Below are 57,671 nucleotides of genomic sequence, written 5' to 3' on the forward strand. Positions count from 1 at the left end.
CTGAGGGATCCCCACGAATTTAATAGGATGCTTGTGGGTCCCTTACTAAATTTTGAAGCATCTTAATTGCTGACATCCAATGCCATTTCAACAGCTTCAAATTCTTATCCTTGTAGGCTCTCAAGCCAATAAATTGGTTTGAGAGCACGTTGCGGTGCTTTATTGAGTTAGCTTGATATTGCCTGTGCTTATCAGCTGCTTTGACAGCCAAACCAAGCAGGTAAAGTATAAATTGTGATAAACAAGCTATGAGCAGGAGTACACCTAATTTATGTTGATCCCTAGTGCCGCTATCATTCATTTTTAGCCCTGTTTTAACATCTCTAAAGCTTTCTTCTATCTGCATCCTCGTCGCATAAATCTTAACGATTCTTTTAGCTGTAGTACTTGAACTACAAAGTGATGTCGCTAGTAGCCAAGGCTCTTTCTCTCGCTCTGCACTTGCACGAGATTGTTTACTCCGTCTAGCTTTGTCACCTGTGGCCACTTTATCTTTTCGACCTTTTGCGTTGCGTTTGAAAATGACTAAACGTGACTTAAAAGATACTTGCTCACCTAAAAAGTAAACGCCAAGGCTTTTGGCTCTAGCACTTGCTTGAACATAGAGTTGCTTAACGGGATACCAGTCATCCACAAGGCATTTTTTGCAGTGTGTTCGGTTTCTAAATCGACCTACGTAATCCCAATTAAGCGACAAGATTTGCTTAAACCAAGGGATCCGAAAACCGGCATCGGTTACGATGATAGGCTTGCAGTCATTGGGTAGCATAGCCTTAAGTTTTGTCAAAAAGCGTAAATGGGTTTTAGGCTTCTCTTTTTTGTTTAGTGGATGTATTTCTTCATAAAGTGTCAGTGAACGTCCTTGAGCTGCTAGTGATGCTCGAATGAGAAAATGCTGCTTTCGGTCATCAAGATCTGACCAATCGATATGAATGATGGGTTGCTTCATTTTCCCGACGAGCAAGCAGGTCATACGGGTATAAATGAACTCAATATCACGATGAAGATAAGGATTACTACAAAGCCTATCAACCCGCTTAATCTTATGTTTTTCCTTAGCTTTACTTTCAATATCACGGCCAAGCCCTGTGATTGATAATGCTCCACCATTCATTGAGCTTTCAATTGCAGAGAACAGACTTTGTCGGCGAGTTTTGTGCATTAACGGGGTGACAAGTGAGAGACATTTTGATAAAACTTGTTTTGCATTCATGGCATTTACTCGTGGTAATTTTTGTTTGGCGATAAATTTGATCACCAAATGCCATGAATGTTCCCACCTAATTTAAAATATCTTATTGTTCCTGTTTGTTATTTCATGGGGATTCGTCAGGGTCGGAGCTGTCTTTGTGATGCTAAAAAAATCACAGCAAAAAAGAATTGAAAATAGCGAGCTGAACAGAAAAGGTCACGGTTTTAGGTAGGTTTTAAGCGGATTAATTATCGGTATATATAAAAAAGACGCCAATTTATATTGACGTCATTTTTAAGAGTGAATTAATTAGATGATAAAATGCTAGTTTCTGAGTGACCATTTATTTGAGTCAGCTACTGATTCTGCCCTAGCATTTATTAATTCAACCAATTGCTATAACCCTTAGTACATATCATTAGTACAATTGGTCATCACTAGCGTTACCAGCCACACTGGCGATTAGCTTGGGTATTTTGCTCATCTAACCACACTTGCAATGGTGCAAAGTAATCTAATACTGCCTTGGCATCCATTTTATCAGACCCCGTCACAACACTCAGTGCTTCCGGCCAAGGTTTGCTGGCGCCCATTTCGAGCATTTCATTCAACTTAGCCCCAGCTTCTTTATTTCCATAAATGCTGCAGCGATGAACTGGGCCAGTGTCTCCTGCAATATCACACAGTGCTTTGTGGAATTGGAACTGCAACACATGTGCTAAGAAATAACGTGTATAAGGAACATTGCCTGGTACATGGTATTTAGCACCAGGATCAAAATCGGCTTCTGTGCGTTCAATTGGCGCTTTAACACCTTGGTATTTTTCGCGTAAGTCCCACCAAGCTTGATTATATTGATCAGGTTTAATGGTGCCGTTAAATACTTGCCAGCGCCATTGGTCAATCATTAAACCAAAAGGCATAAAGGCAATTTTATCTAATGCTTGTTTTAACAATAAACCAATGTCTTTTGATGCATCAGGTACAGTTTCGAGTAATCCGATTTTTTGTAAATATTTAGGGGTAATTGATAACGCAATCGTGTCACCAATGGCTTCATGAAAACCATCGTTGGCAGAGTTTTTAAAGATAAACGGCTGATTTTTATAAGCGCGTTGATAGAAGTTATGGCCTAATTCGTGATGAATGACGGTAAAATCTTCAGCGTTTTTCTGGATACACATTTTTATGCGGATATCATCCAGATTATCTAAGTCCCACGCAGATGCATGACACACTACATCACGGTCTTGCGGTTGAACAAACATTGAGCGAGTCCAAAACGATTCTGGCAGCTCGCCAAAGCCAAGTGAAGTGAAGAAACCTTCAGCTTGTTGGACCATTTTAATTTCGTCATAACCATTTTTAGCTAACAGTTCGGTAACGTTGTATCCGGGATCAGCATCTTTAGGCGCTACGCTGTTATAAATCGTGCCCCATTGCTGAGCCCACATGTTGCCCAATAAATGTGCAGGGATAGGGCCCGTCTTAGGCGCAACATCATCACCGTACTGCTGGTTTAATTCACCTCGCACATAGCAATGTAATGAATCATATAAAGGCTTAATTTGTGCCCATAGGCGGTCTAATTCGGCAGAGAATGCTTCTGGCTCCATGTCATACTGACTACGCCATAATTCAGACAAGTCGGCGTAACCTAAATCTTGCGCGCCTTGATTGGCTAATTCGACTTCACGTTCAAATAGTGGACGCATTGGTTTTGCTATTTCACGCCAACCTTGCCAAACTTCTAAAAGTACCGCGGGATCTTTAGACTCCGCCATAAGGTTTGATAGCTCAGGTTGAGTCAAACAACGACCATCAGCAAAACAATATTTTCCTTTACCATATAGACCGTTGAGTTCAGATGCGATACTCGCAAGTTCTGCGTTCTTAGCTGGGTCTAGCGGGGCAGGTAAAACAAGGCTACTGCGTAAGCTGTTAAGTTTTCTGGCATTAACGGCATCAAGTTCTACATTGGCATATTTTGCCGCTTCTGTTGCATAGCGCACAGATGTTGAAGTGACTTTTTCACCCATTGCGGCAGATAAAGCCGCGGTGTCGTCAGTGATAAAATTGGAATAAATCCATTCCGCACGATTAGCTTCAATCGACAAATCCGCTAAATCGGCTTCTGCTTGGTTAATGAAATTAATTGCTGCAGTGGCATCAATTTTTTCAACTGGAGCGGGAGCAGGCTCTTGAGTGTCATTACAGGCACTTAATCCTAATGCTATTGAGACAATTAGTGCAATTTGAGACGGTCGTTTTAAAGGCAAGTTCATATTGGTTGCATCCTTGTTTTATTATCGGCGTCAGTGTACCGAAAAATAGCAATCATTGCATATAAGTTAACAATCTGGTGCAGTTGTTACGATTTCTGTTGTCTAGATTAAGAAAGAAAGCTGACAATTTCGATTGACATCTGTGCGCTCAATGATTAATTTAAACAGGTGTTTAAATTAATTTGGGTCTGGGAATGGCAAGCCGTACTGATACAAAAACAAGAATACTCGATGCAGCTGAAAAGTTGTTCGCTGAAAGAGGTTTTTCTGAAACGTCGTTACGACTGATCACCAGCAAAGCTGAAGTCAATTTGGCATCTGTTAATTACCATTTTGGTTCGAAAAAAGAATTAATTCGTGCTGTATTAGCAAGATACTTAGATGTGTTTATGCCAAGCGCCGCGATAGAGATTAAACGTATACATCATGCGCCTGAAAATGCGTCACTAAATGAGATTTTTTCTGCTTTAATTAAACCGTTACTTGAGCTTAATAAAGTACGCAACGGCGGCACGATTATTTTCTTGCAGTTGTTAGGTCGTGGTTATATTGAAAGCCAAGGTCATTTGCGCTGGTTTATTACCACACATTATGGCGAACATTTAGCGACGTTCGTACAAGCTGTATCGGCAAGTGCACCACACATTCCTGCGGCAGAAATGTTTTGGCGTTTGCATTTTACTCTAGGAACTATAGTGTTCACTATGGCTTCTGCAGATGCACTAAATGAAATTGCTGCAGCAGATTATGGCGAACACAACAATATTGAAGCCATTATACGTAAAGTTATCCCCTACATGGCAGCAGGTGTTGCTGTCCCTGTGTTAACAAACTAAGAAGGTATAAAATGAGTATCGTCATATTGCTAGTTATAGCGATCATTGTCCTCTTTGGCGTGCGTAATATCAGGATGCAATTTATCACGCGTCCAGTATTTTCGTTCTTCAAAAAAGTGTTGCCTCCTTTGTCGACTACCGAGAAAGAAGCAATGGAAGCGGGTGATGTTTGGTGGGAAGGTGAGTTATTCCGCGGAAAACCAAACTGGAATACCTTACATAGTTACGGTAAACCAACCTTAAGTGCGGATGAACAAGACTTTCTTGATAATCAGGTTAACACCGCATTAACCATGATTGACGATTTTGATATCGTCCATAACCGTAAAGATCTCCCGCCAGAGTTATGGCAATATTTCAAAGAACAAGGCTTCTTTGCATTAATCATTCCTAAAAAGTACGGTGGACGCGAGTTTTCTGCTTATGCAAACTCAACAATTGTAGCCAAAATTGCCACGCGTAGTGTCAGTGCAGCCGTGACTGTAATGGTACCTAACTCTTTAGGCCCTGGTGAGTTGTTGACACATTACGGTACTCAAGAGCAAAAGGAGCGTTGGTTACCTTCGCTTGCAGTTGGTAAAGACATTCCTTGTTTTGCGCTTACAGGCCCAGAAGCGGGCAGTGACGCTGGTGCAATACCCGATATCGGTGTTGTTTGCCTGCGCGAATTTGAAGGCGAAGAGACATTAGGCTTAAGCCTAACGTGGAACAAACGCTATATTACCTTAGCGCCAGTTGCTACTGTACTCGGTTTAGCGTTCCAAATGCGCGATCCCGACGGTTTACTCGGTGACGTTAAAAACATCGGCATAACGTGCGCATTGATCCCAACTGACCATAAAGGTGTTGAGATTGGTCGTCGTCATAACCCATTAATGATGGCGTTTATGAACGGTACAACAAGTGGTGAAGATGTATTTATCCCATTAGATTGGATTATTGGTGGCCCACAGTTTGCCGGTAAAGGCTGGCGTATGCTGGTTGAATGCTTGTCTGCAGGACGTGGTATCTCATTACCTGCTCTGGCAACCGCATCGGGGCACGTGTGTACCAAAACGACCACAGCCTACAGTTATGTTCGTCAGCAGTTTGGTATGCCTATTGGCCTGTTTGAAGGCGTACAAGAAGCGATGGCGCGTATCATCGCCAATACTTACCAGCTTGAAGCTGCACGACGTTTAACCACGCAAGGTATCGACTTAAAAGTTAAACCTTCAGTGGTGACTGCAATTGCAAAATACCACATGACAGAGCTAGGCCGTGATGTGTTAGAAGATGCGATGGACATTCAGTCTGGTAAAGGTATCCAATTAGGACCAAAAAACTATTTAGGTCATGCTTATATGGCAACACCTATATCAATTACCGTTGAAGGTGCAAACATCCTCACTCGTTCATTGATGATTTTTGGTCAAGGTGCAACTCGTTGTCATCCATATGTTTTGGCTGAAATGGAAGCCGCTGCAATGGAAGATGAAACTTCTGCATTAGATCGTTTTGATTCATTATTGCTCGGTCACATTGGTTATGCGATGGGTAATGCATTACGTTCATTTGGTAGTGCACTAACAGGCAGCCGTTTTGCCAGTGCACCAGTGAGTGGCCCTACGCAGCAGTATTATCGTGACATGACGCGTATCTCTTCGTCACTTGCCATTATGACTGATTTATCGATGTTAATTATGGGTGGGGATCTTAAGCGTAAAGAAATGATATCTGCACGTATGGGGGATGTACTAAGTCAGTTATATCTTGCATCTGCTACGTTAAAGCTGTTTGAAGATAACGGTCGTCAGCAAGATGATTTACCAGCCGTGCATTATGTGATGACTGAACGTTTACATTTAGCGGCTAAAGCGCTTAATGACGCGATTCGTAATTTTCCGAGTAAAATCGCTGCTGTATTACTACGAGTGTTGATTTTCCCATTAGGTAATCACTTCAATGCACCAAGTGATAAATATGCAGTTGATTTAGTCAAAGGTATGCTTAAGCCTGGACCCGCGCGTGACCGCATTACTTTCCTTTGTGGAGAGTTTGACGGTGACACTAGCGGTATTGCTGAAGTTGAAAGTGCGTTCTTAGCTAAATATGCAGCGAAAGATTTGTATAAGAAGCTTAAGAAAGCACAACGTAGCGGCCATATAAAATCTAAACTTCCTATGCTTGAGTTATTCGACGTGGCATTAGAAAAAGACATTATTACTGAAGCTGAACATAAACAGCTTGTTGAAGCAGACGTATTACGTCTAGCTGCTATCAACGTGAATGACTTTGAAGAACTATAAGCTCAGTTGATTGCCTTGATGTAATCTTAGATGCAAATTGGCCCTGACTCTGTCGGGGCTTTTTTTATTCATCACCTTATGGTTAGGCGAGTAAGCTGACGAATGATTAAGCGGATAAGCAGGGTACTGTAACAGCTTTGAAGGTCACTTTATTTCGGTATATCGTTAGTATTCAAAATAACCAATAAAAAAGCCAATCCGAAGATTGGCTTTATCGTTAACGAGATTAACACTGGATGTACGTTAGTGAATGTTGCTCGTTATGTTCGGCTTATTTAAGCAACGATCAACACTTTACACGTGTTAGTGCCACCGATGGTTTCCATCGCGTCACCTTTAGTCATCAGTACCATATCACCACTGACTAAATAACCTCTGTTCACCATGCAATTTAATGCTTCTTTAGCTAGCTCATCAGCAGGGTATGCCGTTGAGTCAAACTCAATTGGTTGTACACCACGGTACATTGCCATGCTGGCCAATGTCTTTTGATGACGAGATAATGCAAAAATAGGTAAACCAGAGCTGATGCGTGACATTAACTTAGCTGTCGCGCCAGATTCGGTTAACGAAATAATCGCTTTAACACCAGGTAAATGGTTAGCCGCATACATGGTAGAAAGCGCAATCGTTTCTTCAACAGAAGAGAAACGTTGATCCATGCGGTGCTTAGATACATTCACACTTGGGTGTAATTCTGCACCTAAACAAACGTTAGCCATAGCCAAAACCGTTTCTTCAGGGAAATCACCAGCAGCGGTTTCTGCTGAAAGCATTACCGCATCAGTACCGTCTAACACAGCGTTAGCCACGTCCATGACTTCTGCACGAGTTGGCATTGGGCTAGTAATCATCGATTCCATCATCTGGGTCGCAGTGATCACCGCTTTGTTTAGTTGGCGAGAACGTTCAATTAAGCGTTTTTGTACGGCAACAAGTGCAGCGTCACCAATTTCAACACCCAAATCACCACGTGCTACCATCACTACGTCTGATGCACGGATAACATCATCCATCGCTTCATCGCTTTCAACTGCTTCAGCGCGTTCAACTTTAGCAACGATTAGCGCTTTACTGCCTGCTTCAAGTGCTAATGCACGAGCTAAATCTAGATCAGCACCGGTACGTGGGAATGATACTGCTAAATAATCAACATCAATCATGGCTGCGGTTTTAATATCAGCCATGTCTTTTTCAGTAAGGGCAGGAGCTGTTAAACCGCCGCCTTTCTTATTGATGCCTTTGTTATTCGATAACGGGCCTGCAACAGTAACCGTTGTGAAGACTTTGTGGCCTTCAACACGGTCAACTCTTAACTGCACTCGACCATCATCAAGCATTAAGATATCGCCAATGACTACATCATTAGGCAATTGCTTGTAATCAATACCAACTTGTTTATCATCGCCTTCGCCTTTTGCTAAGTCAGCATCAAGAATAAAGATATCACCTAAGTTAAGTTTGATTTTTTGGTTATCTTTGAAGGTAGAAATACGTATCTTAGGACCTTGTAAGTCACCTAAAATAGCGACATGCTTGCCCAATTCTTTAGCAATTCTACGAGTATCCGTAGCACGCTTTAAATGATCTTCTGGTGAACCATGTGAGAAGTTAAGTCTGACAACGTTAGCACCTGCTGCGATAATTTTACGTAAATTGTCATCGCGGTCAGTTGCTGGCCCAAGTGTGGTAACGATTTTAGTTCTGCGGAACATAAGATACTCCGTTAAGGATAAGAAAGATTTTTTGTTAAATTGAATTTGGTTATTTAAAGTACTCAAACAATATTAGCACTTAAATGATGCAACTATATTAACAGACATTCTGACTAAATGTAGTAAAGTTACCAACAAAATGATCGTTTTTAATATGTAATTTATGTGACAGATCAGCGATTTTTACAATAAAAAAGACCAAACAGACTAATCCGTTTGGCCTCGTGAACAATATTTGATTGCTGTCGATGAAATTTTACGCGATCAAACATAACTGAATTGTGTAATTATTTATCAGTTATCTTGAAAGCTTCATGCAAAACTATCAATTTATAGAGTATAGGCTCTATCGTTACACAGCCTAAAGCGAACAATTCACTCAGTTTAATAATAATCCAGTAAGAGATGTTTATTTCACCGCCCATCAATTTAGATGGTCAAATCCTTGTTCACACGAGATTCTTTCAACACTTCCTTCACACGTTTTAAATTATCACGGAAACGAGGCCCTCTACGTAAGGTAAAGCCTGTTGCCAACACATCTATGGTAACCAATTGTGCTAAGCGCGATGCCATCGGTAAATACATGTCAGTGTCTTCTGGGACTTCCATCGTTACAGGCAGAGTGCACTCATAAGACAATGGTGAATTTCGGGCGGTAATGCCAATCACGGCAGCGCCATTTTCACGCGCAATACGGGCAATTTCAATCAGTGATTTAGTGCGACCTGTATGCGAAATCAACACGACCACGTCACCTTCATTACAGTTAATACAGCTCATACGCTGCATTAACACATCATCGAAACATATCACTGGTACATTAAACCGGAAGAACTTGTTTTGCGCATCGTGGGCTACAGATGCTGATGCGCCAAGGCCAAAAAACGAAATAGTCTTAGCTTGAGTGAGAATATCGACCGCTTTATTTATCGCTGATGTATCTAAACTTTGACGGGCAGTATCGAGCGATGCCATTGAAGATTCGAAGATTTTTGTCGTGTATGACTCTGGCGTGTCATCTTCTTCAACGTGGCGACTAACATAAGGTGTGCCGTTAGCAAGACTTTGAGCCAAATGTAACTTAAAATCAGGGAAACCCTTTGTGTCTAATCGACGACAAAATCGGTTAACAGTTGGTTCACTAACATCAGCCATCTTGGCTAATGTGGCAATACTTGAATGTATAGCTGTTTGCGGTGAGGCTAATATGACTTCGGCAACTTTACGTTCCGATTTACTAAATTGGGTAAGGCTTTTTTGAACCTTTTCAAGGGTATTCATAAGCAAGCATCCGCTAAAAAGTAGCTAAAAGTAGGTAATGTAATTTTATATCATAACTTACAGGAATTACGTGATTTAAGTTATTTATTTACCTTTGACGGTAATCTGTAGTTATTTTTCAAGACATAGATCACGGTAGAATGGTTCTCAAGCCTTGTAATTGGTAGAAAATCATAGCAGATAATAGATACACATGACTAGATTAACAACAATAGAATAAATACAAATTAAAGATGCAATATTTAAATTCTGTTGTTATATTACAACAAAAGTGTGCTTTTATTCATCGACCGAATTCGAACATGACACACACATATTATTAGGAGAGCTTTCAGCAATGGGCAAATCAATTGGAGCCAAGGCTTGCGACTTCGTACTTTTCGGTACAAAAGGCGATTTAGCTAGGCGTAAATTATTACCTTCTCTATATCAGCTAGACAAAGCAGAATTACTTGATAAAGAAACCAAGGTAATCGGTGTAGCAAAAGACGCGTTCACTCAAGAAGAGTTTGTCGCCCTCGTGACTAAAGCACTAAATACATTTGTTAAAGATGAACTTTGCCCAACCACGTTAGCGCGCTTCCTCAGTCGTTGTCATTATATCGGTACCAATTTTACAGAACCTGAAGGTTACAGTGCCTTCCACGATTTACTTGAACCAAGTAAACGCGTCATGGTGAACTACTTCGCTACACCTCCTTCGATTTTCGGTGCCATCTGTCGTTGTTTACATGAACAAGACCTTATTCAATCTGACACCCGTGTTGTGCTCGAAAAGCCGATTGGTACTGATTTAGAATCATCTCATGTGATTAATGACCAAGTGGCTGAATTCTTCAACGAGAACCAGGTTTACCGTATCGACCATTACTTAGGTAAAGAAACAGTACAAAACCTGATTGCTTTGCGTTTTGCTAACTCATTGTTTGCCTCTAAGTGGGATAACCGCACGATTGACCATGTACAGATTACTGTAGCTGAAGAAGTGGGGATCGAAGGGCGCTGGGGCTACTTTGATGGCGCAGGCCAAATGCGTGACATGATCCAAAACCATTTATTACAAGTGTTAACTTTGGTTGCGATGGATCCTCCAGTCAATTTAGATGCAGACAGTATTCGTGATGAAAAAGTAAAAGTACTTAAGTCACTGCGCCCAATTAACCAAGACAATGTGTATGAAAATACCGTCCGTGGTCAATACAGTGCGGGTTTCTTAAAAGGCTCGCCCGTTCCTGGTTACCTTGAAGAAGACGATGCCAATACACAGTCGAACACTGAAACCTTTGTGGCACTTCGTGTTGATATTGATAATTGGCGTTGGGCTGGTGTGCCATTCTATTTACGCAGTGGCAAGCGTATGCCGTTCAAGAGCAGCGAAATTGTGGTGTATTTTAAAAACCCACCGCATAACTTGTACCGAGCAAGCTTGCGTAATCTTCCACCAAACAAATTGACCATCCGCTTGCAACCTCATGAAGGGGTTGAAATTCAGATGATGAACAAAGTTCCAGGTCTTGAGCAAAAGCAGCGTCTACAAACAACCAAGCTTGATTTAAGTTTCAGTGACACCTTTAAAAATGAACGTATTGCAGATGCATATGAACGTTTGTTATTAGAAGCCATGTTAGGTAATCAAGCCCTGTTTGTTCGTCGTGATGAAGTTGAGCAAGCATGGAAATGGGTTGATGGAATTATTCAGTCATGGGAACAAAGTGGCGAAAGACCTAAGCCTTATCCTTGTGGAACATGGGGACCTGTAGCATCGGTTGCATTGATAACCAAAGATGGTCGTTCTTGGGACGAGTAGGGAGCTCACATGATTAAAGATACAGTATTTAAATCGTTCGACACTCCAGCTGATTTAGAAGCTAAATTAGCCGACAAAATTGCTAAGCAATTACAGGATGCTGTTGATACTCGTGGCAAAGCTAGCTTGGTGGTATCGGGCGGTTCAACACCGTTGAAATTATTTGAACTATTAAGTCATAAACTTGTCGATTGGAGTGATGTTTACATTACTTTAGCCGATGAGAGATGGGTCGGTGCTGATGAAAAAGATTCAAACGAAAGATTGGTTCGCGAGCATTTGTTGCAAAATAGAGCTGCCAGTGGAAAGTTTCGTGGTTTAAAAAATATGTTCGCAACCCCTGAAGCCGGTTGTGACATGACCAGTGAATCATTGGCTAATTTCCCGCGTCCTTTTGATGTGGTTATATTGGGAATGGGTACAGATGGACATACTTGTTCATGGTTCCCTTGCAGTGCAGAACTTGATAATGCATTAACCACTAAGGCTTTGTGTGTTGCGATCAATCCGACTACGGCACCACATGCACGTATAAGTTTGTCTAAAGATGCCATTTTAAATAGTCGTCAGATTTATTTGCATCTTGTCGGAGAACCAAAATTAACTGTTTATCATCAGGCTCTTGAGAATGATGATGTTACCCAAATGCCCATTAGAGCAGTATTAGCGCAGCGTAAAACGCCCGTTGATGTGTTCTATAGCGCGTAAGGAGTTTTACCATGCACTCAGTAGTACAAGCCGTCACCGATAGAATTATTGCACGCAGTAAACAGTCTCGCTCAACGTATTTAACAGCGTTAAATGATGCCAAAGCAAAAGGTGTTCATCGCAGCGCCCTAAGTTGTGGCAATTTGGCTCATGGATTTGCGGCCTGCCAACCAGCGGACAAAGACTCTTTACGTCAACTAACGAAAGCTAATATTGGTATCGTAACCGCATTTAACGACATGTTGTCAGCGCATCAACCATACGAAACGTACCCGAATATGCTTAAGCAAGCATGTGTGGACGTAGGCAGTGTTGCGCAGGTTGCTGCCGGTGTACCTGCTATGTGTGACGGCGTGACCCAAGGTCAGCCTGGCATGGAGTTAAGTTTACTGAGTCGTGAAGTCATAGCAATGTCTACTGCGATAGGGTTATCGCACAATATGTTTGATGGTGCGTTACTGCTGGGTATTTGTGACAAAATCGTGCCGGGTTTATTAATTGGCGCGTTAAGCTTTGGTCATTTGCCGATGCTATTTGTGCCTGCGGGCCCAATGAAATCGGGTATTCCGAATAAAGAAAAAGCGCGTGTTCGTCAGCAATTTGCTCAAGGGCAAGTTGACCGTGCAGCACTGCTTGAAGCTGAAGCGAAGTCATACCATAGTGCCGGCACATGTACTTTCTATGGTACGGCTAATTCTAACCAGTTAATGCTTGAAATCATGGGCTTACAATTACCTGGTTCATCGTTTGTTAATCCTGACGATCCATTACGTGATGAATTAAGCAAAATGGCCGCTAAACAAGTTTGCCGTTTAACGTCTATGGGCACTCAATACACACCAATTGGTGAAGTGGTATCTGAAAAGTCAGTAGTTAACGGCATTGTGGGTATTCTTGCCACTGGTGGTTCTACTAACCTAACCATGCACATTGTTGCTGCTGCCCGTGCTGCTGGCATTATTGTTAATTGGGACGATTTTTCTGATTTGTCAGATTCAGTGCCATTGTTAGCACGCGTATATCCAAATGGACATGCTGATATTAATCACTTCCACGCTGCTGGCGGCATGGCATTGTTGATTAAAGAGTTACTTGATGGTGGTTTATTGCATGAAGATGTCAATACCGTTGCTGGCTTTGGATTACGTCGTTATACCCAAGAACCTCGTTTGCTTGACGGCGAACTTAAGTGGGTTGACGGTGTGACTGAAAGCTTAGATAAAGAAGTATTAACCCACCTTGCGACGCCGTTCCAAAGCAATGGCGGCTTGAAATTATTGAAAGGTAACTTAGGTCGTGCGGTGATTAAAGTGTCTGCTGTACCTGATACTAATCGTGTGATTGAAGGTCCTGCGATTGTGATTGATGATCAAAACAAACTCGATGCACTATTTCAGGCTGGTGAGCTTGACAGAGATTGTGTTGTGGTTGTTAGAGGTCAAGGCCCTAAAGCTAATGGTATGCCTGAGCTTCATAAGCTCACACCCTATTTAGGCACCTTACAGGACAAAGGTTTTAAAGTGGCATTAGTCACTGATGGCCGTATGTCTGGAGCCTCTGGTAAGGTTCCTGCCGCAATTCATTTAACCCCAGAAGCACTTGATGGTGGTCTGATTGCCAAAGTTGAAAACGGCGATGTGATTCGTGTTGATGCTACAACCGGTGAGTTAACTCTATTTGTTGACGAGAAAACACTTGCAAGCCGAACAGCAGGCAAAGTGGATTTACATCATTCAAGTTATGGCATGGGCCGTGAATTGTTTGGCGCGCTACGTAACAGTTTAAGCAGCCCAGAAACGGGTGCTCGCAGTACTAATGCGATTGATGAATTATATTAAAAATAAAAGGAAGTCGGTTATATGATTGAGCCTAATAATTGGTTGCTTCAACCTCAAGACGTATTTAAACGCAGCCCGGTTGTTCCGGTCATGGTAATTAATAAACTTGAGCATGCAGTGCCTTTAGCTAGAGCATTAGTTGCTGGCGGTATTAGTGTACTTGAAGTTACGCTTCGTACACCTTGCGCCCTTGAAGCGATTGCAAAGATTGCTAAAGAAGTACCTGAAGCACTTGTTGGTGCAGGCACTATTTTAAATGAAGCTCAGCTAAACCAAGCGGTTGCTGCTGGTTCACAGTTTATTATCACTCCTGGTGCAACTGTTGATTTACTAAAAGCAGCCAAGAAAGGTACTGTGCCATTGATCCCCGGTGTGGCTAGTATTTCTGAGATCATGGTGGGTATGGAGTTGGGTTACACTCACTTCAAGTTTTTCCCAGCAGAAGCTTCTGGTGGCGTTAATGCACTGAAATCATTCTCTGGACCATTGTCTGATATTCGTTTCTGTCCAACAGGCGGTATTAGCCCTGCGACTTATAAAGATTACTTAGCACTATCGAATGTTGATTGTATTGGCGGCAGCTGGATAGCACCGACTGATGCAGTAGACAACGAAGAGTGGGATCGCATTACCCAACTGTGTAAAGAAGCGCTTGCTGCACTGTAATCTCTTTATTGTGTGATAATTCAAAAACCAGCATCTGCTGGTTTTTTTTATAAGCATTTACTGGTGTTTTATTTTAAACCGTATACTGTTTAGCACATTGATGCCGCTTACTAAAATACTCACTAATCACTATGATATGTGAGATAAACTTTTCCTAGCAGCACCATTCATCGCGATTCCATAAAATGATGATGAATGATTCACACGAATTTATTGATGGTTTAAGTCGATAACAAAGCAAGTCCATTTATATTAAGAGGTATTCTCAATGCTTTATGATTTAACGGTTGTACAATTTAGTAAAATGCTTAATAACTTAAGTGCAATCCTTGTCAAAGGTGAAGGCTTTGCAGAAGCTAAAAAAATTGAAATGTCGGCGCTACTTAATTCACGTTTAGCCCCAGATCAATTTAACTTAACTCGCCAAGTGCAAATTGCGTGCGATACAGCCAAATTAGCAGTAGCGCGTTTAACTGGCCAAGAAGATAGTGCGCCAAAACATGAAGATAATGAGACGACATTAGCGGAGCTACAAGCTCGTATCGCTTCTGTTATCGATTATTTAGCCACGTTTACAGCCGAAGACTTTACTGGTGCAGAAACTCGCAAAATTACTCATCGTCGTTGGGAAGATAAATATCTTACTGGGCGTGATTTTGCTTTGGAACATGCCATTCCTAATATTTATTTCCATGTGACAACTGCCTATGCAATTTTGCGCCATAATGGTGTTGAAGTGGGTAAAAAAGATTACTTAGGCGCAATGCCATTTAAGTCGTAAACAACCAAACGTTTATGCATTGATAGCACCATTTTATATGGCAACAATAAAACCAGCATTAGCTGGTTTTTTGTTACCTGCTTAACATGAATCTACGACAGTCAAGTAATCAATGTCAGTCATGACACCTTATCTCCATAAAGCGGTTAATGGACCCAAGCCTGAAAATAACAATATTGATCCGCCATTAAGCTTGTTATCCCATATTATGTTTCTATCATGGGAATAGTATTTTTATAGACGTACAGCATTCAGTGACAGGAGTGAGTATGAAAACAATCGGTATGATAGGTGGTATGAGTTGGGAGTCGACACTCAATTATTACAAAGCCATTAATCAAGGTGTTAAGTCTGCATTAGGTGGGCTGCATTCGGCCAAAATTTGTTTATACAGTGTCGATTTTGCTGAAATAGAAACCCTGCAACATAAAGGATTGTGGCACGATACTGCTATTCATTTAACCACAGCCGCTAAAGCGGTTGAAGCTGGCGGGGCAGACTTCTTATTGATTTGTACCAATACCATGCACAAAGTGGCTGATGATATCCAAGCACAAATCTCGATACCTATTTTGCATATTGCAGATGCCACAGCGGAGGTGTTGTTAGCCGATGGGATCAGTAAAGTCGGCCTATTGGGCACGCGCTTTACCATGGAACAGGACTTTTATAAGCAACGGATAAGTGATAACTATCCCATTGAGGTACTGGTTCCTTCACCACACGAGCAAACATTAATTCATGACGTGATATATCAAGAGCTATGTCTGGGCACGATAAATCCGCAATCACGACAATGCTATCTTGGCATTATTGATAAATTATATGAGCAAGAGGCTGAGGCGGTGATTTTAGGTTGTACAGAGATAGCCCTATTAGTGCAGCAACAACATACGCATGTTCCTTTGTATGATACGACTCAAATTCATGCCAATAAGGCCGTTATGCTGGCCTTAGCTAAGTAACCTCAACTCGGGATAATAAACGGATATCAAACAGTCCTTTGTCTCGCTAACTGAGTTGAATAGCCATAGGTTCATTTTCGGTGGGAATGTTAAGACAAAAAAACGCCTTACAATATTGTAAGGCGTAATGTTTAAAGCTTACTGCTTATTTTAGAATCGACTAGTCTTTATAAGCTCGGCCATAGAAGCTGTCTAATAGCACTTGTTTAAGCTCTTTAATCAACGGGTAACGTGGATTGGCACCAGTACATTGATCATCAAATGCATCTTCAGCAAGTTCATCCAGTTTGGCGATAAAATCTGCTTCATTAACACCAGCATCCTGAATTGATGCAGGGATACCAATGGTTGTTTTCAGCTGTTCGATTTTTTCAATCAGTTTTTCAACTTTTTGAGCATCAGTTTTACCACCTAGCTTTAAATAATCTGCAATGGCAGCATAACGACACAACGCTTTAGGACGGTCGTATTGACTAAACGCTGCTTGCTTAGTTGGCATATCTGTCGCGTTAAAGCGGATCACGTTAGAGATTAGTAGTGCATTAGCCAAACCGTGAGCTAAGTGGAATTCGGCACCTAATTTGTGCGCCATTGAGTGACAAACGCCTAAGAATGCGTTGGCAAAAGCAATACCGGCTATGGTGGCACCATTATGGACTTTTTCACGAGCGACTGGTGCTTTTGCACCAAATTCATAAGAGTCCGGTAGGTACTTAAACAATAGGTCTAATGCTTGTAGTGCTTGGCCATCACTGTATTCGTTTGCCATTACACTCACATAAGCTTCTAACGCATGTGTGACAGCATCAATACCACCAAAAGCGGTCAATGATTTTGGCATGTCCATGACTAAGTTAGGATCGACAATCGCCATGTTCGGTGTTAATTGATAGTCGGCAATAGGGTATTTCTTTCCGGTTACTTCATCGGTTACCACGGCAAAAGGAGTCACTTCTGATCCTGTACCTGAGGTTGTCGGAATGGCAACCATTTGAGCTTTAACACCCATTTTAGGGAATTTGTAAATACGTTTACGAATATCCATAAAACGCAGCGCTAAATCAGCAAAATCAACCTCAGGGTGTTCGTACATAACCCAAATGATTTTCGCTGCATCCATTGGTGAGCCACCACCTAACGCGATAATGACGTCCGGTTGGAAGCTTTGCGCAACTTTAGCACCTTGACGAACAATCGCTAAGGTTGGGTCGGCTTCTACCTCGTAGAACACTTCGGTTTCAAGCCCTTGTGCTTTAAGAATTTTTAAGGTTTCATTACAGTAACCGTTATTAAATAAGAACTTGTCAGTGATGATCAACGCGCGTTTTTTATCACTTAATTCTTCAAGTGCTATTGGTAAGCTACCGCGACGGAAATAAATAGATGATGGAAGCTTATGCCACAACATGTTCTCAGCCCTCTTAGCGACCATTTTTTTATTGATTAAATGACTTGGGCCGACGTTCTCAGAAATTGAATTACCGCCCCATGAACCACAACCTAGTGTTAACGATGGTGCTAGCTTGAAATTATATAAGTCACCGATACCACCTTGTGAAGCAGGTGTGTTAATCAAAATACGGGCTGTTTTCATTCTAAAACCAAAGGCTTTAACGCGTTCATCTTGGGTGTCTTGATCGGTATACAAACCAGATGTATGGCCAATACCACCCAAGGTGACTAAAGCTTCCGCTTTGTCCATTGCCTCATTAAAGTCTTTTGCTTTATACATCCCTAATAACGGGGATAATTTCTCGTGAGCAAAGGCTTCAGCATCATTAATGTCAGTTACTTCACCGATAAGCACTTTGGTGGTACTAGGCACTTCAAAACCTGCCATTGCAGCTATAGACACTGCACTTTGGCCAACGATATCAGCATTAAGGCCGCCGTTTTTAAGGATCACACTCTGCATGGCTGCGGTTTCAGCTTTAGATAGAATATGACCACCGTGGCTGATAAAACGCTCTTTAACTTGCTTATAAATGCTGTCTACTACAATTACCGCTTGTTCAGATGCACACACCACACCATTGTCGAAAGTCTTTGACATTAATATAGAGCTTACCGCGCGTTTGATGTCTGCGGTCTCATCGATAACGATAGGTGTATTACCAGCACCAACACCAATGGCAGGTTTACCAGATGAATAGGCCGCTTTAACCATGCCTGGTCCACCAGTGGCTAAAATGAGGTTAACTTTCGCATGAGTCATTAACTGATTAGACAAGGCAACACTAGGTTGATCAATCCAGCCAATAATATCTTTGGGGGCTCCTGCTGCAACGGCTGCATCTAAAACAATTCTAGCAGCCGTTGTGGTTGAGTTTTTAGCTCTTGGGTGCGGCGAAAAAATAATGCCATTACGGGTTTTTAAGCTAATAAGCGCTTTAAAAATAGCAGTAGAAGTAGGGTTAGTTGTTGGGACAATACCGCAAATAATACCTACAGGCTCTGCAATGGTAATGGTACCGAAGGTTAAGTCCTCAGATAAAATACCGCAGGTTTTTTCATCTTTGTATTTGTTATAAATGTATTCAGATGCAAAGTGGTTTTTAATCACTTTATCTTCTAATACACCCATCCCCGTTTCTGTTACGGCCATCTTCGCCAGAGATATGCGCGCATCTGCTGCAGCTAAGGCTGCCGCTCTAAAGATAGTATCGACTTTTTCTTGGCTAAAATTGGCAAACTCGGCTTGGGCTTTGGCCACGCGCTCAACTAATAAATCAAGCTCTTGTGTATTGGTGACTGTCATAGTGGTTTCCTTTAAAAATATTCAACAAATCAGTTTTGCAAAATATTCTTTGTAAATAAAATTACAACTTTAATGGGGTATTTGCTGTGATGGTGACCACAAATGCATAACTAAATGTAATTTTATTACAGTAATTGGTTGTTTTGTGAACACTAATTATTGTTTGTATAGTTAACATCAATTTTTCTTGGTATGTAAACATTACCAACGTTGGTATGAGTTCATCATTAACACCAGTTTATAGCACCAATGTAATACAGACATCCGTGCTTCCTTTATTATCTTGTCGCTTACCCTAGTACAAGTCTCAACCGAGAAAGCGATAATTTTTAATTGTTTTGCAATAGGAATAGTCTGTTTTTTGAACTTATTACATTGATGAAATAACAGACTGAATCACTATTTTGAAAATATTCTATTGAATTTAAATAACATTTTATGATTGAGCTACGTGTATAAGCAATAGCTAAAGCTCGTTTAGCTTATTTAATTAGAGAATTGTGATTGACATCAATATTTATAAAAGGGAATATGCTCACCAGCAGGGCATATGCTCAGTATTGGTGCGAATGTGTAATGTTGTTGGATTAATGATGTGACTCTACTGTGTAAACTTAGCTTAGTTGACTGCTTAAGTATTGTTATGGTGGATTGAACCTTGTGGTGTTAAGTTCAAGAGGCTGTAAAATATAGTGAGTTATCTGACTTGATCGAGTAAGGCGAGCATATGAACATAAATACCCAATTAATAATATTCGACTGCGATGGGGTTGTGATCGACAGTGAGGTGATTAGCGCCAAAGTGTTAATCGATAAACTGGCTCTATTGGGCGCCTGCATTGATATGGCTTTTGTACAACAGCATTTTCTAGGCTGTCAATTTTCCACCGTCGCCGACAAAGTACAGCGTTTGCTCGCGATTACATTACCTGAACAGTTTGAAGCAGAATATCGTCAACAGTTATTGGTTGAGTTTGAAAATAATTTGACAGTAACCGATGGTATTAAATCGATATTGGCAGACTTGAAAGTACCGTATTGCATAGCAACCAGCAGCAGTTTACCGCGTACAACCAGAGCATTAGAAGTTGTAGGGTTAACGGATGTGTTTGGTTCAAATGTTTTTACTGCCAGCGAAGTTAAGCGAGGTAAGCCAGCACCTGATTTATTTTTGCATGCCGCTAAAAGCATGGGGATTGAGCCCCAACATTGTTTGGTGATTGAAGACAGCTTTTTTGGCGTCAGTGCAGCTGTAGCCGCCAAAATGCAAGTGATTCATTATATTGGCGGTGGTCATATAGTTGATAACGTTAGTGATGAGTTACACCCAGTGTCACAAGCTTATCCAGAGATAACTGTACTAAGTCATTGGCGCCATTTTAATCGTCTGATGCCAGCGTTATGCGTTGATACTGAATATAAGGGATAACATGGATAGCAAGTCGAATTCAGAACTCGCGCGATTAGAGCAAGCGGCAAGAGCAGCATGGTTATATTACGTCGCCAAGAATACTCAAGATGAAATTGCCCAAAAATTAGAAGTATCAAGACAGTCAGCGCAACGTTTAGTCGCATTAGCGGTTAGTGAAGGGTTAATTAAAGTCCGTTTAGATCACCCCATTGTTAAATGTATGGAGTTGGGCCAACAGTTAACGCAAGCTTTCAATTTATTGGAATGCGAAATTGTCCCCAGCGATCCTGCTGACGACAGTTCCGTGCATGGTTTAGCGCAATGTGGCGCAGGTGTATTAGAGCGGTACTTAAAATCTGAACAGCCTAAAACTCTAGCCTTTGGTACCGGACGAGCACTCAAAGCTTGTATTGATGAGTTACCTTCGATGCAATGTCCGCAGCATAAAATAGTGTCGCTATTAGGCAATATGATGTTAGACGGTTCTGCATCAGCATTTGATATCGTGGTCAGTATGGCTAATCGAGTGCAGGCTAAGCATTACCCTATGCCGTTACCCGTTATTGCTACTTCAGTGGCGGAAAAGCAGTTATTGCATGACTTAGCGCCGGTAAAAAGTATTTTTGAATTAGTTAAACAAGCAGATGCCACTTTTGTTGGAATAGGGCACATGGGCGCAGAGTCACCATTATTGCTCGATGGTTTCATTAATCAGCCACAGTTAACCGAGTTAATTAATGACAATGCCACTGGTGAAATCATCAGTTGGGTGTACAACCAGCAAGGGCAGTTACTCGATCATTCAATAAATGAATTAGTGATGAGCTCACCGTTGAGGATTGATTCAAATAAGCCTGTTTACGGTATTGCTGCTGGCCAACATAAAGTTGATGCTATATTTTCAGCATTGCAAGGTCGCTTAATTAATTCATTGATAACCAATGAATATACAGCCGAAAGAATATTAGCAAAACTAAAATGAATGATTAAATAAACTTATTCTTGGAATTCAAGTTAGATCAATAACAAGTAAAGATTCTATAAAAATAATATGAATATAAATGGGGTTATTATTTCAACTCAATAGAAATAATAAATAGTCAGTAAAGGAAAGACAGTATCACTTTATCATCGATTTTTGGTGAGGGTTTTACTTATTTTCTAAATAGGAATATAAAAACAATGACAATAAGTCAACATGAGGCTTCATTCAAACAAACGAATGAAGAGCAGCTGCCTGTAGCTAAAAATAAATTACATGGTTGGAAACACTTTGCAGGTTTATATGCTGGGGAGCATGTTGCCGCGACAGAGTTCGTTATTGGTGCCACTTTTGTTGCTCTAGGTGCCTCAACCATTGATATATTACTTGGACTATTAATTGGTAATCTATTGGCGATGTGTTCGTGGTGGTTATTAACGGCACCGATTGCTGTTGAAACTCGACTCAGTTTATATAACTATTTAAATAAGATTGCCGGCGACTCGATGACCAAGCTCTATAACTGGGCTAATGTGATTATCTTCTCGGTGATATCCGCAGCGATGATCACGGTATCGTCCACAGCCGTTCGTTTCTTATTCGACATTCCGGCACAATTAAATTGGTATCCCAGTAGTCTATGGTTTGTGATGATAGTATTAGCGGTAGGATCTATCGTCGTTGTGGTTGCCATGTATGGTTTCTCGACCGTGGCTGACTTTTCTAAAATTTGTGCGCCGTGGTTATTTGTTATCTTTATTGCGGGTTCATTTACCTTATTCCCAGTGTTATCAAATCATGTTATTGGCAGTACCACATTAACGGGCTGGCAAGACTTCATGACCATAGGTGACAGCTCAATTTGGACTGGATTAAATGACAAAGGTGAACCCGGTATTGGTTTACTTGAAGTGATAGGCTTTGCGTGGGCCGCTAACTCAATTACTCACTTTGGTTTGATCGACATGGCTATTTTCCGCTTCGCAAAGCGTAAAAGTTATGGTTTGATTTCAGGTGTTGGTATGTTCTTCGGCCACTACTTAGCATGGATTTCTGCTGGTATTATGGGGGCCGGTACCGCTGTACTATTAAAAACCACTATTACCCAACTCGATCCAGGTGATGTTGCTTACCATGCCTTAGGTTTTTCAGGCTTTGTGATTATCATTATCGCTGGTTGGACAACGGCTAACGCCAATTTATACCGTGCAGGCCTTGCCGCGCAGTCAATATTTGTTAATCATTCTCGTGAACGTACCACCGCCATAGTGGGCTTAGTCACTGTCGTGATAGCGTGTTTCCCATTTGTGTTTTCGCAGATGTTACCGTTACTGACGTATGCCGGTCTTTTAGTTGTACCAGTGGGTGGTATTGTATTTGCTGAGCACGTGTTATTCCCTAAGATTGGCTTAACCCGCTATTGGGCTAAATATCAAAAACTGTCAAAAAGCACACCGGCAATTGCATCTTGGGCATTAGCGTTAGTATTCGGGTTTGGTTTAAATAGTCTTGATATTATTTCATTCTATTACTTATTTATTCCAACGTGGATATTCACCATTATAATTTATACCGTATTAGCTAAAAAGTATGGTGCCGATTTAGATTATACAGGTGCTATATTATTAGATGAGAAAGAACAGCAACAAATAACAGAGTATCAAGATGAAATGGCTAAAGACGATAAGCCTCATGTTGAAGATGGCAGCAAACTCACTAAGTTATTAAATAGCTTCGCGGTGATCTCTTTAGTGGTTATTAGCATACTGGCTGCGAAAGTGATGTTTTATAGCCCAACAATGACAATCTATGCAGAGAATAAGTCTTTATTTGAAACGGTTTGTTTTGTTTGTACGATAATTTATTTTAGTTGTTCATACATTGCTCTGAAACGACATAAGAAAATAAATTCGTAATCGCAGTATTAATAACTCAAGGTTAATGGCTAATCTTAATAGCTTAAGGCTAATGAAGCATTCGCTTTGAGTTAGCCGTGTTATTCATTAGATAACACATATATCCATATTGTTTAATTATTTTATGAGGCACAATCCACATGGATCATTCTCAAGATTCAAATGTTCAACTGAACACGTTAAACCAACAAAGTTTGTCAACATTACCCGCTAATGTTGATGTGCCAAAATACGACCGTAGCCAGTTAACCGCTGGGATAGTACATATTGGGGTTGGTGGTTTTCATCGAGCTCACCAAGCTATGTATATTAATGAGTTGTTGAAGCAGCCTGGTTCTGAGTCTTGGGCTATTTGTGGTGTCGGTTTGTTAGAAGCTAATCGCAGTCTCCGTGATGTGTTGGTGAAACAAGACTATCTGTACAGTTTAACGGTACGTCACCCGAATGGTCAGATTGATCATCAAGTGATGGGGTCGATGATTGATTTTTTATTTGCACCAGAAAACAAACAACAGGTGATTGATAAACTGATTCACTCAGATACTAAAATTGTGTCGTTAACCATTACAGAAGGTGGTTATAACTTTAACCCTGCAACGGGTGAGTTTGATTTCAACAATCCAGACATTATCCATGATATGGCGAATCCTAATGACCCTATCACTGCATTTGGTTATTTAACGGCAGCACTTAAACAGCGTAAAGCTAAGGGCATGAAGCCTTTTACCATTCAGTCTTGTGACAATATTCAGCATAACGGCGACATGACCCGTAAAATGTTATTAGCGTTTGTGAATAAACATGACGCTGATTTAGGCCAATGGATTGATGATAATGTCGCGTTTCCTAATGCGATGGTTGACCGTATAACACCTGTAACAACCAAAGCGGATATCGAGTATGTGGCTAACACATTACACATTAACGATGAATGGCCAATTACGTGCGAAGCCTTTACTCAATGGGTGATAGAAGACAACTTTAGTGATGGCCGCCCAGCGCTGGATACCGTTGGTGCACAATTTGTGAGTGACGTAACACCATTTGAAAAAATGAAAATCCGTTTATTAAATGCAGGCCATTCAGTATTAGGTTTATTAGGTTCTATTCATGGTTTTGCCACGATTGATGAGTCGGTAACCGATCCATTATTTGCAACTTATTTACGTAAATTTATGGACGATGAAGTAACGCCGTTAATTGAGCAACTTGAAGGTATTGATTTAACACAATATAAAGACACGTTAATTGAACGTTTTGCCAATCCAAACATTAAAGACAGTTTGGCGCGAATTTGTCTCGAAAGTTCAGCCAAGTTACCAAGGTTTATCATTGCTTCAATTAATGAAAATATCGCATTAGGCCGTGATACTTCATTGGCAACATTAGTGATTGCAACCTGGTGTTTATACAGTGACAAACGGGTAGACCAACAAGGGAATGCGTTAGAGATTAACGATCAAATGGCCGCTCAATTACATGCGTATGCCAATAAAACAGCTCAAGATCCATTAGCGTTTTTGCAGTTAACCGATTTATTTGGTGATCTAAACAATCAAGCCAGTTTCTGTAAAGATTATCGTCAAGCGATTACGGCCTTATATGCACCGGGCAGTGACATTAAATCGATTATGCAAGCAAGATTACAAACTAAAGGTTAAGCCCTATGAATAGCATATTAATTAATCATAAAGCTAAGGCCGACATTAATATCAGTTGTTTTGGCGAAGTATTGTGGGATTGTTTCCCTGATGGTAAGCGTGTTGGCGGGGCACCTTTAAATGTGTGTGTCAGACTTAATGCCCTAGGCATTAAAGGTTCAATGATAAGTGCCGTTGGCGATGATCCACTAGGACATGAGCTGGTTAGCTTTATAGATGAACGTGGCGTTAATCGCGACTGTATCGCTATCGATCCCGTTAAAAGCACCAGCACAGTTCAAGTCACTTTAGACAAAAATGGATCTGCGTCTTATGACATTGTCGCCGATACTTCCTGGGATAATATCGCATTAACAGAAGATATTATTGAGCAAGTTAATCGTGCTGACGTGTTGGTTTTTGGTAGCTTAATTGGCCGCAATGATGTGTCTCTTAATACCTTAACAGCTTTAGTTGAGTTGGCATCGTTTTCGGTGTTTGACGTTAACTTACGTGCGCCGCATTATCAGATTGATAGCGTGATTAATTTGATGAAAAAAGCTGATTTCATTAAATTAAATGACGATGAATTGTATGAAATAGCCAAAGCGATGGGGTCGCCATTTCATTCATTAGAACAAAACTTGGATTATATTGCTGAGCAAACCCAAACCAAATACCTGTGTGTCACCAAAGGCAGTCATGGTGCACTACTGAGTGTTGCAGGGCAGAAGTATTATAATTCAGGTTATTTAGTCAATGTAGTTGATACCGTCGGCGCCGGAGATTCATTTTTAGGTTCGTTACTGTATCAATTATGCAGTGATAGTAATCCGCAGTATGCGATTGATTTTGCTTGTGCTGTGGGTGCTATGGTTGCTGAGTCTCATGGCGCTACGCCAGTGCTCACGTTAAATGAAATACAAGCGTTTATGCACCCGGTATAAATTGATTGGTGTTTTTGTTTTGTTTTATTTTTTGTGAAGTGTGAAGTTTGGGTTATTTCCCCTTTATCTAACCCGTTAGCGCTTGGTTGTTATAACCAAGCGCTTTTTTTATGAAAATAAACAGGACAATAAATGTTATTGCTCGCGACTTAACTCCATAATGCCTGCGGTTTTTGAACCAAATAATTGCTGATGTAAGCGACTGGCAAATTCATCGGTCATTCCAGAAATATAATCAGCAATCACCCGCATTGGATTATTATTGTCATTACGCTCTGCTAACCATCGGTCCCGAGTATTAAGCGGTAACAGACGTTCAGGATCCGAGGCAAACGCTTCAAACAATTCCATCACAATCTGTTGGCCTTTGTATTCCAACATCTGGATTTCAGGTTTACGAATAACATACTTGAATACTAATTGTTTCAGTACATGTAATGCTGCTGCAAAGTCTGGCTCTAATTCTGCATTATATTTTAATAAGTCTTCGTCAAATTGTGGGTTGGTACTAATACCAATCGCGGTGACGAAACCGTTGACTAAGGTACCGATAGCATCTTTGCGTAAATGATGTTCATGAGAGAATAGCTTGTCACCAATTTTAGCGATTTCTGATATCAGCCATTCATCTTTGATTTCAGTTAATTGCTCAACCACATCGCGCTGCCACTGATGTTGGTTAACAATCCCCATGACAATAGCATCTTCGAGATCATGTACGGCATAAGCAATGTCATCGGCTAATTCCATAATCGAGCAATCAAATGATTTATAGCGCGTTTTTAAATGGGGATAATCTACATGTGTATGGCTTTGTTCACTGCTGATAAACAACTGCCTATCTGATTCTGATAATGCCGCTAACACCCAATCAATAATGGGCATATCATCATCAAACAATCCTTTTACAGGTGGCCATTCTGAGGGTTTTAATTGGCGATGGTTGGCAATGTCGGGCCTAAGCTGATCGATATACAATTGCGAATAAGTTGCTGGGTATTTCATTACCCCAAGCAAAGTACGCCGAGTAAGGTTCATCCCCCATGAAGGGGTATAGGGTTCTAAACGAGTTAAAATTCGAAAAGTTTGCCCGTTGCCTTCAAAGCCACCGTGATGGCGCATCATGTAATTTAATGCGACTTCACCTCCGTGGCCAAAAGGTGGATGACCGATGTCGTGAGCCAAACAAATTGATTCAATGAGGCTCATTGAATTGAGTAAATACCTAAGGTCCGGATATTTTCGACGCAGCTGAGCAGTTATGCCGGTACCAATTTGTGATACTTCTAATGAATGCGTTAGCCGTGTACGATAAAAGTCATTCATGCCAACACCAAGCACTTGCGTTTTGGCTTGAAGCCGACGAAATGCTGCTGAATGTAGAATACGTGCGCGGTCACGCTGATATGGGCTGCGATGATCATTACGGCGCTGTTTATCTTCACCGAGTAAACGTTGCTGCCAACGACTGTTCTGTTCTGTATTACTGGACTCGATGGTGTTATCAGGCATAAAATTCCTTTACAACATTTGATTAATTTCGTCTAAATTCAAGGTGAAACTTGGAATAAAACAATCACGGAAATAACCTACAGCAGGGTTAGGGTTGTCGTCTAACATTTGTTCTAAACGTTTACGGGCACTATTAAATTCACTGTTACCGGCTTTTTGTTCTTCTAAACACTTTAAATATGCGCAGAGAGTATCAGCAGCTTTCACAATGGCTTTGTATTGTGGATCCGCTGCTTCACTGATAAATAGGCTGCGGTAATCGTCTTTAAACTCATCAGGCACCATTTCTAACATTCTCTGTTCAGCAATGGCTTCAATCTTTTTATATTCGGCTTCAATTTCTTTATTAAAGTATTTTACTGGTGTAGGTAAATCGCCGGTTAAAATTTCGCTAGCATCATGATAGATGGCAATGGTTGCTGCTTCATTAGCGTCTAAGTTGGTAGCGAATTTTTTATTACTGATAATCACTAAAGCGTGAGCGACCATCGCCACTTGTAGTGAATGCTCTTGAACGTTTTCGCGGCGTACATTATGCATTAACGGCCAACGTTGGATCAGTTTCATCCGAGATAAATGGGCAAATAAATGACTCATGAGACTCCTTACTGCGCTCAATAGTTTGTCTCAGCTTACATGAGCTTTTCAATAAAAAAAAGCGACTGTTCAGTCGCTTAGTATTTTATTAGTGAGATATCTCGTTAAGATGTTATTGACGATAGTCTTCTAAAAACTCACCAAACTCAGTGAGCGCTTTAGCCAAGTCTTCTTTATGGGGTAAAAAAACCACTCTAAGGTGATCTGGCTCAGGCCAGTTAAAGGCAGTTCCTTGTACTAACAGAATTTTTTTGGTTTTTAACAAATCAAGCACCAAACGTTCATCATCACGTAAATTAAACTTTTTCATGTCTAATTTCGGGAATGCGTATAAGGCTCCTTTAGGTTTTTTACAGCTTACCCCAGGAATTTGATTAAGCAATTCGTACACCGCATCGCGTTGTATGGTTAAGCGGCCGTTAGGTAATATCAGCTCATTAATTGACTGATAACCGCCTAATGCCGTTTGAATGGCATGTTGATTGGGTACATTGGCACACAGACGCATAGACGCCAGCATCTCTAAGCCTTCAATGTAACTTTTGGCAGCTTTTAAATTACCCGACAACATCATCCAACCAACACGGAAACCTGCGGCGCGATAGGCTTTAGATAAACCATTAAAGGTAATGGTTAAAATGTCGTCAGATAAACCAGCAGCAGGAATATGTTTGGCTTCGTCGTATAAAATTTTATCGTAAATTTCATCAGCGAATAATATTAAATCGTGTTGACGACATAGCTCAACAACCTCTAACAACAATTCTTTACTGTAAACAGCGCCAGTTGGATTGTTTGGGTTGATTATCACAATCGCACGTGTGCGGCTGCTTATTTTACTTTTAATATCGTCTAAGTCTGGAAACCAATCGGCTTCTTCATCACAACGATAATGGACTGCTTTACCGCCAGCAAGGTTTGCTGCAGCTGTCCATAACGGATAATCAGGTGATGGGATGAGCACTTCGTCATCGGTGTTAAGCAGCCCTTGCATGGCCATTACGATTAATTCAGAGACACCATTGCCGATATAGATATCTTCAATATCAACACCAAAAATACCTTGAGCTTGGTAATGCTGCACAATGGCTTTACGCGCAGAGAATAAGCCTTTTGACTCGCAGTAACCTTGGGCGCTGGGTAAGTTTAAAATAACGTCTCGAACGATTTCTTCTGGGGCTTCAAATCCAAAGGGGGCAGGGTTGCCGATATTAAGCTTTAAAATACGATGACCTTCGTCTTCTAAACGACGGGCCTCTTTATGTACAGGTCCGCGGATGTCATAACAAACGGAATCAAGCTTATTGGATTTGATAATGGGTCGCATACTACTACTCTCGATAACTAAATACGGCTTAAGTTAGCGAACCATAACGAATTTATCGGCATTGTGAAAGAGGCAAACAAGCAAAATGAATAATAATATTAGTGTTAAATGCTGATTTTATAGGTAATTCAGTCTTTGCTTTAGTGTTTTATGCTGTTTATTGGTTGTTCTTCAGTGTGAAATCGGTGTTTTATAACAAAAAAGCCAGCACTAAGTGCTGGCTTTTACTGAGTTGACTTGTGTTATTACTATTTTACTAATAACTCAAGTTAACGGGCGATTAAACGCGCTTCTTGAACTCGCCTGTACGAGTATCAATTTCAATCTTGTCACCCACTTTAACAAAATCAGCGACGGTAACAGTACCACCACCGGTAATGGTAGCTGGCTTCATTACTTTGCCTGAAGTGTCACCACGAGCAGAAGGCTCGGTGTAGATAACTTCACGAACAATGTGCACTGGTAATTCAACAGAAATAGCCTTGCCTTCATAGAAGGTCACTTGGCAAACGTCTTCCATACCATCAATGATATAGTCAGCAGCATCACCTAAGTTGTCAGCTTCTACATCATACTGGTTGTATTCTTCATCCATGAATACATACATAGGGTCAGCGAAGTATGAGTAAGTACAATCAAGACGTTCTAAAATAATATCGTCTAATTTGTCTTCACCTTTGAAGGTTTGTTCAGTACCAGAATCTAGCAATACGTTCTTTAATTTTAACTTAACGATTGCAGCGTTACGGCCAGAACGAGTTGTTTCAGTCTTCTGAACAACCCATGGGCTGCCATCTAACATGATCACGTTACCAGGACGGATTTCATGAGCAGTTTTCATTTCACTATTTCCTATATATTTAGACTTTTTTTATTTATAGAGCAGTATCTTAGCTATTGTTAACGAATTGAACTAGTCGACTCGCAAGATCTGCTTCATTTAACGCGTTAATTGGCCATTCAATAGCATGTTGCATTAAAGACAAATTAACAGAATGTAATTGTTGCCAGTGCATTACTACTGCATTTGTATTCCCCTGATTGAAGGCCAAATTCACCTCAGACCAAGTAGTAGCAATTTCTGGAGCAAGATTATCGCAGTAAATTTGCATAAAAGCTTGTAATTTTACCAAGTGATAATCATCTTCTTGAGGATAAATGTGCCATATGAAGGGTTTTGCAGCCCATTGAGCACGTAAAAACGAATCTTCACCCCGCACAATATTAAAATCACAGCTCCATAGCAAGCGATCGAAACCATTTTGATCGGTCATGGGTAATATATGTAGGGTTAAGTTACCTATTGTAAATTGTTGACCGGGTATCAAATCTTTAATGTCACAGGGCAATATGCTAGTTAAGCTATGTAAACTTCGTCCTTTAGGGATTAGAGCATGAATTGGGGTTAGAGATGCTTGCCATAATTCACACAACGCAGCTAAGGCTGGTGTTTCATAACTAAAGACACTGATAACCGTGTCTTCGGCATTTATCCCTTGTAAACCCAGCTTTTTGAACAACGCTAATTTATGTGTAGAGTCAGCTTGCCATTCGTCTCGTTGATTAAATAATTCACGCTCACAGATAAGCCCGCCAGTCTTAGTGGTAAAACCTGGGAAGTAGAACCACTTTTTAACTCCACTAGGTTGTGAAGAGGGCAACCCATGGCAACCCTCTACCCAATCTTCAGCACTGAGGTATTCAAGGTTTAACCAAGTAGGCGCTTGAGAAAGAGGGTGTTGATGCAATTGATTTATTATGGATTTTATTTGTGATGGTAATTCACAGGCAAATGCTTCAATAACGACGCTACCAGCAGTAAACTCTATATCTAATGGGTTATTCCATTGAAATATATTCACTCCATTGAATGTTTGTTTCGATTTTTGTGGATCTAGCATAGGTAAAATATGTGAAAAACTCAGCAAGTCATCGACCCATAAATTAATGGGGATGTCATATTCTGCTACCAATTGCTTAGCCAAACGCCAGGTGACACCTATGTCGCCATAGTTATCGACAACAGTACAAAAGATATCCCAATGATGATGTAATGGGTTGGAATTATTGACTGACATATTAATCGTTACTTAACCGTTAACCTAAACTATAGGCATAAAAAAGCGGCAATGAAGCCGCTTTGATTCACAAATCTAATTTGTTGATGTGGGTTAGTCTTCTAACTCAGCTAAACACATTTCTTCATAAATTTGCTTAACCCAGCCGTCAACACGTTCTTCGGTTAGCTCTGGCTGACGATCTTCGTCAATCCCTAAACCGACAAAGTGCTTGTCGTCTGCCATGCCTTTAGAGGCTTCAAAGTTGTAGCTTTCAGATGGCCAATGGCCAATGATAATACCGCCTCGAGCTTCAACAATGTCACGTACCATGCCCATCGCATCAAGGAAATATTCAGCATAATCTTCTTGGTCACCACAACCAAAAATAGCGACTAACTTATCGGTAAAGTCGATTTGCTCAAGCTCTGGGAAAAAGTCGTCCCAATCACACTGTGCTTCGCCGTAATACCATGTTGGAATACCAAACATAAGCAAATCGTATTCAGCAATTTGCTCCTTGGTGCTCTTCGCGATGTCTTTAACATCAAGCATGCTTTTACCCAGTTTTTTCTGGATCATTTTGGCTACAGCTTCGGTGTTGCCAGTGTCGCTACCGAAAAAAAGACCTACAGTTGCCATTGTCTATCCTTTAAATATCTAGTTCGCGTTGTGCGATGTTCTAAAAAGTCTCAGTTGTCGAGTTGCTGTTGCAGAATAAATTCGATTAACTGGCTACGGCTGATGTTACTGTTCAAAGCTTGTTGGTTCAAGGCATCATACAAATCTTGTGACACCTTTAGCTCTATTCGCTTTAAACCGTTAGCGCGATCACGCTGAATTTGGTTACGCTTATTGATCTTTAATTGCTGCTCCCGAGAAAGAGGGTTACTTCTCGGACGCCCACGGCGAGTTTCTGCGGCAAAAAGGTCAATAGTCGTTCTATCTGTTGTTTCTTTTGCCATTGTACTCTTTAACCGATCCCAGAGCCTTCCCAGGTCATCTGAATAATACCTTTTGCAATAAACCCGGCGCAGCCGAGGAATAACACTGCCCAAACAATATATCGACCAAATTTAGGGACTTCACCTTGTTTAAGCACATCATGGATAGCCATGCCGATAAAAAAGAATATCGATGCAAAAAACAAGTTTAAGCCTACAACTTCAATTTGTTCCATGTATTGGTTTAACATACTTCTACCTTCGCTATTGAGTGTCTGGCGAAAAGAGGGCGCGAATATATCACATCACGATACAATCGGCTATGTTCAAAAGGGTAAATATTAAAAATTTACCCTTGGTTTTGTTCAATAAACTCAGACACGATGCGATTAAATATCTCAGGTTTTTGTGCGTGTAACCAATGGCCTGTACCGTTCAATGTTTTTGCACTGGCTTGTGGAAATTGGCGCATGATTTCATCTCGATGCTCAGCAGTGACATAATTGGACTCACCGCCACGGATAAATAGTGCGGGTTTATCAAAATGATCGTTACCGGTTAAAGGCAAATCCCAACCGATAATACGGTCGTAAGATTCGATTAGCCCAGTTAAATTCATTTTCCACTCAAAGCCGCTGTCGGTGCGTTGCAAATTCTTTAGTAAGAACTGAGATGTCGGCTCATCAATACCGGCGTTGATCAAATGTGCTAGGGCAGACTTTCGAGTGGTATCGCTGTTTAATACTAAACTGGTTAGGCCTGCAAACACGGTTTGATGTCTTGGGCTATACGCTACCGGTGCGATATCTGCAATCACTAAGCTTTTAATACGTTCGGGGTGTAAAAGTGCCATTGCCATCGCAATTTTCCCGCCCATTGAATGACCGACTACATGGACTTGTTTGATGTGTAAATCATCGAGTACATCAATCATGGCATCAGCAAGTTGGGGGTAATCCATGTTGTCCCAATGCTCGCTTAATCCATGATTAGGCACATCAACCCGTATGACTTGATGTTGCTGCTGAAGAACACTGCCGAGATTTTTTAGATTATCAAGATTACCAAAAAGCCCATGAATAAGTAGGACAGCTTCACCTTGACCAGAAGATACATAATGCATAACGCAACAAACTCATTGGAACAATTAATGCTGAAGATTTTGCTGCAATGCGTCAGTCAAATCAAGTTTTGCAGACTCTCGCCGCCATAGTTGCTGGTATTTTAAACTGCTTTTAATAAAAACTTGGTAATATCGTCCATTAAATGATTTTGCCACTTTATTAGTAGGTTAAGCATGGCTTACACTGAAGCAATATTTTTTTGATCGCATTAATGCTAATTCGATCTGCGATCCCGACTTACCTGATGCCAATTTTATTTTTGGCTACAGTAATGACAAAGACTAATAGAAAAAGGATGACTCTGATGAAATACATTGAAATTGACGAAGAACTTTATCGCTTTATTGCCAGTAAAACTGAACGCATCGGCGAAAGCGCTTCCGATATTTTGCGTCGTTTATTGAACTTGTCAGTAGAAAATGTCGATGTAAGCTTACCGACAGACATTAGTCACCCAAGTTTAGAATCGCAATCGCCAGTGAATCGTCATCCCGTTTTTGATCAAGCCAAAGCGGCTGTAGAAAAAGTCATCGCTGATCAAAATAGCGCAAATGAGCATTATCCTGTAGATGAAGACATTGCATCGTCAACCAGTATTGATTTTGATGCCATGGTTAGCCAGCACTTATTGAGCCAACAGAAAGGTGCCGTCGGGCGTTTTATGTATTTATTATCCAGTCTTGAATCCACTGCTGGCAGTGATTTTGACAAAGTGCTTAATGTGCAAGGCAAAGGACGTTTGTATTTTGCCCGTTCTAAACAGGCTTTATTAAATTCAAGTAAATCTTCTAATCCAAAAGAAATCGCGTCAAGTGGATTTTGGGTCACCACCAATAACAATACCGCCAAAAAACAAACCATCTTAACTGAGGTATTGGAACATTTAGGTTGTGACAGTGAAAGAGCGAAGAGCATCGCCGAACACATTTAACTTTTGAGTTTTGTCGAAAATTCCATTTTCATTTTACTAACTAGGAGACCATTCGTGGCCATTCATCAACGCGCAGGACAGCAAGCTTTACAAACGGATTTAGTGAATATTCCTAAATTGATGAGTCATTATTATCGCATTATTCCCAATGTGGAAGACGTGCAACAAAAAGTGACATTTGGTACATCGGGTCATCGAGGCAGTGCGTTTTTATCCAGTTTCAATCAAAATCACATTTGGGCCATTACCCAAGCTGTAGTCGATTATCGCCATTCAGCCAATATTAGCGGGCCAATGATTGTGGGGTTTGACACCCATGCTTTGTCTTATGCAGCATTTATGTCTGTGGTCGAAGTATTAACGGCTAACCAAGTTAAAATGTTAATTCAACAGCATGATGGTTTTACTCCAACACCAGTAGTGTCTCAAGCGATTGTTCGTGCAAATTCCTCAGCACCTGCTGCGTTAATCGATGGGTTAATTATTACTCCTTCGCACAATCCTCCACAAGATGGTGGCATTAAGTACAATCCACCTCATGGTGGCCCAGCTGAAGGTGAAATTACTAAACTCATCGAAACCAAAGCCAATGAATATTTAGCCAATCAGCTTTCAGGGGTTAAAAAAGTCAATTATGGCGTCGCCGTTAAGTCGGGTTGGATTGATGAAGTCGATTTTATTGCACCTTATGTTGAATCTCTTGCTGAAGTCATTGATATGGATGCCATTAAAAAAGCCAATATTCGTATAGGTGTCGATCCTCTGGGTGGTTCGGGTATTTACTACTGGGAGAAAATTGCCGCTAAATATGGTGTAGATATTACCTTAGTCAATGACAAAGTTGATCCCACATTTGGTTTTATGCCATTAGATAAAGACGGAAAAATTCGAATGGATTGCTCGTCTCCTTATGCCATGGCAGGTTTGTTAGCGTACAGCGAAGATTATGATTTGTGCGTCGGTAATGACCCGGATTATGACCGTCACGGTATTGTTTGCCCAGGCTTTGGGCTGATGAACCCTAATCATTATTTGGCGGTAGCGATAGATTATTTAATGACTCATCGTCCGCAATGGTCTGAGTCACTGGCTGTGGGTAAAACCTTAGTATCGAGTGCAATGATTGATCGTGTGTGTAACGCCTTAGGTCGACAATGCTTAGAAGTGCCTGTGGGCTTTAAATGGTTTGTTGCTGGTTTAGCAAATAGCACGATTGCTTTTGGTGGCGAAGAAAGTGCTGGTGCAGCGTTTTTAAAACGTGACGGCAGTACCTGGTGTACTGATAAAGACGGCTTTATTTTAGCATTACTAGCGGCTGAGATTTTAGCCGTAACAGGCAAAACACCTGCACAACGCTATAAAGAGTTAACCGATCAATTTGGCGAAAGTTTTTACACTCGTATCGATAGCCCAATTAGTCTTAAGAAAAAAGCTAAGTTTGAACAGTTAAATCGTGACAGCTTTACCGACACAGAATTAGCGGGTGAGGCGATTACAGCAATATTAAGTCATGCACCAGGTAATAATGCTGCGATAGGTGGTATTAAAGTGACCACTGAGAATGGCTGGTTTGCTGCGCGTCCATCGGGTACTGAAGCCTTATTTAAAATCTATGCTGAAAGCTTTATTAGTCAGCAACATTTGGATGAGATTATTGCTCAAGCGCAGACAATGATTGATGGAGCTCTAAAAGGCTAATGAACTTTTGCTCTATCTAAAAGCACTGATCTTTCAGTGCTTTTTTGTGGTCTATTTTTTACTAACGACTCTGTGATAAGTTAATTTTTATTGAAATCACTTTTACAACAAAAGCACTCTGTAATATTGTTGTTCAAAATTTCTTTATTATTGTTTCAAGGAAGAATTGAATGAAAAAATACCTTTCACTTATCACGCTATCACTTTTTATTACGGCGGGTTGCCAAACCCAGCCTGAGATCGCTACATTGCCTGAAGCTACTTTTAATCATGATATCGTTATTATTAATTCTGCTCAGTTGAATCAATATTGGTCACCACAAACATTAAAACCTGTGATGTTAAATAAAAGACCTGATTGGCTACCTAAAGGTGCTGGTAAAGGTGAATATTATCAAACGATTGATTCAAATGGTAATGAAGTCAGCAAAACGTTAATTAGCTCTACACCAGAAGGTTGGATGACGCAGGCATTGTTGAATAAAATGCCTAAACAGCAGTTTAAGCCTACCGCGCAAAATGACAAGCGGCTTCCGGTTAAAGTGAAATTAGAATTTGAAGTGAAGCGGATGAATTAAACATATTTTTGTCGTGTTGAATCATTAAAACAGGTGCAGAAAATTTATTCTACACCTGTTTTTTATATTGGCAGTAAGGTTTACTTAAGATCAAACCTGTCTGCATTCATTACTTTAGTCCACGCTTTAACAAAGTCTTTTACAAATTTCTCCTTTGCGTCGTCTTGCGCATAAATCTCTGCATACGAACGTAAAATAGAGTTTGAACCAAAGACTAAATCGACTCGGGTAGCAGTCCATTTCACTTTATCGGTGCTGCGGTCCACGATGTGATAAAGGTTTTTACCTGCAGGTTTCCAGTTATACGACATATCAGTTAAGTTGACAAAAAAGTCATTTGATAACACACCTACATTGTCGGTAAATACGCCATGTTTGCTGTTGTCGTAGTTGGCACCTAATACTCGCATACCACCCACCAATACCGTCATTTCATGCGCGGTTAGTCCCATTAATTGAGTACGGTCGAGCATCATTTCTTCTGGCTGAACAACATAGTCTTTCTTTTGCCAGTTTCTAAATGCATCGTGTAGAGGCTCTAATACGTCAAAAGATTCAACATCTGTTTGTGCTAGGGTTGAGTCACCGCGACCAGCGGCAAAAGGCACCTTAACGTGAACACCAGCCGCATGAGCTGCTTTTTCTACTGCAGCAGTGCCGCCGAGTACAATTAAGTCTGCAATACTGACAGATTTAGTTAAGCCTGCTTGAATAGTCGCTAACACGGCTAATACTTTTTGTAATCTTGCCGGCTCATTGCCTTGCCAGTCTTTCTGTGGCGCTAAGCGAATACGGGCACCGTTTGCTCCGCCACGAAAATCTGAGCCACGGAAAGTGCGGGCGCTGTCCCAAGCGGTAGCAACAAGTTCAGCAATACTTAATCCACTGGCCAAGATTTTAGCCCTAATATCGGTAACTTCTTGCTCAGTTAAGCTGTAATCAACTTGTGGAATAGGGTCCTGCCAAATTAACTCTTCAGCGGGAACATCAGTTCCAAGATAGCGACTTTTAGGGCCTAAATCACGATGGGTTAATTTAAACCAAGCTCGGGCAAATACCTCGGAGAAGTAAGCTGGATCTTGATAAAAGCGATCTGAAATTTTTCGATATTCAGGGTCCATTTTCATCGCCATATCAGCGTCTGTCATAATAGGACTTAGGCGAATCGAAGGGTCTTCAACATCAACAGGCTTATGTTCTTCTTTAATATTGATAGGCTGCCATTGCCAAGCACCTGCAGGACTCTTTTTAAGTTCCCAATCGTAATTAAGCAATAACTCAAAGTAACCATTGTCCCACTGTGTTGGATGGGTTGTCCAAGCGCCTTCAATACCACTTGTTACAGTATCGCGGCCAATACCGCGGCTTGTTTTGTTTAACCAACCTAAACCTTGGTCTTCAAGCTCTGCGCCTTCTGGAGCGGCTTCGAGGTTTTCTGCTCGACCATTACCGTGACATTTACCGACAGTGTGTCCACCAGCAGTAAGGGCGACAGTTTCTTCGTCATTCATTGCCATGCGTTCAAAGGTGACACGAATGTCTTGTGCAGTTTTTAACGGATCCGGTTGACCATCCACACCTTCAGGGTTGACATAAATTAACCCCATCATCACAGCAGCTAATGGATTTTCAAGGTCGCGTTGTCCAGAGTAACGACTATTTTCAGCGTCGCTTGCTGCCAGCCATTGCTTTTCTGAACCCCAGTAAATATCTCTTTCTGGATGCCAAATATCAGCACGGCCGCCAGCAAAACCAAAGGTTTTTAAGCCCATTGATTCATAAGCGATGGTACCGGCGAGTATGATTAAATCTGCCCAAGATAACTTATTGCCATATTTCTTTTTAATTGGCCACAGTAATCTACGTGCTTTGTCTAAATTGGCGTTATCTGGCCAGCTGTTGAGGGGCGCAAAGCGTTGATTACCGGTTCCAGCACCGCCGCGTCCATCTGCCATACGATAAGTTCCAGCAGAGTGCCAAGCCATACGGATCATCAGACCGCCATAATGGCCCCAGTCGGCTGGCCACCAATCTTTACTATCAGTCATTAACGCGCGAAGATCTTGTTTTACCGCAGACAGGTCGAGGCTTTTAAAAGCTTCACGATAATCGAAATTTGGATCCATTGGATTGGTTTTATTGTCATGCTGGTGAAGAATATCGAGATTAAGAGCATTAGGCCACCATTCCATTACGTCGCTTGCGACTGTGGTATTGCCACCGTGAGCTACTGGGCACTTGCCTTGGGTATGTTGTGCTTTGTCCATGATAGGTTCCTTTATCACTAAAAATAGCATAAATTTTATGCATCACTGGATTGAGTTAACAGGCTAACTGACTGTGACTATGAATGAAAGCGACTTTTACTGGTCCAGCTAATCGGTTTTATTGATGAGTAAGATTAGTCACTTTAGCATTAAGGTTCGTTCAATAATCGAACAGTTGTTGATAGAGATTAGGCCAAAAGTTTAGTATTAGACATGATCCAAGTCATTAAAAGCTATTTTGATTGGCTACGGCGCTTACTGATTGTTGTTCTTGGATATAATTGGCAAAAGATGAAATGGGTATTGGTTTACTGTAGTAGTAACCTTGGGCAAGATCACAACCAAGTGATGCCAATAATGTTGCCGTTGCACTTCGTTCCACACCTTCTGCTACAACGTTACATTTCAAGTGCTTTGACAGAAATATTACCGATTTAACTATCGCCAAGTCAGCATCGCTATGATGAATACTGTTGATAAATGAGCCGTCAATTTTAATTTGGGTAACAGGAAGGTCTCGCAATAGTTCTAGTGAAGAAAACCCCGTGCCAAAATCATCAATACTGAATGTACCACCTGCGGCAGTAATCTGTGCCATGGCATCTTTAGCTTGCTCTACGTTGGTCATCATTGCGCTTTCGGTTATCTCAAACATTATCTTCTGCGATGAATGATTAGCCTTAACAAGAGAAATACTTTTATTGACCAAATTGGGGTCTTGTAAATCTTTAGCTGATAAATTTAGGTGGATACAGAGAGATAGCCCTAAGGATTCAAAATGTTCAACATCCTTTGCAACTTGTTGCATAACCCAGTCGGTTATTTGGTTTATTAGGGTGGTTTGTTCCGCGATATGAATAAACACACTTGGCGGGGTGTAACTGCCATCTGGCCGAGGCCAGCGAATAAGCGCTTCAACACCATAAAGACGGTTGTTGCGTAAATTAATGATAGGTTGATACCAGAGTTCAAATTCTTGTTGTTCAATGGCACGTTTTAATGAAGCACTGATATTCATTTTTTCGGCAGCATTGTTTTCAAGAGTCAGGTCATAAATAGTGTATAAGGTGGCTAACTTCTTACTTGAGTACATTGCAATATCTGCTTGTTGTAATAGCAGACCTATTTCATTTGCAAGAATAGGAAAGTGGCTTAAGCCAATGCTTGCACCAACAAGTAAATCGTAGTTTTCAATACAAAATGCTGATTCAAGTGCTAAATGGATTGTGTTAATGGTGTGTTGAAGGGGGTCTAATTCTACTTGGGTGACAATGACGGCAAACTCGTCTCCGCCTAGTCTAAATAACTGTGCATCATCGGGTAAATGTTCAGAGATGTTTTTACCGACTTCGATAAGCAATAAATCACCATAGTAATGGCCTAATGCATCGTTGACTTGCTTAAATCTGTTCAAATCAATCAGCAGTAGACTAAATGGCAGCCCAGCATTGACATGCTGGCTTAATGAATCCATTAAGTATTTTCTGTTAGGTAGGCCTGTTAAGCTATCGTGCAGCGCATTACTACGTTCATTAATGACCAATTTTTCGACTTTTACTAAACTCAATAAACTCAGTCGAGTTACCAAAACGACAAATCCTCCTCCACAGAACATAATGATGCAAAAAATGATATCAGATACAGCTAAATTTGATTGTTTACTCAGATAATAAAAAACGCCTAAATAGCCCAACACGAAAAAGAAGATCAACCCTCTCAATACTCGCCAGCCAGTATTATTGTCCTTAATACAAATTTTATTTACTGCTCTTAAACTAAAGACCAGCATGCCGAGTCCTAAAATAAGCATAGATAAAGCCAATATCTGCAACAATCGCTATTTCCTGTGGTTAGTAAGGGTGAACATTAAAAACGGACGAGCAGTCATTAATGATGGTATTAATTTAAATGTTAACGTGTGTGGTTAAGTCCGTGTGGGTAGCCTAGAGTCATTAACGGTAGCGCATTTAAATTTGATTACACTAAATTAACTTTGAGTGAATAAAATGCCAATAAAAAAAATGGCTAACCTCATTTAGGTTAGCCATTTAACAATAGTGTATTAACGAACTTTTTGCATAATGAAAGTAAAAAATGGAATCAATTGTTTAACCACTGATAAGTTATCATTTTTCACCTAATGCCTAATACTCAATCCCAGCGTAACTAACCAAGGCATGGTATCTTAGTTATCGTAAAAAGTTGCTCTATATTCATTAGCCGCGGTAACCAAATAATTTTTGTTCCATGATGGCTTTACTGACAGCTTCGGGGACGGCGCCAACCCATTCTCCTTGACCGCGACAAATTTGCTGTAAAATCTCTCGAGAAAAAATATTAAACAAATCAAGATTGCTTGATTCAATACTGGTGATAAAGCCGTTATCGAGCACGTGGCGGAATAAAAAACGCAAATTATTAGGCACACTGACCGTGTTTAAGTCATTTAGCTCACCCTTTTCATCTCGTTCTGGGTAGACGAATAAACGCGTATTATCAGGAAATAACTTACCAAAAGCTTCGAGAATTCCGCCTTCCATCCCACGATAATATTCTTCATCAAAAATTTGTTTAATGTTAACAATACCCACCACAATGCCGATTTGCAATTGGGTGTACTGACGGAAATAAGCACGTAATGAGAAATAGCGGGTGTAATCAGAAATCATCACGTTATAGCCTAATAAATTAAGCAATTTAACCCGTTCCATAATGTCCTTTTCGGTCATATTGGCATCTTTACCGTGTAAGTCATTCAGTGATATTTCTGCGATTAATACGGTATTTTTATCAGTTACCCCTTCTAATGTCGAAAAGGCTTTGTAGCCTTGCTGGATCATATCAACATTAAGGTTGGTAACAGGTTTAAATGAACCTCGAATGGTTAACACGTTCTTTTTGTACAGCATATCGGCAGGTACCGCGACAGTGCCATCGGCTTTGAACATAATCGCGCGAGTTTTCCAGCTGCGAATAAGATGAATATTCTTTGCTTGATTGTCGACATCTTCAAAGTAGGGACCCTGAAAGTCAATACAGTCAATTTCAATTCGATTGGCTTTCATGTTATCGGTTAACGAATCGATAATCATTTTTGGATCTTCAAAATAATAGTAGCTGGCGTAAATAAGGTTTACACCTAAAATACCTAGCGCTTGCTGCTGAGCTTCAGCGGTATCGTCAAACATGCGCACATGGACAATAATATTAGAAGGCTCTGCACCAGGGTACATTTGAATCCGCACACCACACCACGCATGGCATTCATTTTTACGATTAAAACTTTTAGCCGATACGGTTGTTGCGTAACTGAAATAACGTGATGATTTTGAACGAACGCCGCCGACACGATCGACAACAAGGTCAAACTCCTGCTCCATCATTGCTAATACGCGGGCTTTACTGACATAGCGTCCATCTTCTTGCACGCCGTAAATCGCGTCAGAAAACTTCATATCGTAGGCTGACATGGTTTTAGCTATTGTTCCCGCAGCGGCGCCAGCCACAAAAAAGTTACGTGCGACTTCTTGTCCGGCACCAATTTCGACAATGGTGCCGTACTTTTTTTCGTCTAGATTTAAACGAAGGGCTTTTTCTTTGGTGCCACGCGAACTCACTTGCTTATCCATATTATCTCCACACGATAAAATATTCATATCTTAAGGTTACGGCTAACAATGTTATAGCAAGTTGAAATATGCGCTAGTGCTGAAAGGAAAATTGTGTCGATATAATGATGATTTTACGTTATTTGTTACTTTATTGATGTTTAAAGTATCATTTTTACTCAGGTCACCGATGCTGGTGGCCATAATCGTTATTTTTAGATTATGCAGAAGATAGCAGCCACCGTTTTAGCAAAATATGGCTGCTATGGATATGCTATCTCTAGTACATGTTATCTTGGGACATCCATCATGGTTTGCAAAAACACCGCCGAAAAAGGCGCTTTTTGTTGTTTTTTAATCTGCGGACTTAACCCATTTTCGAATAAAACAAATAAATAATCATGACCATTACTGACATTAACTCGTCCCGCTAAGTTTGCAATGCCCAGCATACTGCCAGTTTTAGCAAACACGTGGTTTTTCAACGGAGATTTATTGAAATAGCGTTTATAGCGCAAAGTACCACTTACACCAGATTGTGGTAACAACTCGAGTAAGAAGCGGTATTCAGGTTGTTGGTATAGGGTAGTAAGTACACTTAATACGTGTTCAGGCGTGAGTAAATTATAACGCGACAAACCAGAGCCATCAGCGATGTTTGCATTTGATAAATCGATGCCAATTGAATACAGAATGGTTTTCAATGCTTGGCCACTCCGGGCAAAGTCACTTGGTGCTTGATAATAAACCTCACCCAATTTTTTTAATAAACTGTCGGCAATTAAATTATCTGATTTGAGCAACATGGTTTCAAGTAACTGGGGCAAGGCTGCAGATTGGTGGCTGGCGATGACTTGTCTTTGAGCCATAAACTGCGCTTCTGTGTTCATTATACTTGCTGTAATGGGTTGCTGATGCACAATGCCTAAAGAAGCCAATTGTTTGGCTACGATCTGTTGCGCGTACAATTGTGGTTCGGTAATAGCTATTGCTAAAGGCAACGATTTAGCCCCGACATGACAGCCACTCAGATGATAGCGATTATTATCGAAACGACTTAGCGTTAATTGACACTGTGGTACTGATTCCGTGAGGTATGCAGGAAGCACAACCGCATCAGTTAATGTCTGAACAGCGGGTTTAGCGACAGGTCGGTTGACAATTGGGGTGACAAAATAAGCATCATTGCTGATTTCAATGGGCCGATTTCCCATCATGGTGATGTTGGCCACTTTATTGTAGCCCGTTGTTGCTAATCGACCATAGACACAATTTTTATCAATGATGAAAGGCGATATTGGCGCCGCGTAGCAGATCCCTAAATCATCCCATACCCAACCAGGCGCCTGCAGTTGGCTATCTTGCTCGCTGGTTAATACAATATTCCCCGTAAGCTCAGTAATACCTAACTGACTTAAAGAGGCAAGTAACTGTCGCAAATCTTGGTATTTTAAGGTCGGATCGCCACTAAATTCTATGTAAATATCGCCAGAATATATGCCATTTTCAATCAGACTTTTATCCAGAGGTTGCTGGGCTAATGTGGTTAAGCGAGTTTGGTAAGTAAAGTCTTTACCGAGTTGTTTAGTTGCAGCCAATGCGGTTAATAGTTTTTGAACACTTGCCGGCTGCATTAACGATTGATTGTTGTACTCAAAAACTGTTTTTTGAGTCGTCATGTCCCACACTGTGATGCCTAGCTGTGAATGTGCTGGTTTTAGTAGCTGCAGCATATTATCAAGATACAATGCTGTAGGTTGCTGGTGAATATTATCGCTATGGATTGTTTGTTGCTGGCTCAGTGCTACCTGGCTGGGGACTTCTGCTGCGAGCGATACATTGGGCAGGCTTGAGGTAATAAATGCTCCTAGCAGACATAAGGCTTGAGTGAACCGCAAAGATGGTTGTTCATGAAAGAAACGAGGCTGGGGGAGACAAAAAAGAATGGAATTCATAAAAGCCTATAACAAGAGTTCAGTAACGATAGGTTATGTTAGCTGATGATATCCTTGCCTGATACGCATTTGATGATTTTTGGTTATATTTCCTTATTTATGATTATGTAAATTGGTGTTTACTTCATTACCATTGGTGTTTTAGTTGGCTAGTTAGCAAGCAATCTTGCTTTATTGCGCGAATTAACAACAAAAAAGCGTACTAAAACCGCCGTTAAGTGAGAAAAATCTTGCTCATCACCTTGTTAGTCGGTAATTTCTATCAGCTTAACAGAACGCCAAGCTCGCTCACTCTGTCAGATTTAGATGCCTAAGAGCTGCAATAGTACAATTTTACAGCATGTTGTGGCGTGATATAAGTTGATTAGAGCGGATAGACTGACCAGGATAAACCATCTAACAATGATATTTATCATTGCAAAGGTTATCTCGTTAACACTATCGATATTGCGTTAAAAGAAACATCATCAATTGAGGTTGAAGTTACTTATTCCCTCAATTTATCAGTAAACATGGCATGTGTTACTTGCTAAACAGTTGAACAGCGTACTTACAATTACAATATATCGCTGTGATGTTTTTTAAATTTGATCCCATTACTGATTATCGTAATGGCCACCCATTTTAAGGAGGATGCCTTGCTGGATAAGCTAGGTGGTATTGCCCTAAATGCAGATGCTGTGTCTTGGTTGCTTAAGCCAAAAGATTTTAAGCAAGCCTTACTTACTAAAATTGCATCGGCAACATCTTCAATTTACATCGCAGCATTATATGTTGAAGATGATGAAGCTGGCCGTGAGGTATTACAGGCGTTATTAGACGCAAAAAAACAAAACCCACAATTAGATATCAAAGTGTTAGTTGATTATCATCGTGCACGCCGCGGCCTAATAGGTCAAAAGGGTGACAGTGGTAACTATATTTTATATCGTCAATTAATGGATCAAGCATCGCACCCGTTTGATATTGTCGGTGTACCGGTAAAGTCTCGCGAATTTATGGGTGTACTGCATCTTAAAGGTTTTATCATTGACGACACTGTTATTTACAGTGGTGCGAGTATTAACAACATTTATTTACACGAGCAAGAAAAATACCGTTTCGATAGATACCATGTTATCGATTGTCCTGAACTAGCACGCAGTATGCGTGACATGATAAAGCAGGATATTGTTAGCGATCCTGCCGTGAGTGTTTTAAGTCAAGCGGCAGACAATGAAGATAACCCTGAAAAGAACGATGTAAAAAGTTTTAAACATCGTCTATCACAGGCGCGTTATCAGTATACCTCTACAACAGTGGGTAATCGTGTTACGCCATTGATGGGTTTAGGTAGAAAAAACAACGAATTAAATGACACTATTGTTAAGTTGGTTGATTCGTCGACTAAAGAGTTGTTTATTTGTACGCCTTATTTCAACCCGCCGACAATTTTAACTCGTGCATTAGCAAGACATCTGCGTGATGGCAAAAAAATTGATATTGTTGTCGGTGATAAAACGGCGAATGACTTCTACATTCCGCCGGATCAAGATTTTTCAACGATTGGTGCGTTGCCGTACATGTACGAGCAATCACTGCGTAAATTTGCCAAAAATCAGCAATGGGCTATTGAGAACGGACAACTGAATATTCATCTATGGAAAGATGGTATTAACAGTTTTCATTTGAAGGGCATCAGCGCCGATAATAGAAAACATCTGATAACAGGTTCGAACCTAAACCCACGAGCGTGGGCATTGGATTTAGAAAATGGCTTATTATTGCATGATGAGTCAGGATGCTGGAAAGAGTCGTTTATCCAGGAGCAGCAATATATCTTGCTACACACTGAGCGATTATTCCATTACAGCCAAATTGATACTTTGCAGAAATACCCTAAACCGGTGAAAAAAATCATGAATCGAATTCGCCGTTTAAAAGCAGACTTTTTATTACGCCGTATTCTATAATTTCCTCCTAATGCATTTATCAGTTCATCACCAATATTGGTGATGAACTTTTTTCATCTCAGAGTTGCCAAATGTCAGAACTGCCGAGTAAACCCACTAAAGCGCCAATTCATGCAGTTCACCGTTTGCATGAATATCGAAAATCCTTGTCGACGAAGCCTTTTGGCGCGCGAGGAAAGAAGCTTGTTAGATGCAATTTGTGCCTCTTGGGTGAATTATTTTGCACCTGCAAACATCGTCAATACTTAAACACCAATACCAGTTTTATGTTGATTATGTATAACGATGAAGTGTTGAAACCAACCAATAGTGGTAGGTTAATTGCCGACTTAATTCCTGACACTCATGCGTTTTTATGGACTCGAACCGAGACAGACACTGCAATGTTGGCCTTATTATCTAATCCAACATATCAACCCTTTTTAGTGTTCCCACAACAATATATTGAGAACGATCAAGTCGTCGTTGAGCAAATAACGGCCACTTCATTAACCACTGAGCAGGGCATAACTAAAATACCTTTGTTGGTGATGCTTGATGGTAGTTGGCGTGAAGCCATTAAAATGTACCGTAAAAGCCCGTATTTACAGCAAATGCCAGTGCTTTCATTTGCACCAGAAACTTTAGCAACTTACGCTCTTCGTAAAGGCAGTCATGATTTTCAACTGGGCACGGCAGAAGTCGCGGCAATGGCATTAACCGCAGCTCAAGAGCCTCAAAATGGTTTAGCATTATCGACTTGGTTTGACTTATTCGTAGAATCTTCATTGCTTGGGCGTAACCGTCGAGCAAAAGAAACCTTAACGCCTATTGCTGAGTTTATTAATGCTTTTAAACAAGCATTAAAAGCCAGTCATGAGTGCGCTGAAAAATAGCTTAGTCGGCGCCAAACGGTTGCATATTTTGCTAAATTACGCGATGCTAACTGAACCCCAGTGGTGTTAGTTATTGCTATGAGGTTACAAGATTTACTTAGGTAACATTCTAATCAACAGGATTTTATTAAGGACCGTTTCGTACACATTATGGAAGAGTTGATAAACAGTGCTAGAGAGATAAATACTAAAAAATTAGTTGTTTTGTGTCGTCTTGAACCCGGTTGTTTAGGGCCCGATGGTGCTGAGCATATCAACACCTTTTGCCAAATAGCCGAGCGAGCATTAGTAAACTTAAATGCTGATGTGTGTCATTGGTTTCTTGCGCCTCGCTTAGACAAAAGCTTAGTAGAAATTCAATACAGTCTTGCAGGTAAAGTGTTGTCTCGTGACAAAGCGGTTAAGTTTATTGGTTCTTTCGATCAAGATCTTGATGACATAGAAGAGCGTTTTGAAGATAAGTTGACCCAATTGATTAATCAATATATTGCCCGTAAACGGCAAACGTAGGTCATGTGTTTTACATTCCTTTCATAGCACTTTAGACCGTATGTTAACTATTCCCATAGTGCTAAGGCTTACCGTTTTATCAATTATCGTATAATCCTATGTTGTTTGGGGTTAACAACAGGATTTTATATGACTCCCTCACCATATAGCGACGCAGCAACTTCTGAAGCCGCTTCAAAGTTATTCGATCAACAGACGCTATATCAATTGTTACAGCAACAATTTGGTTTTACTGAGTTCAGAGAAGGCCAACAAGCGGTTATTGAAACCATTTTGGCAGGTCATTCTGCATTAGCGATATTTCCTACCGGTTCAGGTAAGTCCTTGTGTTATCAGTTTTGTGCCCAACAGTTACCCAATCTAACCTTAGTTATTTCGCCGTTGTTGGCTTTAATGAAAGATCAGCTGGCATTTTTAGCGAGTAAAGGCATCGCCGCGGCCAGTATTGATTCAAGTTTAACTTATGATCAAACACAACAAGTGATGCGTGATGTACGAGATCAACGTACGCGAATTTTGATGGTATCAGTTGAACGTTTTAAAAATGAACGTTTTAGGCAATTTCTTAAATCAGTACCGATTTCGTTGCTGGTGGTTGATGAAGCGCATTGTATTTCAGAATGGGGGCACAATTTCAGGCCTGATTATTTAAAAATTCCACAATATTGCCAAGAATTTTCAATCCCTCAAAGTTTGTTATTAACCGCAACGGCAACTGAACAAGTAAAACTGGATATGGCCAAGCGTTTTGGTTTATTAGCGGAGCAGGTAATACAAACCGGTTTTTATCGCCCGAATTTAGATTTGTCGGTTGTCGCGGTTAATCAGCAACAAAAGCTCACTCAACTCGCGCTTACCGTAAAACACTATACTGGTGCTGGCATAGTGTATGTAACTCTACAACAAACTGCTGAGGACGTTGCTGCACACTTAATCCGTCAGGGGATAAATGCTGCAGCGTACCATGCAGGTATGGAGCAGACGGTTAGACAACATATTCAACAACAATTTATGCAGAATCACATTCAAGTGATTGTGGCGACGATTGCTTTTGGTATGGGCATTGATAAATCAGATATTCGATTTGTTATCCATTTTGATTTACCAAAGTCGATTGAAAATTACAGCCAAGAAATCGGTCGAGCAGGGCGTGATGGTTTGCTAGCTCATTGTGTGACGTTAGCAAATTTAGATGGATTAAATACTGTTGAAAATTTTGTTTACGGCGATACGCCAGAAGCAGATAATATAGGTCAATTATTAGGCATTATTGCATCTGAAACCGAAAATGGTCGCTGGGAGGTACAAGAAACGCCATTATCTACAGCATGTAATATTCGTTCATTGCCTTTGAAAACGTTATTTGTGCAGTTAGAACTATTAGGCGTGATCCGTCCAAGCTATGCTTATTTTGCTGAATTTAAATATCGGTTTGTGGAAGACCAGCAAGCCATCCTGAGTCGATTTAACGATCAGCGCCAGCAATTCTTGAGTCAGGTATTTGCCCATACACAGTTTAAAAAGGTGTGGGGGCAACTGGATTTTGACAGTTTATATCAACAACATGGTTGTGAACGACAACGAGTTGTTGCGGCATTAGACTATTTAGCTGAACAGAATTTGATAATTCTTGAGACAAAAAAAATCACTCAAGTGTATGATGTACAACAGCAGGCATTAGCGACACCGCAGCAATTACAACAATTGACCCAGCAACTCAGTCAATATTTTAGTGAGAATGAACATAAAGAGATTGTGCGGATTGGTAAGCTAGTCGATTTTTTTGAACTTGATCGTTGTTTAAGTGCAAATTTAGCTCACTATTTTGATGACCACTCGGTGCCACAAGAATGTGGCCACTGCAGCGTTTGTCGTGGGCAAATTGCCGTCTTATCCAAACAGGCTGTGGCTCCGTTACCAGACTCGGCCACAGTGACAACATTGCTCGAACCGTTAATGTTAGTGGCTCGAGCAAAATCGTTACCCACTCCAACCATTGCTACGCAGGCTAAATTTCTTGCTGGTATGATAATGCCAATGTTTAGTCGTTTGAAAGTTAAACAATTAGATGGCTTTGGACGTTTTAGTGCTTATCGATATCAAGATATTCTGGATACTGTTAAGAAGGTAAATTCATGAAACCGGTTCCTAAAATACTGTTAGAGCGACACGGTGAGTTAATACAAAGTGAAGGCGTGACGGTGGTGTCCCATATTCAACGGCAAGTTGGAGAGTGGGTGGTTCAAACGTTAATGATTAAAGATTGCGATGTGCCATTTAAATACAAGCGACCTCAACGTTTCAAGAGTTTGTTAGACCATAAAGTCAATTTGATTTACTACCCGGCAAAAGAAGTCGTGGGCGGATTTGAAATTGAAATAATGCAAGTGGTCAGGGTTCGCCGTTACTAAATCGAGTTGATTAAGCTCAGCACACGAGTGTCTCGGTGTGCTGAGTGTTAATAGTGGATCATTTTAACGTTTCCCAATGTTATCCAATTATTGATGAGCCATTTTCATATCACCTTTTCCAACCAAGGCAATACCGCCGCTTAGCCATTGTAATAGTTGAGTGTCAATCTACACTACTCACTGGCATTACTCTTGCCGCAGCCTCCCACATTGGCCGTTAGATAGGGGTCAACTAACTCAAATGAAATAGCCAAAAAATTTCAACGAATTAGCAAGCTATCCCAAGCATAAGTACAAGCCCTGTGGGTCCCAATGCTACTGGCCACTAAACTCAAATTCGCTCACTGTTTTCCACACTCTATAGCGTAATTCGGTGCCTTCTGGCAAATAGAACACTTTTGGTTGACGGCTGTCATAGCGTAACGTCATGGCTTCATTAAGCACAATAAACTCAGCTGATTTGGCGTTAGTGCACATCATTTTGGTTGTCGGACCTTGCATCACCTTATCTACTTGGTAATAGACATATCCCCAACCAGCTAGCGATATTTTGTCAATTTCACCGATGAGTTTAGTCTTATTACAATCGACAATTTTATTTTGGCCTATTTGCACTTCAAGCATGTAATCTTGCTCATCATTTAGTGCTGGTAGGGTTAATACATGTTGGACCATTCCCTCTGTGGGGGCAGGATACATTTTACTAGCTTCTTGCGGCTTATATTGACTGACATCCATAACCGTACTATTGATTTTTAGGGTGTTCAGATAATTATTGTCAACGGGACTGGTTGCTCTGGTTCCAAATGAGATAACACTAGCAAAGATGACTGTAACCGTCATCGCGATTTTTATGGTATCAGTAACACTGAGAGGTTTCATATTCTGTCCTTATAAAAATGCATGTAACGCTACTTCTATAAAATAGCATTGTATTTGTGGTTACCGGCTCAAAAGGTAATTGATTTTTAATGTGTACTTACTGTCAATTGATCTCCAAACAAGGGAGTAAATGGTCTTTTAACATACCAATTGCACTGTTAATAAAAATCATGGCAGGTTTGATATCAACTCATTCAGTTTGAATTTAGATTATCCCTCTTTATCCCATAGTTAGCGTGGTTTGTTTAGTGTAAACGATGCTTGCTATGGAAAGGGTTAAATGAATATATTTTATTTACGCTAGTTTATTGTGCAACAGAAACATCAATAATTGAGTTTAGTTCATAAGTATGACATAACATACTGATAACCTTTGACACATTGTATTTATTAATAAGGTATCGTCTTCGATGCATAATACCCAAAATCTAGAACAAACCTCGCATATACTGCATTTAGCGTTACCTAAAATGGCGACCTTATCGATTCCTGTTACGCCAGAAAACTATGCTATTTGGTTTGATTATTTTGCTGAGAGGAACCTTAATTTAAAACGCGCAATTGACGGTTTAATTGCTAATGGTGTTCAATTTACTCCCGAAGTTAATTTAGGCTTATACAATCGATTTATTGAAGAGCAATCACCAGAAGTTATTGAGAACGTACAAATCGAAACTCAAATCCTGATTAACAGCTTACTAAATAAGATTGAGCAGTTAAATGTTGGCACTGAATCATTTTCAACTAACCTCAATGAATTTGGTGAAAAGCTACAAACAAATCCTAATACTGATGAACTTAATCTTATTGTTGGCTCTATAATCGCCGAAGTTGACCAAGTCATTGCTAATAATCATCAAATGTCTGCAAGTCTTGAATCATTATCGGGAGAAATTGCCAACCTTAAAGACGAAATGGAAAATTTGAGTAAAGTAGCTATGACGGATGAACTCACATCGTTAAAAAACCGCCGCTCCTATGAATTGTTTGCCGCCGAGCAGATGACCAAGTTTGTCGACACTCAAACAGTATGCAGTTTGTTGATGATAGATATCGATAATTTCAAGATGTTTAATGATACTTTTGGACACTTAATTGGTGATAAAGTGTTGGCTTATGTGGCTTTAGCCATGAAGCATACCGTTAAAGGCGATGATTTGGTTGCCCGCTATGGTGGTGAAGAGTTTGTGGTAATGTTGCCCAATGCCAAGCTTATTGATGCCGTTAATGTGGCTGAAAAAATACGTGAAAGAATTGCATTAAAACAGCTTTCTATAGGTAAGGAAAAGAAACAGAACCTGGGCCATATTACCGTTTCTATTGGTGTGGCCACTATTCAAACGGGTGATGATGTAGATACCTTATTATCGCGTGCTGACGAACAACTTTATATTGCCAAAGCCGCTGGTAAAAATTGCGTCAAGTTTGGTTAATCACTCGCAGTGGTTGTACTGTGTTATTAGCATTTGTTTTGCTTATTCGCTGATACCAAGATTTGATTTAACACCGTTAAACCCACAATGAATCAACTTTTATATGTTGAGCCATGTGGGCTTATGTTTACCTGCAGTTGATTACATTTAATACAACCAAAATGTTATTGCGCTTTTGGTTGTAAATCCATGTGCATCTTTATCAAATGTTCTTCCATATCAAATGATACGGTAAACCCAAGTGACTTGGCGAGGTTGGCCATACTGCGGTTTTCAAACATGGTAAAGCCCGTTAAATACAGTGTATTGTTGGTTTTATAGTAAGCAATCAGTTTTTCCAGTAATAACTTGCCTAAGCCAATCCCTTGATAATTACTGCGAACAGCCATAGCAAACTCAGCTTCGGTATTATCAGGGTCGATAGACGCTCTCACAGCCCCTAACGTTAGCTCTTCACCATCCTCTGTCATTGTCGTCGCAATAAACGCCATCTCACGCGAATAATCAATTTGCGTTAAAACTGCCATTTCTTCATGGGTCATTCGTGAGCGCACCCCAAAATAGCGCTTGTATCTGTCTTCATCACTTAATGAATTATCAAAATCTAAGTGCTTAGGTTCATCTTCTGGCAAGATGGGACGCAACATTATCTCGAGTCCATTTTTCAGCGTGGTAGTTTGTTCTAATTCTTTTGGGTAGGGCAAAATGGCCAGACGGTTAATGTTGTCTTGCGGGGTGGCATGAAGACGCATATTGACGTCTAATAAGGTGATTATTTCCCCCGCGGCCAACACAGGATTAATGTCTACTTCGGCAATTTCAGGACAATCAATAATTAAGTGAGATATTTGCGTCAGCATCACGCATAAAGCATTCATGTCGAGACCAAGTGGCAAATGACGGTCTCGCAACTTATGGGTTTTAAGTGCTTGAATCACCATATAGCGAGCCAGTGCCATGTTTAATGGTGGCAGTGCAACAGCGGCATCGCGTGTTGGGTCCCATTCAGATCCACCTTCACCTAAACAGATAGCTGGACCAAATACTGGGTCATTAATTACTGACACTCTAATTTCTTGAGCACCTGCGGTTAACGCCATTTTTTGAATAATTAATCCATCAATTTTGGCCGAAGGGTTAATTTGATGAACCCTGTCAATAATAGAGTGGGCGGCGTGACTAACATCTTCATCAGAAGCTAAATTTAACACTACGCCGTGCACATCTGATTTATAGAGTAGGTCTGGTGATTGCACTTTTAACGCTACAGGATAACCTACTTGGTTGGCGACATTAACCGCTTCATCAACATCTTTTACAAAGCGGGTTTCAATGGTGTTGAGTCCGTAAGCCCGCAAAATATCCACAGCTTGATGTGTTTCAACCACTGTTTGACCATTATCCAAGGCGCGTTGCAGTAATAGCCGTGCGGCTTTGCTGTCAGTCGGAATATTATCGGGTATTGACTGCGGTACTTCTTGGAGTAACTTTTGGTTACGACGATACTCGACCATGTGCATAAATGCTCTCACGGCACCCTCAGGGGTTCGATAGGTCGGAATGCCTGCTTTGGTAAATCGTTTACGGGCCAAATAAGCTGAGTCTTCACCGCTCCAATTGGTGAGCATATTGATTCGATTGCGATTAGGGTGTTGATTGATAGTGTCGATAATACTGTTAGCGATTTCAACACTTTCACCTAATATCGATGGCGAATGTAGCACCAAAATAGTGTCAGTATCGTTACTGCTCATGAGCACTTTTAATGTATCTGCGTAGCGTTGGCTGTCTGAATCGCCAATCATGTCGATAGGATTTTGTCGTGACCATGTACTGGGTAAAATAGCATTCAGTTCTGTCACGGTTTTTTCTGACAATTGTGCCAGTTTGCCACCTTTAATAATCAACTCATCCGCAGCCAAGACTGCAGGGCCGCCGCCATTACTCATAATAACTAATCGTTCACCTTTTAATGGGGTTGAATGAGCAAGGCTTTCTACTGCAGCAAATAATTCAATTAAATCGTTTACTCTTAACATACCGGCACGTCTAAAAGCGGCTTCATAAACGGCATCGTTACCGCCAATACCACCAGTATGGAGCATTGCAGCTTGTACTCCTTCACGGCTACGCCCTGATTTAATCACAAAGATGGGTTTATTGCGTGAGGCAGCGCGGGCGGCTGATAAAAAGTGACGTTTTTCGTTAATGGAATCGATATACAGCATGATAGCGCTGGTTTTACTGTCGCGGCCCAAATAATCGAGTAATTCGTCAAAGTCGATATCGGTGGCATCGCCGAGTGAAATAAACGACGAAAAGCCAATACCTTTATTGTTGGCCCAATCGAGGACTGTGGTGCAAATAGCAGCCGATTGCGACACAAATGCAATTTTGCCGACGTTGGCTCCTGCGTGCGCTAAACTGGCATTGAGCCCTATAGGCGGTAAAATCATTCCTAAACTATTGGGGCCTAATAAACGCATACCGTATCGTTTCGCATACTGTTTGGTGAGTTCCAGTAAATTATTACCTTGCTCGTCAGTTTGCGATGCCATGCCAGAAGCCATAATAATCGCAACTTTGCAGCCAAATTGAGCTAAACGTTCAACAATACTGGGCACTTTCAGGGCGTTGGTACAAATTATAGCTAAATCAGGTTTGATCGGTAATGCTTCAATATTGGGGTAAGCCAATACGCCCATTACTGCGGTGTATTTGGGTGTCACAGGCATTATTGGACCAGAAAAACCGCCTGATAGCAGGTTTTTCATCACTGCTTTACCTGCGCGTTTATTGCCGTTAGATGCGCCAATGACTGCCACAGAAGTGGGTTTAAAGAGTGCATTAATACTGCGTTGACTCATAAAGTGTGACCTTAGCTGGCTGGCAATAAACAAGGTAGTTAGCGCTAGATTAGCATATTATTTTATCGAATAACGATAAAGAGATTATTTTAACTGAGGGACTATTTTGTGAATAAAACCAATTACTCACTTAATCTTTGAACATCGATCATCACATCATAAAAAACCATCGATAGAGTGGATTTATAAGTGTTGTCTCGACCATAAAAAATGCAATAAAAAAGGGCCATTTAGGCCCTTTTTTATTGTAGTTGTAATTGCTTTTAATGCTGTTCGGTTGCTGGTATCGCAGACGAAGGAGCAGGGACGTAAATATTGATGACCTTGCGGATCAATGCTTTACCGTCTTCAATTGCAATATATAAACATGGAATAAGACATAAAGTTACCACAGTCGCAAATAATACTCCGAACGCTAATGAAACCGCCATTGGGATCACCATTTGAGCTTGCATACTGGTCTCAGCCATAATCGGCACTAAACCCATGAATGTTGTTAATGACGTTAGCATGATAGCCCGAAAGCGACGGCAACCTGCATTGAGAACGGCTTGTTTCATCGGCACACCCGCTTTGCGTGAGTTATTGACATAATCCACCATCACCAACGAGTCATTCACCACAACACCAGCCGCGGCAATAATACCGAACATCGATAGTACACTTAAATCGATACCTAAAATGATGTGGCCCATTACGGAACCAATAACCCCAAACGGGATCACAGACATGATCATCACAGGCTGAATATATGAGCGTAGTGGAATAGCTAACAAGCTATAAATCAGCAATAACGATAAGATAAAGTCACGCATTTGTGTATCTGCGCTGTCTAATTGCTCTTGAATACTACCAGAAACCACACTGTGTACTCGCGGATACTTAATCAATAACTCAGGCATAAAGTTATCACGGATATCTTTAGCTAACTTAAACGGTTCAGTTTGATCTGCATCTACATTGGCCCACACGTTAATGGTACGGTTACCATTTTCGCGGCGGATACTGTTAACGCCTTGAACCACCATTATTTCAGCCACTTCAGATAGCGGTAATTCTGCACCTTGTGGGGTGTTAATCATCACATCTTGTACCAGTGCGATTGAATTACGTTGCTCTTCAGGGTAGCGAAGCATCACTTTTATTTCTTCACCATTACGAATAATACGTTGTGCTTCAAGACCGTAAAAGCTGTTGCCCACCTGTGAGGCGATATTAGCTAAGGTTAAACCCAATGCATTGGCCAACGGCTTTAACTGAAACTGCACTTCTTTGGCACTTGATTGACGGCTGTCGTTTACGTCACTGACGCCTTTAAGTGAATTCAGTTTGGCTTTTAGGGCTAATGACGCTGCCACTAACTGGCTTTCATCTTTACCTTCAAGCCTAAAGCTAATGTCGCCATCTTCACGACCTCCGCCCATTAAACTGTCTTGAATGCTAAACGATTTGACTCCTGGAATTTGTGGCATTGCTTTACGCCATAAGTCTGCTAAAGCAAAGGTATCCATTGGTCTAAGTGATGGGTCTACCAATTTAGTCATCACTTCTGCTGTTGTTTGCCCTTTAAGATCGACTTGCATGTCAGAAATCATTTTCTGGCCATATTGCTGTTCAATCTTTTTATCAACATCATATAAAGTCTGCTCTATGGCCAGTGCGGCCGCGAGTGTCGATTTTTCTGATGCATCAACGTTCATTTCAACGGTGACTCTTGGAAAGTCGTGTGGAATTTTTGGTTGACCGATAAAACGAACCAAACCGCCCATATAAAGCCCAACACAGATCAAAATCAAGCTGATAAACAACATGATAACCGCGTAACGATACTCAACCGCTAATTCAAGGGAAGGGCGATAGACAGACTTAATAAATTTCGTTAACCCGCGATCAATTTTACCTTGAACAAAATTAACGCCGTTACGCAGCCAATCTAATGGATTTTTTGAACCTGGTTTAACAATGGTAGGCTTTTTCATGTGCGCCAAATGCGCAGGCAAAATCAATTTAGATTCTATTAATGAAAACAATAAACATAAAATAACAACAAAACCAATAGCCTGCCCAAATGCAGATGATGGACCGTCGTCCATGGTTATTGGTAGAAAAGCGGCTATCGTGGTC

General features: G+C 40.8%; 43 protein-coding genes (1 of these 43 running past the window's edge). 22 read left to right on the forward strand and 21 right to left on the reverse strand.

Going from position 1 to position 57,671, the window contains the following annotated elements:
* Window positions 1-19: 19 nt before the first annotated feature.
* Both H5181_RS07205 and H5181_RS07210 read right to left on the reverse strand, forming a co-directional pair.
* Window positions 20-1,213 carry an IS4 family transposase gene (locus tag H5181_RS07205; RefSeq protein ID WP_182750742.1) on the reverse strand — a complete coding sequence of 398 codons (1,194 nt, stop codon included), beginning with the start codon at window positions 1,211-1,213 and terminating at the stop codon, window positions 20-22.
* 422 nt (window positions 1,214-1,635) lie between these two features.
* Window positions 1,636-3,477, reverse strand: a complete 1,842-nt coding sequence (locus H5181_RS07210) for a M2 family metallopeptidase (RefSeq protein WP_182750632.1) — start codon at window positions 3,475-3,477, stop codon at window positions 1,636-1,638.
* Between the two features lie 194 nt (window positions 3,478-3,671).
* Between H5181_RS07210 and H5181_RS07215 the strand changes: the two genes are divergently transcribed.
* Window positions 3,672-4,313, forward strand: coding sequence for a TetR/AcrR family transcriptional regulator (locus H5181_RS07215; protein WP_059744853.1), 642 nt, complete (start codon window positions 3,672-3,674; stop codon window positions 4,311-4,313).
* An 11-nt stretch (window positions 4,314-4,324) separates the two neighbouring features.
* The gene (locus tag H5181_RS07220; RefSeq protein ID WP_011637351.1) at window positions 4,325-6,601 is read left to right on the forward strand and encodes an acyl-CoA dehydrogenase; all 2,277 of its coding nucleotides are present in this window, start codon (window positions 4,325-4,327) and stop codon (window positions 6,599-6,601) included.
* A gap of 275 nt (window positions 6,602-6,876) precedes the next feature.
* On the opposite strand, the gene pyk is transcribed toward H5181_RS07220, so the two are convergent.
* Both pyk and H5181_RS07230 read right to left on the reverse strand, forming a co-directional pair.
* Window positions 6,877-8,316: a pyruvate kinase gene (gene pyk / locus H5181_RS07225; RefSeq protein WP_182750633.1), complete on the reverse strand. Its 1,440-nt coding sequence runs from the start codon at window positions 8,314-8,316 to the stop codon at window positions 6,877-6,879.
* A 429-nt stretch (window positions 8,317-8,745) separates the two neighbouring features.
* The gene (locus H5181_RS07230) at window positions 8,746-9,600 is read right to left on the reverse strand and encodes a MurR/RpiR family transcriptional regulator (protein ID WP_011637353.1); all 855 of its coding nucleotides are present in this window, start codon (window positions 9,598-9,600) and stop codon (window positions 8,746-8,748) included.
* Window positions 9,601-9,937: 337 nt separating this feature from the next.
* Between H5181_RS07230 and zwf the strand changes: the two genes are divergently transcribed.
* From zwf to H5181_RS07260, 6 genes are all read left to right on the forward strand, one after another.
* On the forward strand, window positions 9,938-11,407 hold the full coding sequence (gene zwf / locus H5181_RS07235) for a glucose-6-phosphate dehydrogenase (RefSeq protein ID WP_011637354.1): 1,470 nt from the start codon (window positions 9,938-9,940) through the stop codon (window positions 11,405-11,407).
* Between the two features lie 9 nt (window positions 11,408-11,416).
* The gene (pgl, locus tag H5181_RS07240) at window positions 11,417-12,115 is read left to right on the forward strand and encodes a 6-phosphogluconolactonase (RefSeq protein ID WP_182750634.1); all 699 of its coding nucleotides are present in this window, start codon (window positions 11,417-11,419) and stop codon (window positions 12,113-12,115) included.
* 11 nt (window positions 12,116-12,126) lie between these two features.
* On the forward strand, window positions 12,127-13,953 hold the full coding sequence (gene edd / locus H5181_RS07245; RefSeq protein WP_011637356.1) for a phosphogluconate dehydratase: 1,827 nt from the start codon (window positions 12,127-12,129) through the stop codon (window positions 13,951-13,953).
* A gap of 21 nt (window positions 13,954-13,974) precedes the next feature.
* The gene (locus tag H5181_RS07250) at window positions 13,975-14,619 is read left to right on the forward strand and encodes a bifunctional 4-hydroxy-2-oxoglutarate aldolase/2-dehydro-3-deoxy-phosphogluconate aldolase (RefSeq protein WP_011637357.1); all 645 of its coding nucleotides are present in this window, start codon (window positions 13,975-13,977) and stop codon (window positions 14,617-14,619) included.
* A gap of 268 nt (window positions 14,620-14,887) precedes the next feature.
* Window positions 14,888-15,400, forward strand: a complete 513-nt coding sequence (locus H5181_RS07255) for a DUF1993 family protein (RefSeq protein WP_182750635.1) — start codon at window positions 14,888-14,890, stop codon at window positions 15,398-15,400.
* Window positions 15,401-15,669: 269 nt separating this feature from the next.
* The gene (locus H5181_RS07260) at window positions 15,670-16,365 is read left to right on the forward strand and encodes an aspartate/glutamate racemase family protein (protein ID WP_182750636.1); all 696 of its coding nucleotides are present in this window, start codon (window positions 15,670-15,672) and stop codon (window positions 16,363-16,365) included.
* Window positions 16,366-16,525: 160 nt separating this feature from the next.
* On the opposite strand, the gene adhE is transcribed toward H5181_RS07260, so the two are convergent.
* On the reverse strand, window positions 16,526-19,123 hold the full coding sequence (gene adhE / locus H5181_RS07265; protein ID WP_011637360.1) for a bifunctional acetaldehyde-CoA/alcohol dehydrogenase: 2,598 nt from the start codon (window positions 19,121-19,123) through the stop codon (window positions 16,526-16,528).
* Window positions 19,124-19,850: 727 nt separating this feature from the next.
* Between adhE and H5181_RS07270 the strand changes: the two genes are divergently transcribed.
* From H5181_RS07270 to H5181_RS07290, 5 genes are all read left to right on the forward strand, one after another.
* Entirely contained in the window at window positions 19,851-20,552 is a 702-nt protein-coding gene (locus tag H5181_RS07270) for an HAD family hydrolase (protein WP_102036921.1), read from the forward strand.
* Between the two features lies 1 nt (window position 20,553).
* Window positions 20,554-21,516, forward strand: coding sequence for a sugar-binding transcriptional regulator (locus tag H5181_RS07275; RefSeq protein WP_182750637.1), 963 nt, complete (start codon window positions 20,554-20,556; stop codon window positions 21,514-21,516).
* A 200-nt stretch (window positions 21,517-21,716) separates the two neighbouring features.
* Complete coding sequence (locus tag H5181_RS07280) at window positions 21,717-23,432, forward strand: cytosine permease (RefSeq protein ID WP_182750638.1); 1,716 nt, start codon at window positions 21,717-21,719, stop codon at window positions 23,430-23,432.
* 140 nt (window positions 23,433-23,572) lie between these two features.
* Entirely contained in the window at window positions 23,573-25,093 is a 1,521-nt protein-coding gene (locus tag H5181_RS07285; protein WP_182750639.1) for a mannitol dehydrogenase family protein, read from the forward strand.
* Between the two features lie 5 nt (window positions 25,094-25,098).
* Entirely contained in the window at window positions 25,099-26,019 is a 921-nt protein-coding gene (locus H5181_RS07290) for a carbohydrate kinase (protein WP_182750640.1), read from the forward strand.
* A 135-nt stretch (window positions 26,020-26,154) separates the two neighbouring features.
* On the opposite strand, the gene H5181_RS07295 is transcribed toward H5181_RS07290, so the two are convergent.
* The 9 genes from H5181_RS07295 to H5181_RS07335 all read right to left on the reverse strand — a co-directional run bounded on the left by H5181_RS07295 (window position 26,155) and on the right by H5181_RS07335 (window position 33,579).
* On the reverse strand, window positions 26,155-27,531 hold the full coding sequence (locus H5181_RS07295) for an anti-phage deoxyguanosine triphosphatase (protein WP_182750641.1): 1,377 nt from the start codon (window positions 27,529-27,531) through the stop codon (window positions 26,155-26,157).
* Window positions 27,532-27,540: 9 nt separating this feature from the next.
* Window positions 27,541-28,128, reverse strand: coding sequence for a 5'-deoxynucleotidase (yfbR, locus tag H5181_RS07300; RefSeq protein ID WP_102037600.1), 588 nt, complete (start codon window positions 28,126-28,128; stop codon window positions 27,541-27,543).
* A gap of 112 nt (window positions 28,129-28,240) precedes the next feature.
* Window positions 28,241-29,455: a pyridoxal phosphate-dependent aminotransferase gene (locus H5181_RS07305; protein WP_011637368.1), complete on the reverse strand. Its 1,215-nt coding sequence runs from the start codon at window positions 29,453-29,455 to the stop codon at window positions 28,241-28,243.
* A gap of 280 nt (window positions 29,456-29,735) precedes the next feature.
* Window positions 29,736-30,296, reverse strand: coding sequence for an elongation factor P (gene efp, locus H5181_RS07310; RefSeq protein WP_011637369.1), 561 nt, complete (start codon window positions 30,294-30,296; stop codon window positions 29,736-29,738).
* A gap of 49 nt (window positions 30,297-30,345) precedes the next feature.
* Window positions 30,346-31,533, reverse strand: a complete 1,188-nt coding sequence (gene earP, locus H5181_RS07315) for an elongation factor P maturation arginine rhamnosyltransferase EarP (RefSeq protein WP_011637370.1) — start codon at window positions 31,531-31,533, stop codon at window positions 30,346-30,348.
* A gap of 93 nt (window positions 31,534-31,626) precedes the next feature.
* Complete coding sequence (fldA, locus tag H5181_RS07320; protein ID WP_011637371.1) at window positions 31,627-32,154, reverse strand: flavodoxin FldA; 528 nt, start codon at window positions 32,152-32,154, stop codon at window positions 31,627-31,629.
* Between the two features lie 50 nt (window positions 32,155-32,204).
* Window positions 32,205-32,477: a LexA regulated protein gene (gene ybfE, locus H5181_RS07325; RefSeq protein WP_011637372.1), complete on the reverse strand. Its 273-nt coding sequence runs from the start codon at window positions 32,475-32,477 to the stop codon at window positions 32,205-32,207.
* Window positions 32,478-32,485: 8 nt separating this feature from the next.
* On the reverse strand, window positions 32,486-32,707 hold the full coding sequence (locus H5181_RS07330; RefSeq protein ID WP_011637373.1) for a DUF2788 domain-containing protein: 222 nt from the start codon (window positions 32,705-32,707) through the stop codon (window positions 32,486-32,488).
* Between the two features lie 98 nt (window positions 32,708-32,805).
* A complete protein-coding gene (locus H5181_RS07335) occupies window positions 32,806-33,579 on the reverse strand; it encodes an alpha/beta fold hydrolase (RefSeq protein WP_011637374.1) in 774 nt (257 codons plus the stop codon).
* 305 nt (window positions 33,580-33,884) lie between these two features.
* On the opposite strand from H5181_RS07335, the gene seqA reads away from it, so the two are divergent.
* The 3 genes from seqA to H5181_RS07350 all read left to right on the forward strand — a co-directional run bounded on the left by seqA (window position 33,885) and on the right by H5181_RS07350 (window position 36,787).
* Window positions 33,885-34,511, forward strand: coding sequence for a replication initiation negative regulator SeqA (gene seqA / locus H5181_RS07340; RefSeq protein ID WP_011637375.1), 627 nt, complete (start codon window positions 33,885-33,887; stop codon window positions 34,509-34,511).
* Window positions 34,512-34,565: 54 nt separating this feature from the next.
* The gene (gene pgm / locus H5181_RS07345) at window positions 34,566-36,209 is read left to right on the forward strand and encodes a phosphoglucomutase (alpha-D-glucose-1,6-bisphosphate-dependent) (protein WP_011637376.1); all 1,644 of its coding nucleotides are present in this window, start codon (window positions 34,566-34,568) and stop codon (window positions 36,207-36,209) included.
* Window positions 36,210-36,379: 170 nt separating this feature from the next.
* Window positions 36,380-36,787, forward strand: coding sequence for a hypothetical protein (locus H5181_RS07350; RefSeq protein ID WP_011637377.1), 408 nt, complete (start codon window positions 36,380-36,382; stop codon window positions 36,785-36,787).
* 80 nt (window positions 36,788-36,867) lie between these two features.
* Here H5181_RS07350 and katG read toward each other — a convergent pair whose 3' ends face one another.
* The 4 genes from katG to dacB all read right to left on the reverse strand — a co-directional run bounded on the left by katG (window position 36,868) and on the right by dacB (window position 44,617).
* Complete coding sequence (gene katG, locus H5181_RS07355; protein WP_182750642.1) at window positions 36,868-39,054, reverse strand: catalase/peroxidase HPI; 2,187 nt, start codon at window positions 39,052-39,054, stop codon at window positions 36,868-36,870.
* A gap of 226 nt (window positions 39,055-39,280) precedes the next feature.
* Complete coding sequence (locus H5181_RS07360; protein WP_259396995.1) at window positions 39,281-40,642, reverse strand: bifunctional diguanylate cyclase/phosphodiesterase; 1,362 nt, start codon at window positions 40,640-40,642, stop codon at window positions 39,281-39,283.
* Between the two features lie 628 nt (window positions 40,643-41,270).
* The gene (locus H5181_RS07365; protein WP_182750643.1) at window positions 41,271-42,683 is read right to left on the reverse strand and encodes a TonB-dependent receptor; all 1,413 of its coding nucleotides are present in this window, start codon (window positions 42,681-42,683) and stop codon (window positions 41,271-41,273) included.
* Between the two features lie 269 nt (window positions 42,684-42,952).
* The gene (gene dacB, locus H5181_RS07370; RefSeq protein ID WP_182750644.1) at window positions 42,953-44,617 is read right to left on the reverse strand and encodes a D-alanyl-D-alanine carboxypeptidase/D-alanyl-D-alanine-endopeptidase; all 1,665 of its coding nucleotides are present in this window, start codon (window positions 44,615-44,617) and stop codon (window positions 42,953-42,955) included.
* Between the two features lie 611 nt (window positions 44,618-45,228).
* Here dacB and pssA point away from each other — a divergent pair.
* The 5 genes from pssA to H5181_RS07395 all read left to right on the forward strand — a co-directional run bounded on the left by pssA (window position 45,229) and on the right by H5181_RS07395 (window position 50,365).
* Window positions 45,229-46,569 (forward strand): CDP-diacylglycerol--serine O-phosphatidyltransferase, encoded by a 1,341-nt coding sequence (gene pssA, locus H5181_RS07375; protein WP_182750645.1) that lies wholly within the window; start codon window positions 45,229-45,231, stop codon window positions 46,567-46,569.
* 71 nt (window positions 46,570-46,640) lie between these two features.
* On the forward strand, window positions 46,641-47,444 hold the full coding sequence (locus H5181_RS07380; protein ID WP_182750646.1) for a tRNA-uridine aminocarboxypropyltransferase: 804 nt from the start codon (window positions 46,641-46,643) through the stop codon (window positions 47,442-47,444).
* A gap of 150 nt (window positions 47,445-47,594) precedes the next feature.
* Window positions 47,595-47,954 carry a hypothetical protein gene (locus H5181_RS07385; protein ID WP_011637384.1) on the forward strand — a complete coding sequence of 120 codons (360 nt, stop codon included), beginning with the start codon at window positions 47,595-47,597 and terminating at the stop codon, window positions 47,952-47,954.
* Between the two features lie 129 nt (window positions 47,955-48,083).
* Entirely contained in the window at window positions 48,084-50,093 is a 2,010-nt protein-coding gene (locus tag H5181_RS07390) for an ATP-dependent DNA helicase RecQ (RefSeq protein ID WP_182750647.1), read from the forward strand.
* Window positions 50,090-50,365: a hypothetical protein gene (locus H5181_RS07395; protein ID WP_011637386.1), complete on the forward strand. Its 276-nt coding sequence runs from the start codon at window positions 50,090-50,092 to the stop codon at window positions 50,363-50,365. Before H5181_RS07390 ends, H5181_RS07395 begins: the two co-directional genes overlap by 4 nt.
* A 315-nt stretch (window positions 50,366-50,680) precedes the next feature.
* Here H5181_RS07395 and eco read toward each other — a convergent pair whose 3' ends face one another.
* Complete coding sequence (gene eco, locus H5181_RS07400; protein ID WP_011637387.1) at window positions 50,681-51,247, reverse strand: serine protease inhibitor ecotin; 567 nt, start codon at window positions 51,245-51,247, stop codon at window positions 50,681-50,683.
* A gap of 410 nt (window positions 51,248-51,657) precedes the next feature.
* On the opposite strand from eco, the gene H5181_RS07405 reads away from it, so the two are divergent.
* Complete coding sequence (locus H5181_RS07405) at window positions 51,658-52,680, forward strand: GGDEF domain-containing protein (RefSeq protein WP_182750648.1); 1,023 nt, start codon at window positions 51,658-51,660, stop codon at window positions 52,678-52,680.
* A 164-nt stretch (window positions 52,681-52,844) separates the two neighbouring features.
* On the opposite strand, the gene H5181_RS07410 is transcribed toward H5181_RS07405, so the two are convergent.
* Window positions 52,845-55,547, reverse strand: a complete 2,703-nt coding sequence (locus H5181_RS07410; protein WP_011637389.1) for an acetate--CoA ligase family protein — start codon at window positions 55,545-55,547, stop codon at window positions 52,845-52,847.
* A gap of 263 nt (window positions 55,548-55,810) precedes the next feature.
* On the reverse strand, window positions 55,811-57,671 hold the 3' portion of the coding sequence (locus H5181_RS07415) for an efflux RND transporter permease subunit (protein ID WP_182750649.1). The gene runs 1,325 nt beyond the window's last position; 1,861 of the gene's 3,186 nt are visible here — the last part of the coding sequence; its start codon lies off the right edge, out of view — the gene reads right to left on this strand; it ends in the stop codon at window positions 55,811-55,813.

This window comes from Shewanella sp. SG44-2, from assembly GCF_014164215.1.
Lineage (GTDB): Bacteria > Pseudomonadota > Gammaproteobacteria > Enterobacterales > Shewanellaceae > Shewanella > Shewanella frigidimarina.

What these genes read in the sequence shown, in the direction of transcription:
- H5181_RS07365 (WP_182750643.1), bottom strand. Translation starts at nt 42,683, where the DNA reads ATGGATAAGCAAGTGAGTTCGCGTGGCACCAAAGAAAAAGCCCTTCGT.
- H5181_RS07260 (WP_182750636.1), top strand. Translation starts at nt 15,670, where the DNA reads ATGAAAACAATCGGTATGATAGGTGGTATGAGTTGGGAGTCGACACTC.
- H5181_RS07255 (WP_182750635.1), top strand. Translation starts at nt 14,888, where the DNA reads ATGCTTTATGATTTAACGGTTGTACAATTTAGTAAAATGCTTAATAAC.
- H5181_RS07295 (WP_182750641.1), bottom strand. Translation starts at nt 27,531, where the DNA reads ATGCCTGATAACACCATCGAGTCCAGTAATACAGAACAGAACAGTCGT.
- H5181_RS07385 (WP_011637384.1), top strand. Translation starts at nt 47,595, where the DNA reads ATGGAAGAGTTGATAAACAGTGCTAGAGAGATAAATACTAAAAAATTA.
- H5181_RS07405 (WP_182750648.1), top strand. Translation starts at nt 51,658, where the DNA reads ATGCATAATACCCAAAATCTAGAACAAACCTCGCATATACTGCATTTA.
- seqA (WP_011637375.1), top strand. Translation starts at nt 33,885, where the DNA reads ATGAAATACATTGAAATTGACGAAGAACTTTATCGCTTTATTGCCAGT.
- adhE (WP_011637360.1), bottom strand. Translation starts at nt 19,123, where the DNA reads ATGACAGTCACCAATACACAAGAGCTTGATTTATTAGTTGAGCGCGTG.
- H5181_RS07250 (WP_011637357.1), top strand. Translation starts at nt 13,975, where the DNA reads ATGATTGAGCCTAATAATTGGTTGCTTCAACCTCAAGACGTATTTAAA.
- H5181_RS07215 (WP_059744853.1), top strand. Translation starts at nt 3,672, where the DNA reads ATGGCAAGCCGTACTGATACAAAAACAAGAATACTCGATGCAGCTGAA.
- earP (WP_011637370.1), bottom strand. Translation starts at nt 31,533, where the DNA reads ATGTCAGTCAATAATTCCAACCCATTACATCATCATTGGGATATCTTT.
- H5181_RS07230 (WP_011637353.1), bottom strand. Translation starts at nt 9,600, where the DNA reads ATGAATACCCTTGAAAAGGTTCAAAAAAGCCTTACCCAATTTAGTAAA.
- H5181_RS07305 (WP_011637368.1), bottom strand. Translation starts at nt 29,455, where the DNA reads ATGCGACCCATTATCAAATCCAATAAGCTTGATTCCGTTTGTTATGAC.
- H5181_RS07220 (WP_011637351.1), top strand. Translation starts at nt 4,325, where the DNA reads ATGAGTATCGTCATATTGCTAGTTATAGCGATCATTGTCCTCTTTGGC.
- pyk (WP_182750633.1), bottom strand. Translation starts at nt 8,316, where the DNA reads ATGTTCCGCAGAACTAAAATCGTTACCACACTTGGGCCAGCAACTGAC.
- fldA (WP_011637371.1), bottom strand. Translation starts at nt 32,154, where the DNA reads ATGGCAACTGTAGGTCTTTTTTTCGGTAGCGACACTGGCAACACCGAA.
- H5181_RS07275 (WP_182750637.1), top strand. Translation starts at nt 20,554, where the DNA reads ATGGATAGCAAGTCGAATTCAGAACTCGCGCGATTAGAGCAAGCGGCA.
- zwf (WP_011637354.1), top strand. Translation starts at nt 9,938, where the DNA reads ATGGGCAAATCAATTGGAGCCAAGGCTTGCGACTTCGTACTTTTCGGT.
- H5181_RS07290 (WP_182750640.1), top strand. Translation starts at nt 25,099, where the DNA reads ATGAATAGCATATTAATTAATCATAAAGCTAAGGCCGACATTAATATC.
- ybfE (WP_011637372.1), bottom strand. Translation starts at nt 32,477, where the DNA reads ATGGCAAAAGAAACAACAGATAGAACGACTATTGACCTTTTTGCCGCA.
- H5181_RS07395 (WP_011637386.1), top strand. Translation starts at nt 50,090, where the DNA reads ATGAAACCGGTTCCTAAAATACTGTTAGAGCGACACGGTGAGTTAATA.
- H5181_RS07410 (WP_011637389.1), bottom strand. Translation starts at nt 55,547, where the DNA reads ATGAGTCAACGCAGTATTAATGCACTCTTTAAACCCACTTCTGTGGCA.
- pssA (WP_182750645.1), top strand. Translation starts at nt 45,229, where the DNA reads ATGGCCACCCATTTTAAGGAGGATGCCTTGCTGGATAAGCTAGGTGGT.
- H5181_RS07280 (WP_182750638.1), top strand. Translation starts at nt 21,717, where the DNA reads ATGACAATAAGTCAACATGAGGCTTCATTCAAACAAACGAATGAAGAG.
- H5181_RS07390 (WP_182750647.1), top strand. Translation starts at nt 48,084, where the DNA reads ATGACTCCCTCACCATATAGCGACGCAGCAACTTCTGAAGCCGCTTCA.
- H5181_RS07380 (WP_182750646.1), top strand. Translation starts at nt 46,641, where the DNA reads ATGTCAGAACTGCCGAGTAAACCCACTAAAGCGCCAATTCATGCAGTT.
- H5181_RS07350 (WP_011637377.1), top strand. Translation starts at nt 36,380, where the DNA reads ATGAAAAAATACCTTTCACTTATCACGCTATCACTTTTTATTACGGCG.
- efp (WP_011637369.1), bottom strand. Translation starts at nt 30,296, where the DNA reads ATGAAAACTGCTCATGAAATCCGTCCTGGTAACGTGATCATGTTAGAT.
- H5181_RS07335 (WP_011637374.1), bottom strand. Translation starts at nt 33,579, where the DNA reads ATGCATTATGTATCTTCTGGTCAAGGTGAAGCTGTCCTACTTATTCAT.
- H5181_RS07205 (WP_182750742.1), bottom strand. Translation starts at nt 1,213, where the DNA reads ATGAATGCAAAACAAGTTTTATCAAAATGTCTCTCACTTGTCACCCCG.
- yfbR (WP_102037600.1), bottom strand. Translation starts at nt 28,128, where the DNA reads ATGAGTCATTTATTTGCCCATTTATCTCGGATGAAACTGATCCAACGT.
- eco (WP_011637387.1), bottom strand. Translation starts at nt 51,247, where the DNA reads ATGAAACCTCTCAGTGTTACTGATACCATAAAAATCGCGATGACGGTT.
- pgl (WP_182750634.1), top strand. Translation starts at nt 11,417, where the DNA reads ATGATTAAAGATACAGTATTTAAATCGTTCGACACTCCAGCTGATTTA.
- katG (WP_182750642.1), bottom strand. Translation starts at nt 39,054, where the DNA reads ATGGACAAAGCACAACATACCCAAGGCAAGTGCCCAGTAGCTCACGGT.
- H5181_RS07270 (WP_102036921.1), top strand. Translation starts at nt 19,851, where the DNA reads ATGAACATAAATACCCAATTAATAATATTCGACTGCGATGGGGTTGTG.
- dacB (WP_182750644.1), bottom strand. Translation starts at nt 44,617, where the DNA reads ATGAATTCCATTCTTTTTTGTCTCCCCCAGCCTCGTTTCTTTCATGAA.
- edd (WP_011637356.1), top strand. Translation starts at nt 12,127, where the DNA reads ATGCACTCAGTAGTACAAGCCGTCACCGATAGAATTATTGCACGCAGT.
- H5181_RS07210 (WP_182750632.1), bottom strand. Translation starts at nt 3,477, where the DNA reads ATGAACTTGCCTTTAAAACGACCGTCTCAAATTGCACTAATTGTCTCA.
- H5181_RS07285 (WP_182750639.1), top strand. Translation starts at nt 23,573, where the DNA reads ATGGATCATTCTCAAGATTCAAATGTTCAACTGAACACGTTAAACCAA.
- H5181_RS07330 (WP_011637373.1), bottom strand. Translation starts at nt 32,707, where the DNA reads ATGTTAAACCAATACATGGAACAAATTGAAGTTGTAGGCTTAAACTTG.